General features: G+C 59.6%; 48 protein-coding genes, 1 tRNA gene and 2 pseudogenes (1 of these 51 only partly in view). 24 read left to right on the top strand and 27 right to left on the bottom strand.

Features of this window, described 5'->3' with window-relative positions:
* Window positions 1-404, top strand: a 404-nt coding sequence (locus TU74_RS23280; protein WP_048375663.1) for an IS3 family transposase, incomplete at its 5' end; no start/stop codon positions are given.
* On the opposite strand, the gene TU74_RS02975 is transcribed toward TU74_RS23280, so the two are convergent.
* A complete protein-coding gene (locus tag TU74_RS02975; protein ID WP_048375021.1) occupies window positions 340-1,986 on the bottom strand; it encodes a recombinase family protein in 1,647 nt (548 codons plus the stop codon). The two genes, TU74_RS23280 and TU74_RS02975, sit on opposite strands and share 65 nt — an antisense overlap.
* Window positions 1,987-2,032: 46 nt before the next feature.
* Here TU74_RS02975 and TU74_RS02970 point away from each other — a divergent pair.
* Window positions 2,033-3,772 (top strand): annotated as a pseudogene (locus tag TU74_RS02970) (TonB-dependent receptor family protein); the annotation flags it as partial.
* A 19-nt stretch (window positions 3,773-3,791) separates the two neighbouring features.
* Here the strand turns inward: TU74_RS02970 and TU74_RS02965 are convergent.
* Both TU74_RS02965 and uvrB read right to left on the bottom strand, forming a co-directional pair.
* Window positions 3,792-4,943: an MFS transporter gene (locus tag TU74_RS02965; RefSeq protein WP_047277043.1), complete on the bottom strand. Its 1,152-nt coding sequence runs from the start codon at window positions 4,941-4,943 to the stop codon at window positions 3,792-3,794.
* Window positions 4,944-5,055: 112 nt separating this feature from the next.
* Window positions 5,056-7,071, bottom strand: a complete 2,016-nt coding sequence (gene uvrB / locus TU74_RS02960) for an excinuclease ABC subunit UvrB (RefSeq protein WP_047275701.1) — start codon at window positions 7,069-7,071, stop codon at window positions 5,056-5,058.
* A 335-nt stretch (window positions 7,072-7,406) separates the two neighbouring features.
* Between uvrB and TU74_RS02955 the strand changes: the two genes are divergently transcribed.
* The 3 genes from TU74_RS02955 (at window position 7,407) to TU74_RS02945 (ending at window position 9,851) form a co-directional block, all read left to right on the top strand.
* Window positions 7,407-8,603: an amino acid aminotransferase gene (locus TU74_RS02955; protein ID WP_048375019.1), complete on the top strand. Its 1,197-nt coding sequence runs from the start codon at window positions 7,407-7,409 to the stop codon at window positions 8,601-8,603.
* A 65-nt stretch (window positions 8,604-8,668) separates the two neighbouring features.
* A tRNA-Asn gene (locus tag TU74_RS02950) sits at window positions 8,669-8,744 on the top strand.
* 186 nt (window positions 8,745-8,930) lie between these two features.
* On the top strand, window positions 8,931-9,851 hold the full coding sequence (locus TU74_RS02945; RefSeq protein WP_094991334.1) for a hypothetical protein: 921 nt from the start codon (window positions 8,931-8,933) through the stop codon (window positions 9,849-9,851).
* 70 nt (window positions 9,852-9,921) lie between these two features.
* Here the strand turns inward: TU74_RS02945 and TU74_RS02940 are convergent, their stop codons facing one another.
* Window positions 9,922-10,392 (bottom strand): hypothetical protein, encoded by a 471-nt coding sequence (locus tag TU74_RS02940; protein WP_048375014.1) that lies wholly within the window; start codon window positions 10,390-10,392, stop codon window positions 9,922-9,924.
* Window positions 10,393-10,630: 238 nt separating this feature from the next.
* On the opposite strand from TU74_RS02940, the gene TU74_RS02935 reads away from it, so the two are divergent.
* Both TU74_RS02935 and TU74_RS02930 read left to right on the top strand, forming a co-directional pair.
* The gene (locus tag TU74_RS02935) at window positions 10,631-12,826 is read left to right on the top strand and encodes a GAF domain-containing hybrid sensor histidine kinase/response regulator (protein WP_048375043.1); all 2,196 of its coding nucleotides are present in this window, start codon (window positions 10,631-10,633) and stop codon (window positions 12,824-12,826) included.
* Between the two features lie 417 nt (window positions 12,827-13,243).
* Window positions 13,244-14,623, top strand: coding sequence for an NAD(P)-binding domain-containing protein (locus TU74_RS02930; protein ID WP_048375012.1), 1,380 nt, complete (start codon window positions 13,244-13,246; stop codon window positions 14,621-14,623).
* 53 nt (window positions 14,624-14,676) lie between these two features.
* On the opposite strand, the gene TU74_RS02925 is transcribed toward TU74_RS02930, so the two are convergent.
* Both TU74_RS02925 and TU74_RS02920 read right to left on the bottom strand, forming a co-directional pair.
* Complete coding sequence (locus TU74_RS02925) at window positions 14,677-14,859, bottom strand: DUF1289 domain-containing protein (RefSeq protein ID WP_047275669.1); 183 nt, start codon at window positions 14,857-14,859, stop codon at window positions 14,677-14,679.
* 3 nt (window positions 14,860-14,862) lie between these two features.
* Window positions 14,863-15,234 (bottom strand): hypothetical protein, encoded by a 372-nt coding sequence (locus TU74_RS02920; RefSeq protein WP_047275668.1) that lies wholly within the window; start codon window positions 15,232-15,234, stop codon window positions 14,863-14,865.
* 573 nt (window positions 15,235-15,807) lie between these two features.
* On the opposite strand from TU74_RS02920, the gene mqo reads away from it, so the two are divergent.
* Window positions 15,808-17,457: a malate dehydrogenase (quinone) gene (gene mqo, locus TU74_RS02910; protein ID WP_047275666.1), complete on the top strand. Its 1,650-nt coding sequence runs from the start codon at window positions 15,808-15,810 to the stop codon at window positions 17,455-17,457.
* A gap of 98 nt (window positions 17,458-17,555) precedes the next feature.
* Here the strand turns inward: mqo and TU74_RS02905 are convergent, their stop codons facing one another.
* The 9 genes from TU74_RS02905 to TU74_RS02865 all read right to left on the bottom strand — a co-directional run bounded on the left by TU74_RS02905 (window position 17,556) and on the right by TU74_RS02865 (window position 25,582).
* The gene (locus TU74_RS02905) at window positions 17,556-18,407 is read right to left on the bottom strand and encodes a CAP domain-containing protein (protein ID WP_047276364.1); all 852 of its coding nucleotides are present in this window, start codon (window positions 18,405-18,407) and stop codon (window positions 17,556-17,558) included.
* 66 nt (window positions 18,408-18,473) lie between these two features.
* Window positions 18,474-19,142, bottom strand: a complete 669-nt coding sequence (locus tag TU74_RS02900) for a hypothetical protein (RefSeq protein WP_048375008.1) — start codon at window positions 19,140-19,142, stop codon at window positions 18,474-18,476.
* Between the two features lie 49 nt (window positions 19,143-19,191).
* Window positions 19,192-19,746, bottom strand: coding sequence for a UPF0149 family protein (locus TU74_RS02895; protein WP_047276368.1), 555 nt, complete (start codon window positions 19,744-19,746; stop codon window positions 19,192-19,194).
* 98 nt (window positions 19,747-19,844) lie between these two features.
* Complete coding sequence (locus TU74_RS02890; protein WP_048375007.1) at window positions 19,845-20,171, bottom strand: hypothetical protein; 327 nt, start codon at window positions 20,169-20,171, stop codon at window positions 19,845-19,847.
* Between the two features lie 118 nt (window positions 20,172-20,289).
* Window positions 20,290-20,691 carry a hypothetical protein gene (locus TU74_RS02885; protein WP_048375005.1) on the bottom strand — a complete coding sequence of 134 codons (402 nt, stop codon included), beginning with the start codon at window positions 20,689-20,691 and terminating at the stop codon, window positions 20,290-20,292.
* Window positions 20,692-20,927: 236 nt separating this feature from the next.
* Entirely contained in the window at window positions 20,928-21,563 is a 636-nt protein-coding gene (locus TU74_RS02880) for a TetR/AcrR family transcriptional regulator (protein WP_052892952.1), read from the bottom strand.
* A 5-nt stretch (window positions 21,564-21,568) separates the two neighbouring features.
* Window positions 21,569-23,983, bottom strand: coding sequence for a membrane-bound PQQ-dependent dehydrogenase, glucose/quinate/shikimate family (locus TU74_RS02875; RefSeq protein WP_048375004.1), 2,415 nt, complete (start codon window positions 23,981-23,983; stop codon window positions 21,569-21,571).
* Between the two features lie 139 nt (window positions 23,984-24,122).
* Window positions 24,123-24,593, bottom strand: coding sequence for a GNAT family N-acetyltransferase (locus tag TU74_RS02870; protein ID WP_048375002.1), 471 nt, complete (start codon window positions 24,591-24,593; stop codon window positions 24,123-24,125).
* Between the two features lie 23 nt (window positions 24,594-24,616).
* Window positions 24,617-25,582, bottom strand: a complete 966-nt coding sequence (locus TU74_RS02865) for a threonine dehydratase (protein WP_048375000.1) — start codon at window positions 25,580-25,582, stop codon at window positions 24,617-24,619.
* A gap of 86 nt (window positions 25,583-25,668) precedes the next feature.
* Here TU74_RS02865 and TU74_RS02860 point away from each other — a divergent pair, with 86 nt between their 5' ends.
* Window positions 25,669-27,036 (top strand): aminotransferase-like domain-containing protein, encoded by a 1,368-nt coding sequence (locus TU74_RS02860; RefSeq protein ID WP_048374999.1) that lies wholly within the window; start codon window positions 25,669-25,671, stop codon window positions 27,034-27,036.
* Window positions 27,021-27,245: a hypothetical protein gene (locus TU74_RS02855; RefSeq protein ID WP_048374998.1), complete on the top strand. Its 225-nt coding sequence runs from the start codon at window positions 27,021-27,023 to the stop codon at window positions 27,243-27,245. Before TU74_RS02860 ends, TU74_RS02855 begins: the two co-directional genes overlap by 16 nt.
* Before the next feature lie 5 nt (window positions 27,246-27,250).
* On the opposite strand, the gene TU74_RS02850 is transcribed toward TU74_RS02855, so the two are convergent.
* Both TU74_RS02850 and TU74_RS02845 read right to left on the bottom strand, forming a co-directional pair.
* The gene (locus TU74_RS02850) at window positions 27,251-28,366 is read right to left on the bottom strand and encodes a DUF1615 domain-containing protein (RefSeq protein WP_420912154.1); all 1,116 of its coding nucleotides are present in this window, start codon (window positions 28,364-28,366) and stop codon (window positions 27,251-27,253) included.
* Window positions 28,367-28,403: 37 nt separating this feature from the next.
* A complete protein-coding gene (locus tag TU74_RS02845; protein WP_047294365.1) occupies window positions 28,404-28,745 on the bottom strand; it encodes an FKBP-type peptidyl-prolyl cis-trans isomerase in 342 nt (113 codons plus the stop codon).
* 357 nt (window positions 28,746-29,102) lie between these two features.
* Here TU74_RS02845 and TU74_RS02840 point away from each other — a divergent pair, with 357 nt between their 5' ends.
* The 6 genes and pseudogenes from TU74_RS02840 (at window position 29,103) to TU74_RS24620 (ending at window position 36,116) form a co-directional block, all read left to right on the top strand.
* Window positions 29,103-31,361 carry a FepA family TonB-dependent siderophore receptor gene (locus tag TU74_RS02840; RefSeq protein WP_048374994.1) on the top strand — a complete coding sequence of 753 codons (2,259 nt, stop codon included), beginning with the start codon at window positions 29,103-29,105 and terminating at the stop codon, window positions 31,359-31,361.
* 138 nt (window positions 31,362-31,499) lie between these two features.
* Complete coding sequence (locus TU74_RS02835; protein WP_047294360.1) at window positions 31,500-31,790, top strand: hypothetical protein; 291 nt, start codon at window positions 31,500-31,502, stop codon at window positions 31,788-31,790.
* Window positions 31,787-33,325, top strand: coding sequence for a PepSY-associated TM helix domain-containing protein (locus tag TU74_RS02830; protein WP_048374993.1), 1,539 nt, complete (start codon window positions 31,787-31,789; stop codon window positions 33,323-33,325). The genes TU74_RS02835 and TU74_RS02830 overlap by 4 nt, the downstream gene beginning before the upstream one ends.
* A 1-nt stretch (window position 33,326) precedes the next feature.
* Complete coding sequence (locus tag TU74_RS02825; protein WP_047294356.1) at window positions 33,327-33,662, top strand: DUF3325 domain-containing protein; 336 nt, start codon at window positions 33,327-33,329, stop codon at window positions 33,660-33,662.
* A gap of 809 nt (window positions 33,663-34,471) precedes the next feature.
* A pseudogene (locus tag TU74_RS24625) lies at window positions 34,472-34,555 on the top strand (transposase); the annotation flags it as partial.
* Between the two features lie 337 nt (window positions 34,556-34,892).
* Entirely contained in the window at window positions 34,893-36,116 is a 1,224-nt protein-coding gene (locus TU74_RS24620) for an RHS repeat-associated core domain-containing protein (RefSeq protein WP_262502274.1), read from the top strand.
* Between the two features lie 74 nt (window positions 36,117-36,190).
* Here the strand turns inward: TU74_RS24620 and TU74_RS02810 are convergent, their stop codons facing one another.
* The 3 genes from TU74_RS02810 to TU74_RS02800 all read right to left on the bottom strand — a co-directional run bounded on the left by TU74_RS02810 (window position 36,191) and on the right by TU74_RS02800 (window position 38,502).
* Window positions 36,191-36,886: an amino acid ABC transporter permease gene (locus tag TU74_RS02810; RefSeq protein ID WP_048374988.1), complete on the bottom strand. Its 696-nt coding sequence runs from the start codon at window positions 36,884-36,886 to the stop codon at window positions 36,191-36,193.
* 3 nt (window positions 36,887-36,889) lie between these two features.
* Window positions 36,890-37,618, bottom strand: a complete 729-nt coding sequence (locus TU74_RS02805; protein WP_047276392.1) for an amino acid ABC transporter permease — start codon at window positions 37,616-37,618, stop codon at window positions 36,890-36,892.
* A gap of 77 nt (window positions 37,619-37,695) precedes the next feature.
* On the bottom strand, window positions 37,696-38,502 hold the full coding sequence (locus TU74_RS02800) for an ABC transporter substrate-binding protein (protein ID WP_047276393.1): 807 nt from the start codon (window positions 38,500-38,502) through the stop codon (window positions 37,696-37,698).
* A gap of 12 nt (window positions 38,503-38,514) precedes the next feature.
* Between TU74_RS02800 and TU74_RS24075 the strand changes: the two genes are divergently transcribed.
* Window positions 38,515-38,781, top strand: a complete 267-nt coding sequence (locus TU74_RS24075; protein WP_139048403.1) for a hypothetical protein — start codon at window positions 38,515-38,517, stop codon at window positions 38,779-38,781.
* A gap of 3 nt (window positions 38,782-38,784) precedes the next feature.
* On the opposite strand, the gene TU74_RS02795 is transcribed toward TU74_RS24075, so the two are convergent.
* The 3 genes from TU74_RS02795 to TU74_RS02785 form a co-directional block, all read right to left on the bottom strand.
* Window positions 38,785-40,179 (bottom strand): sensor histidine kinase, encoded by a 1,395-nt coding sequence (locus TU74_RS02795; RefSeq protein WP_048374985.1) that lies wholly within the window; start codon window positions 40,177-40,179, stop codon window positions 38,785-38,787.
* Window positions 40,157-40,840, bottom strand: a complete 684-nt coding sequence (locus TU74_RS02790) for a response regulator transcription factor (RefSeq protein ID WP_048374984.1) — start codon at window positions 40,838-40,840, stop codon at window positions 40,157-40,159. Before TU74_RS02790 ends, TU74_RS02795 begins: the two co-directional genes overlap by 23 nt.
* 137 nt (window positions 40,841-40,977) lie before the next feature.
* Window positions 40,978-42,513, bottom strand: a complete 1,536-nt coding sequence (locus TU74_RS02785; RefSeq protein ID WP_048374982.1) for an MFS transporter — start codon at window positions 42,511-42,513, stop codon at window positions 40,978-40,980.
* 210 nt (window positions 42,514-42,723) lie between these two features.
* Here TU74_RS02785 and TU74_RS02780 point away from each other — a divergent pair, with 210 nt between their 5' ends.
* The 4 genes from TU74_RS02780 (at window position 42,724) to TU74_RS02765 (ending at window position 47,141) form a co-directional block, all read left to right on the top strand.
* Entirely contained in the window at window positions 42,724-43,620 is an 897-nt protein-coding gene (locus tag TU74_RS02780) for a LysR family transcriptional regulator (protein WP_048374980.1), read from the top strand.
* Between the two features lie 145 nt (window positions 43,621-43,765).
* Window positions 43,766-45,856 carry a putative bifunctional diguanylate cyclase/phosphodiesterase gene (locus TU74_RS02775; RefSeq protein WP_241485536.1) on the top strand — a complete coding sequence of 697 codons (2,091 nt, stop codon included), beginning with the start codon at window positions 43,766-43,768 and terminating at the stop codon, window positions 45,854-45,856.
* A gap of 63 nt (window positions 45,857-45,919) precedes the next feature.
* Window positions 45,920-46,666 (top strand): SDR family oxidoreductase, encoded by a 747-nt coding sequence (locus tag TU74_RS02770; RefSeq protein WP_047275617.1) that lies wholly within the window; start codon window positions 45,920-45,922, stop codon window positions 46,664-46,666.
* Between the two features lie 145 nt (window positions 46,667-46,811).
* The gene (locus tag TU74_RS02765; RefSeq protein ID WP_047275615.1) at window positions 46,812-47,141 is read left to right on the top strand and encodes a DUF4880 domain-containing protein; all 330 of its coding nucleotides are present in this window, start codon (window positions 46,812-46,814) and stop codon (window positions 47,139-47,141) included.
* On the opposite strand, the gene TU74_RS02760 is transcribed toward TU74_RS02765, so the two are convergent.
* Window positions 47,094-48,362, bottom strand: coding sequence for a D-mannose isomerase (locus tag TU74_RS02760; protein WP_048374978.1), 1,269 nt, complete (start codon window positions 48,360-48,362; stop codon window positions 47,094-47,096). The genes TU74_RS02765 and TU74_RS02760 overlap by 48 nt on opposite strands.
* A gap of 114 nt (window positions 48,363-48,476) precedes the next feature.
* Window positions 48,477-49,340 carry a LysR family transcriptional regulator gene (locus tag TU74_RS02755; protein WP_048375039.1) on the bottom strand — a complete coding sequence of 288 codons (864 nt, stop codon included), beginning with the start codon at window positions 49,338-49,340 and terminating at the stop codon, window positions 48,477-48,479.
* A gap of 206 nt (window positions 49,341-49,546) precedes the next feature.
* Here TU74_RS02755 and hcnA point away from each other — a divergent pair, with 206 nt between their 5' ends.
* Genes hcnA through hcnC form a run of 3 tightly spaced genes read left to right on the top strand, consistent with a single transcriptional unit; the run spans window position 49,547 to window position 52,516 of the window.
* Window positions 49,547-49,864 (top strand): cyanide-forming glycine dehydrogenase subunit HcnA, encoded by a 318-nt coding sequence (gene hcnA, locus TU74_RS02750; protein ID WP_047275611.1) that lies wholly within the window; start codon window positions 49,547-49,549, stop codon window positions 49,862-49,864.
* On the top strand, window positions 49,861-51,258 hold the full coding sequence (gene hcnB / locus TU74_RS02745; protein ID WP_048374976.1) for a cyanide-forming glycine dehydrogenase subunit HcnB: 1,398 nt from the start codon (window positions 49,861-49,863) through the stop codon (window positions 51,256-51,258). Before hcnA ends, hcnB begins: the two co-directional genes overlap by 4 nt.
* A 1-nt stretch (window position 51,259) precedes the next feature.
* Window positions 51,260-52,516, top strand: a complete 1,257-nt coding sequence (gene hcnC / locus TU74_RS02740; RefSeq protein WP_047294331.1) for a cyanide-forming glycine dehydrogenase subunit HcnC — start codon at window positions 51,260-51,262, stop codon at window positions 52,514-52,516.
* Window positions 52,517-52,580: 64 nt separating this feature from the next.
* Here the strand turns inward: hcnC and TU74_RS02735 are convergent, their stop codons facing one another.
* The gene (locus TU74_RS02735; RefSeq protein WP_047275605.1) at window positions 52,581-53,030 is read right to left on the bottom strand and encodes a DUF1289 domain-containing protein; all 450 of its coding nucleotides are present in this window, start codon (window positions 53,028-53,030) and stop codon (window positions 52,581-52,583) included.
* Window positions 53,031-53,076: 46 nt separating this feature from the next.
* Window positions 53,077-54,099, bottom strand: partial view of a ribonucleotide-diphosphate reductase subunit beta gene (locus TU74_RS02730; protein WP_047280794.1) — the 3' portion only. Its footprint extends 210 nt past the window's final position; only the last 1,023 of its 1,233 coding nucleotides appear in the window; its start codon lies beyond the right edge, outside the window — the gene reads right to left on this strand; its stop codon occupies window positions 53,077-53,079.

Below are 54,099 nucleotides of genomic sequence, written 5' to 3'. Positions count from 1 at the left end.
TTGGTTGGTCAATGAAGTCGCAGATGACCAGCGACGTAGCCATTGATGCACTGCTGATGGCGGTTTGGAGACGTAAGCCGAAGCAAGAGGTGATGATCCACTCGGATCAAGGCAGTCAGTACAGCAGTTCGGACTGGCGAAGCTTCTTGAAAGCTAACAACCTGGTGGCCAGCATGAGTCGTCGAGGTAACTGCCACGACAACGCTGTGGCGGAGAGCTTTTTCCAGTTGCTAAAGCGGGAACGGATCAAGCGTAAAATCTACACTACACGCCAGGATGCTCGGGATGATGTGTTCGATTACATCGAGATGTTTTACAACCCAAAACGACGCCACAGTTTCAACAATCAGCTGTCACCGGTAGAGTTTGAAAAGCGTTACGCAGCGAGCCTGGAGAGTGTCTAGAAAACCCGGGGCGATTCATGTCCATGCCGACGAGATTTGTTTCTTTGTCAATTTTAACGTCGAAGGTGATTCCTCTGGTGATGAAAAATGTGTTGAGCTTCAATCGGCCTTCTTCTGTTTCGTATAGGGCTATTATGTCTTCGTAGGTGGTGATTTCGAGCGTTTCCGCTTCGATTGCTAACGTACCTTCAAGGTTTTGGATCTCGTTTTCCAACGCTGTGATACGTGCTTCGCTGTCAGCCACACGCCTGATAAATGTATTTGGAATTATTCCGTCAAACTGAGCTAGCGAAGCCTCTAACATTTCCAATGTGGTTATTTCGGTTGTTAGCTTGGCTTTCTTGGCTCGTATTTCTTCTTTTGGTGCCGATGTATCACGAACGGAAAAGAAGCGGCTAAATGCGTCGTTTACGGTGTCCATTTGCTTGTATTGGTCTTGGCTGAACCAAGTGAAGTCTTTTCGCTTCTTGTCTGTCCGCTCGTCAATGTAACGATTTTCCGATAACTGCCTAACGAAAGCGAGGAATGTGCCGAAAACAAGCTCAAATCTAATTCTGTTACTACATTCGCATACTCGTTCGGCTCTGTTAGAGCAAACAAGGTAGGCGTAGCGTTTTTTCTCGGCTCCTAATATTTGTAGGTTGAAAGTCATTCCGCATTTATGTTCTCCACATTGGATACAGTGCCGGAAAATATTATAGTGATGAGGTGTTCTACGTCCGTATTTTCGCCCGGTTAATCTGGTTTTCATCGCTGCAACGGCTGCACTGAATTCTATTTCATCAATGATTTTTGGAAAATAATTAGGGACATAACGGTCAAACGCTTTAGTGCCGTTCTCGTTTCGTCGTTGCAAACGTAGCACGCCGATTGGGCTTTTACTGTTGATAAGATGTAGAACTGATGTTCTCGTCCAACGTCGTTTTGAATATTTATTTACCTGCTTAACACTCTCCAATACTCCAACGTGTTTGAGTAGTTCGAAAATCTGGCGAATTTCTTGAGCTTCTTCTTCTACGATGATAAAGGATTGGCTTTGTTCATCGAAACGCAGGCCGTAGGGGCATCGTTTACCTATAACGTTGGTTTCTGCTGTGTCTCGCTTCTTTGCCCACACGGATTTCAAGCGTTTGCTCTTGGTGTCGCTTTCCTCGTGTGCTCGTTTGGCAATTACACCTACAAGGATCAGCGTTTCGAGGTCGCGGCTTGGATCGTCGTAGGAATATGTCTTGTTGTCGAAAACGGTGTGTAGTCGCACGCCTTTTTTGAGAATTGACTGGATTAGATCAACGGAGTCGGTGAGTTTCTGGCGGGTTAGTCGGTCGATTGATTCGACAATGATGTAGTCGCCATGCTCAATTTCTCCACTCTCTATCCTGTCCAATAACCCTTTTAACTGGCCGATCCGGGCGTTTGCACCACGGAATGCACTGATCCCCTTGTCGATAACGGTTTCGACCACGGGAACGCCTGTTGCTTCTGTAAATGCTTGGAGTGGGGTGGTCTGGCGGTCATGGCTGTCTCGGCCTTCTTCGCCTTGCGAGGCGGTTGACCATCTGACGTATGCGTATGCCTTGGGCATTGAATCGGCTCCGAGTAGGTTCTAGCTCATTTTATTAGAAAATAGCTTACCGTGGTCGGCGGGCAACCTGGACAGCATCGACGTGGTGCGCGGTGCCGGTTCGGTGCGTTACGGGCCACAGAACGTGGGGGGCGTGATCAACTTCGTGACCCGCGCCATCCCCGAAACTTTTCAGGGTGAAGTCGGCACCACCCTCGAAACCTCGGAGCGTGGCGGCTGGAAACACATGGAAACCGCGTTTCTGGGAGGCACGGCGGACAATGGCATCGGCGCCGCGCTCTTGTACTCGGGGGTCAAGGGCGATGGTTACCGCGCGCGCAACAACGACAACAACATCGATGACGTGTTGCTCAAAACCCATTGGGCGCCCACCGACCAGGACGACTTCAGCCTCAATTTCCATTACTACGACGCCACGGCCGACATGCCGGGCGGCCTGACCCAGGCGCAGTTCGATGCCGACCCGTATCAGTCGGTGCGCGACTATGACGGCTTCAGCGGTCGGCGTAAGGACGTGTCCTTCAAGTACCTGCGCCAGATCGACGAGCAGACCCAATTTGAAGTGCTGACTTACTACACCGACAGCTTTCGCGGCAGCACCATTGCCTCGCGCAACCTGGACACGCTGGTGTCCTACCCGCGCAATTACCGCACCTTCGGCATCGAGCCGCGCCTGTCCCGCGTGTTCACCCTTGGCCCCGTGACTCAGGAAGTCGGGGTCGGCTATCGCTATTTGAAAGAAGCGATGCACGAACAGGCGAGTCAGCTGCAGTTGGTCAACAACGTGCCGGTGGTCGGGCCCAAGGGTGACGGTCATGCGTATCAGGACCGCACTGGCGGCACCGAGGCCAACGCGTTCTACATCGACGACAAGATCGACGTGGGCAACTGGACCGTGACGCCGGGTATTCGCTTTGAGCGCATCAGTACCCAATGGCACGACCGGCCTGTGCTGGACGCCAAAGGCAAGCCGGTGCAAGAGAAGAAACGCAGCATCGACAGCAACGAAGCGCTGCCGGCGTTGAGCGTGATGTACCACCTGTCTGACGCCTGGAAGCTGTTCGCCAACTACGAAACTTCGTTTGGCAGCTTGCAGTATTTCCAGCTGGGGCAGGGCGGCGTTGGCGATCAGACAGCGGCGGGGCTCAAGCCCGAGAAGGCCAAGACGTACGAGTTGGGGACGCGTTACGACAACGGCGTGTGGGGCGGGGAAATCACGCTGTTCTACATTGATTTTGCCGACGAGCTGCAATACATCAGCAACGACATTGGCTGGACCAACCTGGGGGCCACCAAGCACCAGGGGCTGGAGACGTCAGTCCACTACGACCTGGCCAGTCTGGACCCGCGTCTGGACGGGTTGACCGTGAATGCGGCGTTTACCTACACCAAAGCCACGTCCGAAGGCGACATTCTCAACTTCAAGGGGCGCGACTTGCCGCTGTATTCGCGACAAGTGCTTAACCTTGGCATGCGCTATGCGGTTAATCGCTGGACTTACAACCTGGACATGTTTGCCCAGTCCAAACAGCGGGCGCCGGGCACTGGCGGGGTCTACATCACCGAGCCGACCGCGGACGGCCAGTACGGCGATATACCGGGTTATGCCACCTGGGCCACCCGCGTCGGGTATGACTTCGGGCCGCAAGCCTCGAACCTGAAGCTCGGGGCGGGGATCAAGAACCTGTTCAATCAGCAGTACTTCACGCGCTCCAGCGACAATAACTCGGGGATGTACCTGGGCGAGCCGCGCACGTTCTTCGTGCAGGCGAGCGTCGGGTTTTAAACGCGCCGTCGTAACGGCTTCACACCCGCAAGATCCGCCCGCTGATGGCCACGGCCACCAGCAGGGCGGCGATTATCAGGAACGCCGCGCTCAAACTGCTGGCGTGCGCGACGAACCCGATGGCCGCAGGGCCCGCGAGGATCCCGGCGTAGCCCAGCGTGGTGATCGCCGGCACGGCGATGTGTTCGGGCATCACGGTTTGCTTGCCCACGGCGGAGTACAGCACCGGCACAATGTTGGAGCACCCGGCGCCCACCAGCGCGTAACCGAGCAGCGCCACTTCCCACCCCGGAGCCAGCGTGGCCAGCGCCAGGCCCAGCGCCGCGAGCGACCCCCCCAGCACGATCACCCGGGTCGGCCCCAGGCGCCTGACGAGGGTGTCGCCCAGCAAGCGTCCGGCGGTCATTGTCACGGCGAAGGCGGCATAGCCCAAGCCCGCATAAGCATCCCCGATGTGTTTTTCAGCGCTGAGGAACACGGCGCTCCAGTCGAGCATCGCGCCTTCGGCCAGAAAGACGATGAAGCACAGGACCCCGATAAACAGCACCACGCCGTGGGGGATGGCAAAGGCCGGGCCACTGCTTTCACTGCCATACGGCAGCAGGTGCGGTGCGGCTTTGGCCAGCGCAGCCAGTAACAGCACAATCACCACGGCAATTGCCCACAGCGGCGTAAGCCCCAGCGCCAGCAAGGCGCTGACCCCCGCCGCACCGGCAATCCCGCCCACGCTGAACAGGCCATGGAAGCCCGACATCATGTTGCGGCCGCTGGCGCGTTCGACGATCACGGCTTGCAGGTTGACCGTGGAATCCACGACCCCCAAACCGGCCCCAAACACAAACAGTGTGGCAATCAGCAGCGCGACGGTGCTGGCGGTGGCCAGCAGGGGCAGCGCCAGACAAATCAGCAGCGTGCCGGCGATGGTGACCTTGCGGCAGCCGTAACGGGACGCCAGCATGCCCGCGATGGGCATAGCCAGAATCGAACCGGCCCCCAGGCATAGCAGCAGCAGGCCCAACGTGGCTTCGTCCAGGCCCGCTCGGGCTTTGGCATAGGGCACCAACGGCGCCCAGGCCGCCACGCCGAACCCGGCAATAAAGAACGCCAGACGGGTCGACCTCTGTTCAAGGCGTCCTGGAACGAGGGGCTTTTGGGTAACGGCGGCTGTCATGGTCATCCTTGTCGGTCGCGTCGGTGCGACGCGGGGAAATATCCTTGCTTATTCGGGGCAGGCGCCGCGGCGCCAGGCGGTGCATGGCCGTCTGTAACCGCTGGCGCCCGGCTTACACCTGTAACAAACGCTCACGCAGCTTGCCGATTTCGTCGCGCATTTGCGCCGCGGCTTCGAACTCCAGGTCGCGGGCCAGGGCGTACATTTTTTCTTCCAACTGACGAATCCGCTTGCTGATTTCGCTGGGCGAACGCAGTTCGTTTTCGTACTTGGCGTTTTCTTCGGCGGCTTTGGCCATGCCTTTGCGTTTTTTGCTGCGCGAGCCCGGCACGGTCGCGCCTTCCATGATGTCGGCCACGTCCTTAAACACGCCTTTGGGGGTGATGCCGTTGGCGAGGTTGAACGCGATTTGCTTCTCCCGGCGCCGTTCCGTTTCGCCGATCGCCCGCTCCATGGAGCCGGTGATGCGGTCTGCGTACAGGATCGCCCGGCCATTGAGGTTTCGCGCCGCACGGCCGATGGTCTGGATCAACGAACGCTCGGAGCGCAGGAAGCCTTCTTTGTCCGCGTCGAGAATCGCCACCAGCGACACTTCCGGCATGTCCAGGCCCTCACGCAGCAAGTTGATCCCCACCAGCACGTCAAACACCCCCAGACGCAGGTCGCGGATGATCTCGACCCGTTCCACGGTGTCGATGTCCGAGTGCAGGTAGCGCACCCGCACGCCGTGGTCCGCCAGGTAGTCGGTCAAGTCTTCGGACATGCGCTTGGTCAGCGTAGTCACCAGCACGCGTTCTTCCAGCGCCACGCGCTTGGTGATCTCCGACAGCAAATCGTCGACCTGGGTCAGGGCGGGGCGGATCTCGATTTGCGGGTCCACCAGACCGGTCGGACGCACCACCTGTTCGATCACCCGGCCCGCATGTTCGGCTTCGTAGTTGCCGGGGGTGGCCGAGACAAAAATGGTTTGCGGGCTGATGCGCTCCCACTCGTCAAAACGCATGGGCCGGTTGTCCAGCGCCGACGGCAGGCGGAAGCCGTATTCCACCAGGGTTTCCTTGCGTGAACGGTCGCCCTTATACATGGCGCCGACCTGCGGCACGCTGACGTGGGACTCATCGATCACCAGCAGCGCGTCGGGCGGCAGGTAGTCGAACAAGGTAGGCGGCGGGGCACCGGATTCACGGCCCGACAGGTAGCGCGAGTAGTTTTCGATGCCGTTGCAGTACCCCAGCTCCATGATCATTTCCAGATCGAAGCGGGTGCGCTGCTCAAGGCGCTGGGCTTCGACCAGCTTGTTGTTGGCGCGCAGGTAATCGAGGCGCTCCTTGAGCTCTTCCTTGATGCCCTCAACGGCATCGAGCAAGGTTTCGCGCGGGGTCACGTAGTGGCTTTTGGGGTAGAAGGTGAAGCGCGGCATCTTGCGGATCACTTCACCGGTCAACGGGTCGAAGGCGCTGATGCTCTCGACCTCATCGTCAAACAGCTCGATGCGGATGGCTTCGAGGTCGGATTCGGCCGGGTAGATGTCGATGACGTCGCCGCGCACGCGGAATGTGGCGCGGGCGAAGTCCATGTCGTTGCGGGTGTATTGCAGGTCAGCCAGGCGACGCAGCAGTTCGCGCTGGTCGAGTTTGTCGCCGCGGTCAATGTGCAACACCATTTTCAAATAGGTTTCGGGGCTGCCCAGGCCGTAGATGCACGACACCGTGGTGACGATAATCGCGTCCTTGCGCTCCAGCAGCGCTTTGGTCGCGGACAGTCGCATCTGCTCGATGTGATCGTTGATCGAGGCGTCCTTCTCAATGAAGGTGTCGGAGGAGGGCACGTACGCTTCGGGCTGGTAGTAGTCGTAATACGAAACGAAGTATTCCACGGCGTTGTTGGGGAAGAACGACTTGAACTCGCCATATAGCTGGGCCGCCAGGGTTTTGTTGGGCGCGAGCACCAGGGTCGGGCGGTTCACGTGAGCAATCACGTTGGCGATGCTGAAGGTCTTGCCCGAACCGGTCACCCCGAGCAGGGTCTGGTGTGACAGACCGGCTTCGATGCCTTCAATCATCTGGCGAATGGCTTCGGGTTGATCGCCTGCGGGCTCAAAGCGGGTAACGAGCTGAAAATCGGACATATCTGACCTCTGGATTCGCCTCTATAAAGGCATGGACCTTTAAAGCGCGAGAAAGACTGCATACGACGCATGCCGCAGGAAAAAAACAGGATACGGCTAAATATGGTGGTGGTGACTGACTGTTTCAAGGCGTGTCGCTGACAGGGCGATTCAGGCCCGGATTGCAATTAGACCAGTGGCCTGAAAATAAACGGAAATACTTGAGCAAATCCGGGAATCGCCTGTTGCCCCAATCGTGTTCGGGCTTATACTTGCTCCCCGTTTGTGCACCGCTCTAGTGCAATCGGCTGGAGCGTTGTCACCCCCTCCATTCCCTATTCAGAGCCGCCGTAATAATGAGCCTGTTCTCCGCTGTCGAAATGGCACCACGCGATCCTATCCTGGGCCTCAACGAAGCATTCAACGCCGATACCCGAACCAGCAAAGTGAATCTGGGGGTCGGTGTTTACTGCAACGAAGAGGGAAGAATTCCACTCTTGCGTGCCGTTGTCGAAGCCGAGACCATTCGCGTCGCTCAACACGCGTCGCGCGGTTACTTGCCCATCGACGGTATTGCCGCCTACGACCAGGCCGTTCAAAAACTGCTGTTCGGCGCCGAGTCGCCGTTGTTGGCCGCTGGCCGGGTCATCACCACCCAGGCGGTAGGCGGGACCGGCGCACTGAAAATCGGCGCTGACTTCCTCAAACAATTGCAGCCCAACGCTGTGGTCGCCATCAGCGACCCGAGCTGGGAAAACCACCGTGCGCTGTTCGAAACCGCGGGTTTCCCGGTGCAGAACTACCGCTACTGCGACGCCGCCACCCACGATGTGAACCGTGCGGGCATGCTGGAAGACCTGAACGCGTTGCCGGCGGGCTCCATCGTGGTGCTGCACGCCTGCTGCCATAACCCGACCGGTGTCGACCTGACCCCGGCCGACTGGCAGAACGTGCTGGACGTGGTCAAGGCCAAGCAGTTGATCCCGTTCCTCGACATGGCCTACCAGGGGTTTGGTGACGGCATCGCTGAAGACGCCGCCGCCGTGCGTCTGTTTGCCGAGTCCGGCCTGAGCTTCTTTGTTTCCAGTTCGTTCTCCAAGTCGTTCTCGCTGTACGGCGAGCGGGTCGGCGCGTTGTCGATCATCACCGAGTCGAAGGACGAGAGCGCCCGCGTGCTGTCCCAGGTCAAGCGCGTGATCCGCACCAACTACTCCAACCCGCCGACCCACGGCGCAAGCATCGTGGCGGCTGTGCTGAACAGCCCTGAGCTGCGCGCCATGTGGGAAGACGAGCTGGCAGAAATGCGCCTGCGCATTCGCGGCATGCGCCTGCAAATGGTCGAGCTGCTGGCCAAAAAGGCGCCAGGGCACGATTTCAGTTTCGTGGCGCGTCAACGCGGCATGTTCTCTTACTCGGGCCTGACCGTTGAGCAAGTGGCGCGCCTGCGTTCCGAGTTCGGCATTTACGCCCTCGACACCGGTCGGATCTGCGTGGCTTCTTTGAACCAGCGCAACATTGAGGTGGTTACCGACGCCATTGTTCAGGTCATCTGAATAATGCAAAGAGAAGTCATCGAGAGTGTTGACTTCTCTTTTTATATCAGTAAGATAGACGCCATTCCGCGATAGCTCAGTTGGTAGAGCAAATGACTGTTAATCATTGGGTCCCTGGTTCGAGTCCAGGTCGTGGAGCCAGATACAAGAAAAGCCGCTAGCGATAGCGGCTTTTTTTATGCGCGCAATTCCTTCCTTCCGCGTTCCCCTGCCACCCCTGACAACTCAAGCGCTTCTTGCGCCTGCCGATAACTACGGCGGTGGCCGTGTGCCTGACTAAATAAATGGAGTGTCGCTTGGAGGTGTCCAAGCGTTAAGGAGAGCACCTTGAAACGCATGGGTTCGACGATTGGCCTGATCGTTCTGTTGTCAGGCTGCGGGGTGTACAGCGATGTGAAACTGTCGATGGCGCGTGATGCATTGCGTCAGGAGTGCATGGGTAATTTCACGAATACCTGTGTGAGTAAAACGATCGACTACAACATCCTGTTATTGGAAGAAGCCAAGTCAGCCTGGCTGGCTCAAGAAGATGAGTGGGTCGAATCTTTGGGTAAGGATGCTGGCAAGCTTTGGACCGGCCTGGTTGAGCAGCGAACCGATCAACTGGTCGACAAGCTGGAGTCGGTGCGACCCGGCATGTTCTCACGCTGGTTCTTGGGCGATGCACAGCCCTTCAGCGGTAAGGGAATGATGGAATTCTCCGGTCAGGACCTTAAAGAAATGCACGGCGCGTTGATCGCTGAGTTCATTGCCAAGGGCAAGCAGCAGGGCCTGAGCCTGACTGAAAAAGGTGTTGAAAAATACGCTCCGGCCGCCGATACGAAGGGTGTCGAGTCTGACGCCACTCAGGCGGATGCCGCATTGGAGGCTGCGATCAGTGACGTGATTGCGATGGAAATCTCCAAGGATGGAGGGGCGGAATACACCGATAACCGTCAGGTTATATACATGGACCTGAATGAAGACGGTCAGCCTGACGCCGTGGTGCTGTTTACTGTCGAAGGGCAGGGGGGCGGTAACGGCTCCTACCAAAGCCTGGCGGGGTTCTACCGCTCAGGGGCTGGCTGGGTGTATCAGGGCCATTCTGTGGTGTCAGGGGCGGCAACCGACATCAAGGCCTCTACAGGCCCGCGCGTCGCCGTGAGCACCCTGACCAGTGGCCCGGATGACCCTCGGTGCTGCCCGAGTGTTGAAAGTGTCGAGATCTATACGTGGAACGGACGCGGCTTTGAATTGAAGCAAAGCTGAATACCGCACACAGGCGCCGCGATGCCTTTACCGGGTGGGCGACGTCTGTGCGAGTCGAAGTGTCTGTGAATCAGCGGGTCGGTGCGTTATCCAGCGCTTCGCGCAATGCCGTGGCGGTGGTAAAGGCCTGCTGTGACACCAGTTTTCCGTTGTCCAGCTGCAGCATCAGGATTTGTTTTTTGTCGCCGGGGTATTGGTCAGCAATTTTGCCGTCACGGTCCAGCACGACGCGGTAGTTGTATCCCTTCATGGAGGGAATGGCGAACAGCTTGCCGATCAGCGAGGGCATCCCGTGGACATCGGCAAGAAACACCGCATGGCGGGCTTCCAGGTAACCTTTTGGCTGGTCTTCAATCGCTGCCTTGACCATTTGAGCGGCTTTCATGTCGCGCGCGACCAGCAGGATTCGGGTGTTCTGGTCGAGGGTATAAGGCTGGTCGAACTGGTCATTAAGCGTCCACGGCGTCAATGTATCGCCCACATTGGCTGCCTGAGCCAGCAGGGTTGCCGCACTCAATAACAACGCAAGTACAATTTTCACCGTTCAATCCCTCTGTTATGACTGTTGATTCAGGTCGCTAACGGCGTATGGCCATTAGTCGTAGCGCGGCATGTTAGCCCGCGAGCTGCATGAGTAGAACCTGTATGGTCATGCGGTTGTCTCAAAGTATGACAAAGGGTGCGCGGTTATCCGGCGTCAAGTCAGGCACAAATTGTGCGGCTGGCTTATCATCGGCGGCGTTTCACCGATCAATGGCAGTAATCAGAGTAACGGCGTAATGACTGACTGGCTTCAACACGATGGCGCGATGGCTGAGCGAATCAGGACGCATGATTGGGCCAGTACGGCGCTCGGGCCGTTGACCGAGTGGCCGGATGTGTTGAAAACCAGCGTAGCCTTGATGCTGGATTCGCATTTTCCGCAGTGCATCGTGTGGGGCGCATGCCTGATTACCCTGTACAACGACGGGTTCGTGCCCATTTTGGGCAGCAAGCCAGAGGCGCTCGGGCGGGCGTTCAGTGATATTTGGAAAGAAGCCTGGCCTGATATCAGTCCCATTGCCGACCTGGCTTTTGCCGGTAAAGCGACGTATATCGAAAATTTCCCTGTCGTGATTCATCGCAGCCCGCGCCCTGAGCTGGCCTATTTCACCTTCTGTTACAGCCCGATACGCGATTCGGCCGGCAAGGTGGTCGGCATGCTCGACACGGTGACCGAGACCACAACGACGGTGTACATGACCCAGCGTCTGTCGGTACTCGACGCGATCAGCCATGCCGTGGTCAATGCCCATGACCCGCAGGAAATTCTCGCCATCACGATGAGCACACTCGCAGATGCTTTGCGCGTGACCCATTGCGCCTACGCGGATATGGAAGCGGACGAGGACACGTTTTTCATTCGCGATAACTGGCTGGCGGACGGCGCCACCCGCCTGGTGGGCCAATACAGCCTGAGTGAGTTCGGCCAGCACGCGGTGTCTCGCTTGAAAGCGGGTAAGCCGCTGGTGATCAACGATGCGCAGGCAGAACTGCCGGCACACGCTGCCGCCAGTTTCACCGCGCTGGGCGTCAAGGCCACCCTCTGCCTGCCGTTGATCAAGGGCGGACGCCTGACTGCGCTGATGGCGATACACGACACCTCGCCCCGACTGTGGTCGCCCCAGGACGTGGCCTTGCTGCGTGAAGTCACGGAGCGTTCGTGGGCGCACATTGAGCGCGCGCGGGCTGATGCGGCGGTGCGTGCAGGCCTGGCTGAGCTGGCACAGCTCAACACCACCCTCGAAGAACGCGTCCAGGAGCGCAGCGCCCGCTTGCTGCACATCGAGGCGGCGCTGCACCAGTCGCAAAAGCTCGAAGCCATCGGTCAGCTCACCGGCGGCGTAGCCCACGATTTCAACAATCTGCTGACCATCATTCGTTCGTCGGTGGATTTTCTGCGCATGCCGAACCTGTCGGATGTGCGCCGTGAGCGCTATGTCAATGCCGTCTCGGATACGGTTGAGCGGGCGAGCAAATTGACCGGACAGTTGCTGGCGTTTGCCCGGCGCCAGCCGCTCAACCCGCAGGTGTTCGAGATCGGTCAACGCATCCGTGACATCGGTGACATGCTGGAGACAATCACCGGGGCCAGAATCAACGTCGTGGTCCAATTGCCGCCCGAGACCTGCTATGTGCGCGCCGATGCCAGCCAGTTCGAGACTGCGTTAATCAATATGGCGCTTAACGCACGGGATGCCATGGAGGGGCAGGGCACGCTCCTGTTGCGGCTCAATGACACCACCACCTTGCCCGCGATCCGGGGGCATGCAGGCTCCGACGAGCCCTTCGTGGCCATTTCGCTGACCGACACCGGCATCGGGATTTCCTCGCGCATGCTGACGCAGATTTTCGAGCCCTTTTTCACCACCAAGGAAGTAGGTAAAGGCACGGGCCTGGGGCTGTCGCAAGTGTTCGGGTTTGCCAAGCAGTCCGGCGGTAATGTGGACGTGGCCAGTGTCCTCGATCAGGGCTCGGTCTTCACCCTGTACCTGCCGCGAGCCAGCGCGCAGGCGCTGACGGACGATGCATCCGGCGTGTGCGCGCCTGCATGCTGCCCCGACCCTGAAGCCGAGAAGCCGCGCGTGTTGCTTGTGGAAGATAACCTTGAGGTCGGTCGATTTGCCCAGCAGATCATGCAGGACCTGGGTTATGAGACGGCCTGGGCCACCCATGCCGAAGAGGCCCTACACATGATCGGGCCGCAGGCCATGGCGTTTGATGCGGTTTTTTCGGATGTGGTCATGCCGGGCATGACGGGTGTAGTAATGGCCAGGGAGATGCGCAGGCGCCGCTCCGATTTGCCGATCATTCTGGCCTCCGGTTACAGCGAAGAACTGGCGCTCGACGGTTACGATGGCTTCGAGTTCCTGCCTAAACCTTACTCAGTCGAGCAGATTTCGCAGATTTTAGAAAAAATCACCCACAAGCGTTGATGTCTGTCTTTCTGCTCGGCAGGGTGTCTGAAATACCCTTCAACCTTGTAATCCCTATCTCCATCCGTTATAGCTAAAAAGGCATTCATAACCAAAAGAGGCTAATAAGCCCCATGCATGAGACCACACGTATCTTTGACTCTTTCGGCCTTCCGCCTGCGCAACGCAATGACGGAACCAGGCCGATCCAGCTGCACACCCTGCCTGTTTTAGTGGCCACGTTCTGCCAGACCCTGGCGACGCGTTTTCATTTGCCCCCCACGTCGCTGCGAGACGCTTTAGTCACTCGCCCGCGCAGCCGCACAGTGCCTCCCCCTTCCGTTTGATCCCTGATCGCCGCCGTCTCGCCACGCGCCTGGAGCGTGTTTGCGCGAGAGTTTTTCACTGATTCAGCGTTCAATCTGTTGAGGGAATTCGATGTCTACTCGTGTTGCAATTATTGGTGCAGGCCCGTCGGGTCTGGCGCAACTGCGTGCCTTTCAGTCAGCCCATGCAAAGGGTGCGGCCATGCCGGATGTGGTGTGTTTCGAAAAGCAGGCCGACTGGGGCGGCATGTGGAACTACACCTGGCGCATCGGCCTGGACGAGCACGGCGAACCGGTGCACGGCAGCATGTACCGTTACCTTTGGTCCAATGGTCCCAAGGAGTGCCTGGAATTCGCGGACTACAGTTTTGATGAACACTTCGGTCGCCCCATTTCTTCGTATCCGCCTCGTGAAGTGCTGTGGGATTACATTCAGGGCCGGGTCAAAAAGGCCGGGGTGCGCGATTACATTCGTTTCAATACGGCGGTCAAACAGGTCACGTTTGACCCCGTATCGCGGCAATTCACTCTGACCGCCTACGACTACGCCAACGGGCGAAGCACGACCGATACATTTGATTTCGTGATCGTGGCCAGCGGGCACTTCTCCACGCCGCAGGTCCCGGCGTTTGCCGGGTTTGAGCGTTTTTCCGGGCGCATTTTGCATGCCCATGACTTTCGCGAAGCGACGGAATTTCAGGGCAAGGATCTGCTGATCGTAGGCAGCAGCTATTCGGCCGAAGACATCGGCTCCCAATGCTACAAATACGGCGCGCGCTCGATCACCAGCACCTACCGCACACAGCCAATGGGGTACACATGGCCCAAGGGGTGGGAAGAGCGTCCGCTGTTGAACAGGGTCGAGGGTGACATCGCTTATTTTGCCGATGGGTCGAGCAAGCGGGTGGACGCCATCATCCTGTGCACCGGCTATCAGCATCACTTTGCGTTTCTGCCGGATGAGCTGGCCCTCAAAACCGGTAATCGCTTGTGGCCGCTGGGGTTGTACAAAGGCGTGATCTGGGAGTACAACCCGCAGTTGATTTACCTCGGTATGCAAGACCTGTGGTACAGCTTCAACCTGTTTGATGCCCAGGCCTGGTTTGTGCGCGATTACATCCTGGGTCGCATCACCCTGCCTGAACAGTCCGAGATGCAGGCCGACAGTGCCACGTGGCGCGAGCAGGAAGAGGGTTTGCAGTCCACCGCCTCGATGTACGAGTTCCAGGGCCGTTACATCAAGCACCTGATCGAGCACACGGATTACCCGTCCTTTGATATCGACGCGGTCAATCAGATCTTCCTCAAATGGAAGACTGACAAGAAGCGCGACATCATGGGCTATCGCGACAAATCCTACCGTTCGGTCATGACCGGCACGTTAGCGGTGCCGCATCACACACGCTGGTTGCAGGCGCTGGATGACTCGATGGAAGAATATTTGCGCGAAACGGCGGGCAAGGGTGACGTCAATGCGCTGCGCCAGCGTTAATCTGAGCCGGTGAACGGCCCAGCCTCTGGCGCGTGACGGTGGCCAGAGGCGGCTTAGCCTTTCTTTTTTTGCAGGTTTTTCAGGCGGGCGCTGGCGCGTTGCACGGCGGCCATTTTCTCCGGGCGCTTCATGCGCCGCCACGTTCTGATGTCTTCTTTGCTGCGCCCGCAGCTCACGCATAAATCCCCGCTGAGCTTGCAGGTGGCCACGCACGGGTTTTCGATGTCTTTGGCCACGTTTTACTTGCGACCTGCGCCCTTGCGCGCAAGACGTTGCGGCCAGTGCCCGGCGTCGGTGCGCTGGCATTCTTCCTCGGAATCGAAGTACACATGGGTGGCCACGTTACGCACGTTGACATTGGCTTTGTCGAACGCTTTTTCGGTCAGCTCGACCATGTAACCGGCTTCGCCATCGGCCAGGGCAAAGTCCTTGTTGTTTTGCGTATCGAACACCCAGACCACTTTGAGACTGGCGGGAAATGCGTCGTAGTCGACCGCGTGAGTCAGCCAGACAAACCCGTCGATTTGATGTTTGGCGATTTCGCAAGCCTCGGTCAGGGCTTTCACCAGGCGGCGTTCGATTTGGGCCTGATTGCGTTTGTTCAGTGACATGAATCTTCCTGTGGGCTGGCAGTGCGCAAAAGCCGGCCATCATACGCCAAGCCTTGCGCGGCCGGGCCGTTGATTGCGCCCGTGTGTGTGAGCGGGGGCGGCAAATCGTGGGCAACCCCTTGTCGCAAACGATTCAGCTGCCTGAAAAAACCGCAAAAGATGCGTTTTCGCCCAAAGGGCCACCTGAGGTAGAATGTCGCGGTTTTGAGGCTGGCCACCCTGAATACTCATGTTCACGCAGTTCCCCGGAAGGAACCGCGGGGCGGCCGGATGCAAGGGAATAGCGAAACGGTTGGTGGTTGCGAAGGAGCTGGGCGGAGGCAATTCGTTCAAGCCGTGGCCATCAATAGCTGACACTTATCATCAATGTCACCCAAGTCGCTGAAGCCAATAATTAATAAGAGATCAGCACCCAAGGTACATAAACGTGAGGTCTATAGTTGTGCATAGGCCTTTATCCATCTATCCGTTCAAGGCCTGAGGGCTCGATTGCAGGCGATCAGCCTGTGGTGAGCCGGTATTGCTCATGAACCGCGTGCCGGGTAGATGATGTTTTATCTTAGGTACTACAACATGTTAAAAAAAATGAACAAGGGGCTACTGGGCCTCGCGCTGAGCATGGGGTTGACCTCCGTGCAGGCAGCCGAGACCAAACACGTGGATGTCTTGCTGATTGGCGGCGGCATCATGAGCACCACATTGGGCGTGTGGCTCAATGAGCTGGAACCGAACACCTCGATGCAGATGATCGAGCGTCTGGACGGTGTGGCGCTGGAAAGCTCCAATGGCTGGAACAACGCAGGTACGGGTCACTCGGCACTGGCCGAACTGAACTACACCCCGGAAGACAAGAACGGCAACGTCGAAATCCCGAAAGCCATTGAAATCAATGAAGCGTTCCAGATTTCCCGTCAGTTCTGGTCCTGGCAGGTCAAGAATGGCGTGCTGAAGAACCCGCGCTCGTTCATCAACTCCACGCCGCACATGAGCTTTGTGTGGGGCGATGACAACATCAAGTTCCTGAAAAAGCGCTACGACGCACTGCAGGCGAGCCCGCTGTTCGCTGGCATGCAGTACTCCGAAGACCCGGACCAGATCAAAAAATGGGTCCCGCTGATGATGGAAGGGCGTGACCCGAACCAGAAGATCGCCGCCACCTGGTCGCCGATCGGTACGGACGTGAACTTCGGCGAAATCACTCGTCAGTTCGCCGCTCACCTGCAAGCCCAGCCTAACTTCTCGCTGAGCCTGTCGAGCGAAGTCAAAGACATCAAGCGCAATGAAGATGGCAGCTGGCGCGTGGTGTACAAAAACCTGAAGGACGGCACCGAGTCCCAGACCGATGCCAAGTTCGTGTTCATTGGCGCGGGCGGCGGTGCGCTGCACTTGCTGCAGAAGTCCGGCATTCCTGAAGCTCAGGAATACGCAGGCTTCCCGGTAGGCGGCTCGTTCCTGGTGACCGAGAACCCGACGGTGGCCGAGCAACACTTGGCCAAGGCCTACGGCAAAGCGTCGGTTGGCGCGCCACCGATGTCGGTGCCTCACCTGGACACCCGCGTGCTGGACGGCAAGCGTGTGATCCTGTTTGGCCCATTCGCGACGTTCTCGACCAAGTTCCTGAAAGAAGGTTCTTACTTCGACCTGTTGACCAGCACCACCACCCACAACTTCTGGCCAATGACCAAAGTCGGTATCGAACAATACCCCTTGGTTGAATACCTGGCCGGTCAGTTGATGCTGTCGGACGAAGACCGTTTCAACGCGTTGAAAGAGTACTTCCCGAATGCCAAGTCTGAAGACTGGCGTCTGTGGCAGGCCGGCCAGCGCGTGCAGATCATCAAGCGTGACGAAGAGAAGGGCGGCGTGCTGAAACTGGGCACCGAAATCGTCAGCGCCAAAGATGGCAGCATTGCAGGCCTGCTCGGCGCTTCGCCGGGTGCCTCCACTGCGGCACCGATCATGCTGACCGTGCTCGAAACCGTGTTCAAGGACAAGGTGGCCTCGCCTGAGTGGCAAGCCAAGCTGCACCAGATCGTACCGAGTTATGGCACCAAGCTGAACGGTTCGCCAGAGCGCGTTGCGCAGGAATGGGCCTACACGGCTGAAACCCTGCAACTGACGCCTCCACCGGCAATCCCGGCAGCCTCGGCTGCTCAGCAAGCTCCAGCTCAAGCGCCGGCACAGCCAGCGCCAAGCAACCCGGCCGCTGATATGGCCCTGTAAAAAAAGCGGCCCCGACCCACACTGTTGGGCGGGGCCACTTTCAGTTGTGACGCTTGACGCCCTTCGATACTACGCCCGCTGAATGAGTGGACGCCGATTCACGGCGTACCGAACAGGGCGGTCCAGTAAATCCCCGCATCACTTTTCGGATCGACCGCATAGGCCGCGCCCAGCGCCTGAAACTGCGGATTCATCACGTTCGCGCAATGCCCGGGGCTGGCCAGCCAGCCATCGACCACCTTGTTCGGCGTGTCTTGCCCGGCGGCAATAGTTTCCCCGATCAATTGCGCGCTATAGCCCGCCAGTTCTGCACGGTCCCCAGGCGTTTTGCCATCGCGGTTCATGTGATCAAAATAATTGGTATTGGCCATGTCACGTGTGTGGCTTTCAGCGGCGATGGCCAGTGTGGCGTCCCAGGTCAACGGGGCGGCTGCGGCAAACGCCTGCGTGCCGCATTGGCGCGGTTGGGCGCGGGCGGTATTGATCAGCGCCAGTACCTTCTGGCCCTCGGTTTGCCAATCCCCCAGGCGACCGGTCAACAAGGGCCGTGCCAGCACGATGCGCCACTCACGCTGGTTGCGGCTGACACCGATGTCCACGAATTGCGGGTCGAGAACCACCTTGCAGAAGCTCTCTTGAACGGCTTGCATCGCGGCCTGCGCATCACGCGGGCCTGACAGGCTAATGGCCTGCACATTGACCAGCGGATACGCATTGCTGGCCAGCGCTTGCTGCAGGTCGCCAAAGTTGCCGGAAGGCAAGATCAGGCGCGCATCAGCGGTCAGTGGCGGCAGTTCCTGGGAGACCTGCCCCGCGCACTTGTGAGGCTGGCTGCGATAGGTATTGATCGACTCGACGAGTTGCGACTCTTCGCTGGCCACGGCCGAGCAAGCCACGAGCCAGGCGCAGGTGAAAGCGGCCAGGCGGGTGAAGGTGACGGGAACGCGCATGCAGGTTTCCTCTGAACGGACTGCGCACATGATGCGTTATTTCACCCCCCGTTTGGCAACGGCCTGTCAGCGCGTGCGTTCGGCCACGAAGGCGCGTGTCTTGGCGGTGAGCTGGTCGATTTGACGGTCACGCTTTTTTTCGGCGTCGATCATGGCTTTTTTGCCGTGACGGTTGAGCAGGTAGGTGTGAATCTGCCGCACTTCGGTGGAGCTGTAGACCGCCGACACATCCAACACGGCCATCAGCCCGTCGGTGCCGTGGTCGCGGGTGTTCATCACCACCTGCGGGCCGCGAGCGCCTATGACCTGAAAGCCCAGTGCTTCAAATGGCGCCACGTTGCGCACGCTGCAGGTGAGTTCGGTGTGGGGGTAGCGGCGGGTGACTTCCTGCACCATCGCCCGGGTGACGTCCGGGGTATTGGCGGCCATGTAGGCGATACCGCAGGCCTGGGGGTCGTCCTTCACGGGCAGATACAGGACAAACCCGGTCACGCTGTCCGGCGCCTGCTCGTCCGTGGCGACGATCAGTTCAACGGCAATCCCTTTGGTGCCGTCCAGCGCCTCCAGATACAAATGCACTTCGAAGCCGATGGCGTACTGATAGATGTTGTAGAGCAGGTTGCTGGGCGTGATTTCCATCATGCTCAGCTCGGTGAGCTGGTCCACCACCCGTTGCAAAATCTGGCTGCTGATGGGTTCGCTGATCGGTGTATCAAAATGAGTAAGAAGCGTCATGGGCCTTTTCTGCAGGTCTGTGCGTGAGGGTAGGTCGGGGGCCGGCGGCTCAGCGCTGGCTCAGCCAGTAGTCATGCAAAGCGCGGGCGGCGGGGGCCAGTTCGCTAACCTGGTGCTGATGCGCGGCGACGTCCAGATCGGCCGGCAGTTCAAAGTTGTCCTGTTCAGCGCAGTCAGAAATAGCACTCAGCAACCCCGCCTGAATGGCTGGCAAGGGTGTCCAGTGGGCAATGGCGACACCGCGCAGGTACCCGAAACACCATTCTTCTGCCAGTGTCACGGTTTGACCCTGATGCTCGGTCTGTTCGAAGCGCGGCAAAAATCCCTGACTGTCGTGCGCCAGTTGGCGAGCCAGCGTGTTGAGGTGCCGCACGCACAGGTCAATGAACTGTCGGGCCTCTTCCGGGGTTTCCCACTCAGGGTTTTGCCCCCCCCAAATCGCCGGGAACCACTCGGCAATGTCCACCGGCGCCGGGCCAGAAACCAGTGCCGTGAAGTAGCCGTCGAGTTCGCTCGGGTTGAGGACAGAATGGTCGTCGCCGTATTTCAGCAGCGTGTCTTCAAGCGAGGTGAAGTCGGCAGCGTTCAAAGGTTGGGTGTTCATGGACGGTTTCCTGTAGCGGGCGCTTTGGGTTGCGCGCTGAAAAAAACGCGCAGAATCCCGTTTGACGCGGTGTTTGACCCGGGCGCGGGCTCAATGAATCAATCGACTTTAACGATCGACGCCAATTCGTAGTATTTAAATTTGGCTTTGGCCAGGGCTTTTTTGGCTTCTTGCTCGGCATCAAACCGGCTCAGGGATTTTGAGTCATGAATGAACTGGGTCACTTCGCCGTCGTATTCCTTGCTGACGTGCATGGTGACGCGCAACACGGGGCCTCTGCGCTTCACGGGAGCCCGGTGCGCGGCCTTGACGGGGGCGGGTGCGACGGGTGGCAGTTCAGGTTCAGGCTGGGGGGCCGGGGCGGGAGTGGGTGTATCAAGGCCGAGCGCTCTGCGCATTTCGTCCTCGGTGAATCCGGTGCTCATGGTGTGACTCTATTGATGTGAAACACGGGCTTATATTTCAGGCCTCTGGTCAAGGCAAGCGAATTCTTCCGGGAATGCCTAAAAACCGGATATTGGACATAAGGTATCGCACAGCGATTCAGGTATCGCGCAACAGGTCGTGACCGTCGAGCAGGCGATAGGCTATTTCCGGGCGCTTCTCCAAGGCTCGCCGTATGGCGGCGGGGATCGCCTGACGGGTTTTGCGGCACAGGCCCGGCTGATCGGCCAGGCGGATGGCAATCCCGCGCATGGTGCGCACTTCATTGAAGCCGGGCTCAATGTCGAGCCGGATGCCCAGTTGTTCGTGCATGCGCCGTTGCAAATGGTGCAACTCGTCGAGGTCATGAATGTCTTCCAGCCGTTGCAGCAGCTCTTTTTCCGCCTGACGGGTCAATTTGAAAATCCGCAGGTCGGCGTCGTCCCTGGCCAGCAATGCGTCACGCTCGCAGATGCACACGCCGGGCGGGCAAGCAGGTCGGATCGGTACGGAGGGGGTCATGGGCCAGGGTCTGTTCCCGTTTTATAGCCGTCGCGACGAAAACCCACGGGGTGCAGGGCAAGGCGCGAGAAGCGTGGTGTGATTGTTCCCAACCAGCGTCGAGTACCGCCGCTCTGCGCCACGTGGGCTTTCATCCCTTCGGAGCGCGTGCCACAGGTAGCCAGGCTGCGTTGCAGTGCTTGAAAAGAGCATAGCCAGATTGCCCGGGGTTTGCCGCCATGCCCGCCGCGCAGTGCTCAAGCGACTTGCAGACGGCGCATCACCAGGGCGATCAGTTCCTGGATCATGGGCTGGAACGCTTTGGCGGTGCAGGTTTGGCCCAGCATCACGGTGCGGGTCGTCAGGTGCGAGAACAAGGCATCGAACAGGATCGCGGGCACTTCGCTGGTTGACGCATCGGTGGCGATCGCTCCGCGCTGGCGCTGCTCCTGAAGCAGGGTGGCGATCAATTGGTGCCAGAATTTGGGACCGTGCTCGTACCAGGTTTGCCCCACTTGCGGGACATGGGCCGAGCCGTTGACCACCAGGCGGTAGAAGCTGACATGGCGAGGGCTGGTGACCACCGCCACCAGCTGTTCGAGGATCATTTCCAGACCGCGGGCCAACTCGACACCCGAGGTGTCGAGTTGCTTGAGGTCAATGATGAAGTCTTCACACAGGTACTCGACCACGGCCACCAAGAGCGCTTGCTTGCTGCCGAAGTAGCGGTAAATCGTGGCTTTGGAGCCGCCTGCCGCGGCGACGATGGCGTCCATGCTGAGGCCATCGTAGCCCTGTTGCAAAAACAGTTCGCTTGCCGTGATCAGCAGGTTGCGCCGTCGGTCCTCACTCCGGGTCGGGGTTGAAGTCGGGGAACGGTGCAACTGCGGCATGGGAACTACTCTTTTTCGGGAAGCGCGTACGCTATCACGTAATCCCCGCGATCTGGAGACTGACGCGCGCCACCTGCGACGATCACCACATATTGACGCCCGGTTTCAGGCGAACGATAGGTCATCGGCGTGGCCTGACCCCCGACCGGCAAGCGGCCCTTCCACAGCTCTTTGCCGGTGGCCATGTCCAGGGCCCGCAGGTAGTAATCCTGTGTCCCCGCATAGAACACGATCCCCGAGCCGGTCACGGCACCGCCGCCCAGGGTCGGCATGCCCAGCGGAATCGGCAGCTTGGCGCGCACGCCATTGATCACGGCGTCTTCCACTGTCCCGGCCGGACGCTCCCAGACCTGTTTGCGCGTCTTCAGGTCCACCGCGGCAAAGACTCCCCACGGCGGGCTCTGGCAGGGAATACCCAGGGGCGAGTTAAAGCTTTTGTGGTCAATCACGAACGGCGTGCCGTCCATCGGGTAGGTGCTGCCCACGCCATGTCCGGACTTGAGGTGGGACAGGTCGACGTTGTCACGCGGCACCAGTTTGACCACCTGCGGGATGCGGATGTCGTTGACGAACAGGTAGCCGCTTTTCTCGTCAATGGCCGCGCCGCCCCAGTTAAAGCCACCGTAGTAGCCAGGGTAGATCAACGTGTCTTCGGTGCTCGGCGCGGTGAACTCACCGTGGTAGTTGAGCTTCTTGAAGTCGATACGGCACATCAACTGATCGAAGAACGTCGCGCCCCACATGTCTTTCTCGGTCAGCGGTTGTGCGCCGAAGGTGGGCATGCCGACCGAGTAGGGCTGGGTTTTCGCCACCCAGTCGCCCGCCGCATGCGCCTGTGGCACCGGTTTCTCGATGACATCGGCGATCGGCTGGCCGGTGCGGCGGTCGAGCATGAAGATTTGCCCGCGCTTGGTCAGTTGGATCAGCGCCGGGATCTTGCCGCCTTTGCCGTCCGGCACGTCATACAGGGCTGGCTGGGACGCTACGTCATAGTCCCAGATGTCGTGATGCGCGGTCTGGAACGTCCAGCGTTCGCGGCCGGTGGCCATGTCCAGCGCAACCACGGCAGACGAGTATTTCTCGGTGAGTTCCGGACGTGCGCCACCCCAGAAATCCGGTTGCTGGTTACCCGTGGGCAGGTACACCAGACCCAATTCGTCGTCGAAGGCCGGGCTGGACCACATGTTCGGCGTGCTGCGGGTGTAGGTTTGACCTTCAGGCGGCAGTTTGGTGATGGCCGGGTTGCCCAGGTCCCAGGCCCAGACCAGTTCACCGGTGTCGGCACTGAAGGCGCGCACCACGCCCGACGGCTCATCGGTCGAGCGCCCGTCAAAGACCCAGCCGCCGAGGATAATCAGGTTGCGCGACACCGTAGGTGCTGAGGTGTAGGCGTAATAGGGGACGTTTTCCATGACCTTGCCCAAGCCCTGGGTCAGGTCCACGGCGCCTTTATCACCAAAGTCCTCGCAGGGTTTACCGGTTTGGGCATCGATTTCCAGCAGCCGTGCGTCCATGGTCACTTGCACAATGCGCCGGGCGCAGACGCCACCTTGCGCAGTGGCAGCGGGCTTGAGGTCGGTAAACACCAACGGGTGCTCAACCTTGGCGGGCTCGTAGTAGCTCACGCCCCGGCAGCGGTTCCAGGTTTTGATGTTGTGCGGCTTGGGGTCGAACATCCAGCGCTGTTCCCCGGAATCGGCATCCAGCGCAATCACCTTGCTGGTCGGTGTGCAGGTATAGACGGTGTTGCCGACCTGGATCGGCGTGTTCTGGTACTCCGACGCGCCTTCGGCGATTTCTCCGGTGCGATAGGTCCACGCGACCTGTAGCTGATCGACGTTGTCTTTGGTGATTTGATCCAGTGCCGAGTAGCTGGTCCCGGCCGGGTTGCTGCCGTAGTGGCTCCAGTCCGCCACCTGCTCTTCAGGGATGTCCGTGCCCGGTTGTGCAACGGGCAGGGGTTTGCCTTCGAGCACGCCGTGCGGGGTGAAGAGGGCATTGGCGCCCACGGCCAGCAGCGCGGCAAACACGGCGCTGCCGGTATAACTGGCGGCGCGCTGGCGACCCTGTGTGAGCCACGGGTGCAGCAGGGATGCCAACAGGCCGATGACCAGGAACGGCGCCAGGCGCGGCACCATCGGCCAGAACGTGAAGCCGACTTCCCACAATGCCCAGGCCACAGTGGCGACCATTACCAGGGCCATGATCCCGGTTGCAGCGGGTTTTCGACGGATATACAGCACGCCCGATCCGAGCATGCCGAGGCCAGCAAGCAGGTAGTACCACGATCCTCCCAGGGTGATCAGTCGCGTCCCTGCAACTGCCAGAAACAGCCCGCTGAGCGCGAGCAAAATACCGAAGATGCCCAGTATCAGGTGTCTTCCTTTAGAGGCAGGGGCCTCTGGTTTAACGTTTTTCATTGCGGTGATCCCGGCAACCGGCAGCCAAGGCCTTGGAAGCGCTGCGGGTTTAGGTTTTAGAGTAGTACTGTACGGTACAGTTTTTATTCTGAGCCTGTTTCCGGCACAAATAAAGACAATTTGTCGCAGGGGATGAAATTTAGTCAGCCGGTGACGGCCCGTTCAGAGACAGGTTCATAACGATGGTGCGTTCCTCGCCATGGTACTGGTCGCGCACCTTTTGAAAGCCCAGACCGGCATAGAACGCTTGGGCCGTGACCGAAGACGGGACCTGCACGTCGCTCAGGCATGCAGCCCGCGCCACCGCGATGACCTGCGCCATCAAGGCCTGACCCACGCCGCGTCCTTGCCAGTCGGGGTCTACAAACACACTGCGCACCACTGAGCCATCAAGGCTGGCGGTGCCGATCAGTTGCTGATCGGCACGCGCGACGTACACCTGACGTTGCTGCATGAGGTCAAGGATTGAGGCCGGGGCGAAGTGCTGTTCCACCTGCGCAATGACTTGCGGCGTGTAATCACGGGCGTTGGACACACGCAACGTTCTGATAATCAGCTGGCTGATGGCGGGTGCATCCGCGGGTCGGGCGTGTTCAATCGTGCAGGTCATGGTGCGTCCTTGTCGTCGTGGTTTCAGTCGTCGAACCCTTCAGCCAGAATGCCGGCATACAGCTGCCGGTCAATATTGGCGCCGCTCAAAATCACCGCCACGCGCCGTCCTTGCTGCCGGGGCTGCTCCTGAATCAAACCCGCCAGCGCTGCAGCGCCTGCACCTTCGGCGGTGTTGTGCGTGGTTTCATGATAGACCCGCATGGCGTGGGCAATTTCGCGGTCCGAAACGCGGATCACCCGGGCTGCGCCCTCAGCGATGATGGCCAGTGCGTCGGGCAAGGGCTGACGGCAGGCCAGGCCGTCAGCGAAGGTGTGGGCGGTCTCGGTGCTTACCACACGGCCTTGCTCATCGCTCTGGGCGAAGGCATCGGCATGCCGGGACACGACGCCCACGATCTCGGTCTTGAGGCCCAGCAGGTCGCGGGTGCGAATTAATCCGCAGATACCCGAACCCATGCCCACCGGCACATACACCGTGTGCAAATCGCTCACGGCTTCAAACAGCTCCAGCGCATAGGTGGCGACCCCGCGGATCAGGTCGGGATGGAACGCGGGCACCAGATGATGACCATGGGCTTGCGCCAGCAGCGCTGCTTCGGCTCGGGCCTCGTCAAAGTCTTTGCCAGACTCGATCACGTGCGCGCCCAATGCCCGCATCGCGGCGTTTTTCTCAGACGAATTACCGACCGGCACCACAATGCTGATCGCCAGCCCCATATGCCGCGCCGCCAGCGCAAGGCTTTGCCCGTGGTTACCGCGCGTGGCGGTCACCAGACCTCGTGTGTCGGGTTCGCGGTGGAGCAAGCCTTGTACATACAGCAAGCCGCCGCGCACTTTGAACGCGCCGGTCGGGGTGTGGTTTTCATGTTTGACCCACACCTGCGCCCCCAGCCGTTCGGCCAATAAAGGCCACGCCAGCTGTGGCGTGGGGGCCAGGGTCTGATGGACGTCGTGGGCGGCGAGACGCAGGCTGTTCAAGTCAAACATGAGGAGCACCGTGATCGAAGGTTTGACTCGATTCTAAGCACAGCACATTGTATGGGCCGATCCTTATATTGCATGGCCAACAATAAATGTGGATGCCCACCCTCAACGACACTCAAGCACCGCGCTATCTGGCGTTGGTCGAAGCGATCACCCGCGCCATTGCCTGTGGCGAGTTGCAGCCCGGTGAGCGCTTGCCGCCCCAGCGCCGTCTGGCCTGGGCGTTGGGCTGGAACCCCAGTACCACCATGCAAGCCTACCGCGAGGCCGCGCGTCGGCATCTGGTGTCAGGCGAAGTGGGGCGTGGCACCTATGTGTTGGCCAGCAGCCAGGAAGCGACTCTGTTCAAGCTGCAACAGGTTGACGATCAGCCCTCGCGCATCGACCTGCGCACCAATCTGCCTGCCATCGACCTGCACACCGAGCGCGACGCCCAGGCGCTGAGCTGGTTGCTCGACACCTGTCAGGCCAGTCGCCTGCAACACTACGTCAGTGCGGCCGATCTGTTGCAGGCCAGGGCGCAAGGGGCTGCCTGGTTGCGCGGGCGGGGGCTGGAACTGCCCGTCGATCACCTGATGTTGTGTACCGGCGCGCAGCAGGGGTTGTTCACGGTGCTGTTGTCACTGTGCCAGGCAGGCGAACCGGTATTGGTTGAAGCCCTGACCGCACCCGGTATCAAAGCCGCCTGTGCGCAGCTGCGTCTGCCGCTGCACGGGGTCGCACTGGACGAAGAGGGCATCGTGCCGGACGATTTTGACCGCATGATCCGCGCCACTGGGGCGCGGATCGCGGTGCTCACACCGACCTTGCAAAACCCGACATCGGCCGTCATGGGGGTGGAGCGCAAGCAGGCCATTGCGCAGATTGCCCGGCGCCACGGTGTGTACGTGATTGAAGATGATGTGTACGGCGCCCTGACCGACAGCCCGCCGCTGTGCCAGTTCTTGCCGGAGCTGGGCGTGCTGATTACCAGTCTGTCCAAAACGGTCGGCGCAGGCTTGCGGCTGGGCTGGATCGCCGCCCGCCCGCAGGTACTGGCGCGCATCGACCCGCATGCCCAGGCCGCGCACTGGGGGCTTTCGCCGGTGACGCTGGCCATTGCCTGTCACTGGATCGGTGAAGGCATTGCCCATCAGCGTGTCGATTGGCAAACCCGTGAGGTAGAGCGCCGCTGGCGGCTGGCAAAAAACCTGATGGGCCGCGGGATGTACCAGACCCGCTTCGCCTCGCCGCACATCTGGCTACACGCCCCGGTCGAGGCCGAACCGTTGGTGCAGACGTTTCGCGCGGCAGGCATCGAGGTGGTGCCTTCACAGGTGTTTGCGGTTAAATCAGCGCCCTTGAACGCCGTGCGAATCAGCCTGACCGCCGCCCCCAGCATTCAGCAACTGAGCGTGGCGCTGCAGCGTTTGCCCCCTGACATCCCGTATATGAGAACCCCATGCGCAGAGAAATAGGCTATTGGCACCGCGAAGGTCGCGAGCTGTTTTATTACCTGGAATTCAAGTCCGAGACCGCCGAGTTTTACCTGACGTGTGAACACACCCCCAGCGAAGGCGAGGGCAGTGTACGCTCGGTGTTGCTCAGCGAAGCACGGGGCGAACGCTATTACGAAGATGCACTGCTGATCATCAAAGAAGAGCTGTTCAAGCAGTACACGGTGTAAGACCGCTATTGGATGGGCGCCGCACCCGCACGATTCATGCAGCGTTGACGCCGCTCATCCACCCGTTGGGCAAACCAGGCGGTGGTCAGATTGCGAGTGATCTTCGGACTTTTGAGTGTGATGCCCGGCAGCACGGCACGCGGCAGCGGTTTGCCTTGTTGACGATCTGCCAGCGCGAACACCTTGCGGTAGAGGTCGGTCTCATCGAAGGCCAGGCTTTCGCCTTTTTCCAACTGACGCCGAATAGCGTTGTCATTCATGCCCAGTGACTTGCCCAGTGCCCGTACGGCACGTTCGGTAGACCCTACGGCGTAGGAACCGGGAATCGTCAGGTCGCCATCCAGTGCCAGCGGGATGCCCGACACCTGGCTCACGGCATTCTGAAAAGCGGCATTGCGGCTGGCATACCAGCCTGCATTGAAGTCAGCGAAGCGGTACAGCGACTGTGGGTAATCCGCCGGGTAGCCCAGCAAATGGGCGATGCCGAAATACATGCCCCCGCGTCGGGTAAACACTTCTTGGCGGATTGAATGCGCCACCGGGTACGGGTATTGCTTCGCGCGCTGCTCGGCAAAGGCGATGCTCACTTGCATCGGGCCGCCCGTGTGGACCGGGTTGAGGCTGCCAAACAGCGTGCTGCCCAAGGGCACCATGCCGATAAAGTCATCGAAAATGGCGCTTAACTGGCCCTCGGTGCGGGCCGCGTCCAGACGCTGGTTGTAGGTTTTGCCGGTGGGCGAGGTGATGTTCAACGCGCTGCGTACCAAAAACTCCGGAATATGCAGCTTGCCGGCGCGACGGTTGATTTCGGTGCGGGCAATCTTCGCCAACCCCGGCACGGGCGGGTCGGCCCGAAAGGTGGACTCCTGCTCGGTGACCGCCAGTACCGAGCATAAATGCTCATCGGAAGGGGACAGATCCTGCGCGACAAAGGCGACCTGAATATCGGCGGCCCAGCCCTGACGGTCGGCAACCGTGGACGGCAACAGTTGCACGATCCGCGCCCGGGTTTGCTCAGGCGTCAGTACCGGGCCACTGCGGGTGTCCCGGCTGCTGCAACCACTGAGCACGGCCACGGACACACACGTAAAAACAAGCAGGCTGAAACGGTTCACTGACAGGCAACTCCCGGAAAATCATCAAAGTCCACTGCGCGCGTCAATCGTCTCGCGTCAGCACTTGTAGCAGTTCGATCTCAAAGGTGAGGTCAGAGTTCGGCGTGATGTGAGCGCCCATGCTTCTTTCACCATAGGCCAGATGCGCCGGCACCTGCAGCTTGCGTTTGCCACCGACCTGCATCCCCATCAGGCCGATATCCCAACCCTTGATCACCCGGCCGGTGCCGATCACGCACTGGAACGGCTTGCCGCGTTCGTGGGAAGAATCAAACACCGTGCCGTCTTCCAGCCAGCCGGTGTAGTGCGTGGTAATCAGCGCGCCTTTGACGGCGGTCTTGCCGTCGCCGATGAGCAGGTCAGTGATGAGCAGTTCGGGGGTCATTGGAGGTTCTCAAGCAGTGTTCGGGACGGTGATTTTTTCAAAAGGCCAGTCAATTACACAATAAGTAACAAATTTGTGAAGGGGGCTGGAGTGCGGCGTAAGGGCGCTTTTTTTCTCAGGGTTGCCGGGGTTTGGCAATCTTTTTCTTGAAAGAAAAAGCTGAAAAATACGCGGAATACGGAACTGTGGAATGAGGATTATTGTCCTTTGCGCTTTACTCTCATTTGAGAGTGATTATTATTGCGGCCCTTGCAGTGCCATGGCGCGCAATCGTTGCAGGGTCCTTCGGAGCCTCGCGGAGGCGCATCACGTCGTGCGCCTGCTGAGCACACTCCATTGTTAAGGGATCAACTGGACATGTCGTCTCGATTCAAACGCAGTCAGATTTCGCTCGCTTTCATTGCTGCACTGGCCTCACCGACGTTGCTGGCCGATGCGCTGGAACGCGAGCGTGACGAGGTGCCTGTCCAAGGGACGGACCTGCCGGTCGATGGCACCCTGCAAGCGCTGGAACTTGAAGAAACCCGCGTTCTGGGCACCGCCGCGCAAGAGCTGAAGCAGGCGCCGGGGGTATCGATCATCACCGCCGAAGACATCAAGAAACGCCCACCGGCCAACGACTTGTCAGAGATCATGCGGCGCGAGCCGGGGGTCAACCTGACCGGCAACAGCACCAGCGGCAGCCGTGGCAACAACCGCCAGATCGACCTGCGCGGCATGGGCCCGGAGAACACCCTGATCCTGATCGACGGCAAGCCCTCGTCCTCGCGCAATGCCGTGCGGTATGGCTGGAGCGGCGACCGCGACACTCGGGGCGAAACCAACTGGGTGCCCGCCGAAGAAGTCGAACGCATCGAAATCCTGCGCGGCCCGGCCGCCGCACGTTATGGCTCGGGGGCCATGGGCGGGGTGGTGAACATCATCACCAAGCGCCCGACCGACACACTCAAAGGTTTGTTGACCGCCTACTACCTGGCGCCGGAAGACGACGCCGAAGGCATCAGCAAACGCACCAACTTCAACCTCAGCGGCCCGATCACTGACGACCTGGTGTTTCGCGTCTACGGCGGTGCGAACAAAACCGACGCTGACGATGCGGGCATCAATACCGCCGCGCAGGCATCGCCGGACAGCGTTGTGGCAGGTCGCGAAGGCGTGCGCAACAAAGACATCAACGGCTTGCTCAGCTGGCAGTTCACCCCGGAACAATCGCTGGACCTTGAAGCCAGTTACAGCCGCCAGGGCAACATCTTTGCCGGCGACACCATGCTCAACAGCGGCGGCGATTTCGTAAACAGCCTGACCGGCAAGGAAACCAGCGTTCTGCAACGCAGCACCTTCTCGGCGACCCACAATGGTTCGTTCGACTGGGGCTCGACCAAAGCGTCGCTGAGCCACGACCTGACCCGCAACGCCCGCCTGAACGAAGGCCTGGCCGGTTACGGCGAAGGGGCCCCGTCTGAAAGCGCGGGCCGCTTCGAATCGCGCTTGCGCAACACCCGCGCCACCGGCGAAGTCAACCTGCCGCTGAGCGCATTCACCGAGCAAGTGCTGACACTGGGCGGCGAGTACTTATACGAATCCCTGAATGACCCGGGTTCGTTGCGCCCTCAAAGCTGGGACCCGGGTTCGGACGGTACACCGGGCATTGCGGGGCAGGACCGCACGCAAACCAAGTCCACGGCCAACAGTTACGCGTTTTATGTGGAAGACAACATCGAGGCAGGTGCCAAAACCATCATCACGCCGGGTGTGCGTTTCGATCATCACAACGAGTTTGGTGGCAACTGGAGCCCGAGCCTGAACGCATCGCATCAAATCACCGATGAGTTGAGCGTCAAGGGCGGCATCGCCCGGGCCTACAAAACCCCGAACCTTTACCAGTCCAACCCCAACTACCTGCTGTACAGCCGCGGCGCGGGTTGCAGCTCGGTTGAAGTGAACATCGGCGGTTGCTACCTGGTCGGTAACCCGGACCTCAAGCCCGAAATCAGCGTCAACAAAGAGATTGGTCTGGCGTTTGATAAAGGCACCTGGCGTACCAGCGGTACGTATTTCCGCAACGACTATCAGAACAAGATCAACGCCAGTAACGAAGCTGCCTACCGCTTGCCCAACGGCCGACGTGTTTACCAATGGGATAACAGCGGTAAAGCCATCGTGCAGGGGATCGAAGGCAACCTGTTCGTGACCCTGCGTGACGATCTGGACTGGAACACCAACCTGACCTACATGATCGAGAGCAAAGACAAGGAAACCGGCGATCCGTTGAGCATCATCCCCAAGTACACGGTCAACACGACCCTGGACTGGTACGCCACCGAGAAACTGTCGTTCCAGGTCAGCGGGACTTACTACGGCAAGCAAGAAGCGCCAAAACGTAATAACCGGGCCAACGAAGAACTCGACAAGTCGGTGCAGCAATCCGTCGATCCCTACGGTCTGGTGGGCCTGAGCGGCGGGTATGAGTTCAACAAAAACCTCAGCGTGCGACTCGGCATCAACAACCTGTTCGACAAGCAGCTGTACCGCAAAGGCAACTCGGACGAAGCGGGCGCACAAACTTATAACGAAGCGGGCCGCGCCTACTTCGCTTCGGTGACCACCTCGTTCTGATGACCTGACTGACCGTGCATTGCCCTACGGGCAATGCCGCTCTTTATAGGCGCGACACCCGTCTCGACGGGCGCCGCGCCGTTGTTGCATCTGGCACTGGCAAAACCGTGGCTGGCGCTGAATGAAGGATTGAACGCTATGAAATTCGCATCAACGGCCTGGGTGCCGATTCTGTCTCGAACACTGGCGGCCTGGGTGGGCGGTTATGCTTTCACCTATGCCTTTACCGCGGCCCTGGCGCGTCTGTTGCCGCTGGACAACGTGGACGCCCTGATCGTCGCCAGCCTGCTGTCTTTTGTGATCTACACCTTCGCCATCCTATGGGCCTTTGCTGCCCGCCATCAATGGTCGGCGTGGATGGGGGCGGTGCTGGCGCTGCCTTTGGCGGCCATCGGTTTTTGGCCGCAGTGGCTGGAGCGACTGACATGAAACAGACCTTGACCCAATCGATGGCGTGGTTGCACACCTGGGGCGGCCTGATCGTCGGCTGGCTGTTGTTCGTGATTTTCCTGACCGGCAGCCTCGCGGTGTTCGATCAGGAAATCGACAACTGGATGCAACCCGAACTGCCTGCCCATCACGTGAGCGACGAACAGGCCGCCGAGCGTGCGCTGGACTATTTACGTGAACACAAAGCCGATGCCAAACAGTGGGGCATCAGCCTGCCCGGCGAGCGCACTCCAGCCTTGCAAGCCTCCACCGGCGGGCGCCGCGACGGGGTGTCAGTGACCCTCGACCCGAACACGGGTGAGGTCATACCCGTGCGCGATACCGCAGGCGGCATGTTCTTTTTCTTCTTTCATTTCACCTTGCACATGCCTGGCATGTTTGGCATTTACCTGGTGGGTGCCATGGCCATGGGCATGCTCGCGGCGTTGGTCAGCGGCATCGTGATCCACAAAAAGTTCTTCAAGGAATTCTTCACCTTCCGCCCCGCCAAAGGGCAGCGCTCATGGCTGGATGCGCACAATGCCAGCGCCGTGTTGCTGCTGCCGTTTCACTTGATGATTACCTACAGCGGGCTGGCGATATTCCTGGTGATTTACATGCCCGCGGCCATGGACGCGTTGTTCGACGGCAATCGTGAGGCGTTTTTCAAGGCGCAGAATCCGGCGCCCGCGGCCGTTGCAGTGCAGCGTCCGGGCACCGTAGAACCCGCTCTATTGATAGCGCTGGGGCCGCTCTTGAAGCAGGCGCGCGAGGTCATGGGGCCGCTAGGCGGGGTGAGTATTTCCAACCCCGGTCAGCGCAACGCCGAGATCATGATCCGACCGTTGCTGGGCAACCGGATTGCACTGGCCAAAGGGCAGGGCATGCGTTTTGACGGCGTCACCGGCGAGCAACTGTCCGGGCCCACCGAGATGCGCCCCAGTGTGTTGACCCACCGGGTTATTTCCGGGATGCATTTCGCCCAGTTCGGCGGCTATCCGATGCGCTGGTTGTACTTCATCTGCGGGCTGATCAGCAGTGCCATGATCGCCAGCGGCCTGGTGCTCTTTACCGTCAAGCGTCGACGCAAATACGCCAGTGAAAGCCGGGTGGCCCAAGTGCTTTACCGCGGGGTCGAAGCACTCAACGTGACCGTCATGGCGGGCTTGAGCCTGGCGTGCATCAGCCTGCTGTGGGCCAATCGCCTGCTGCCGGTAGACATGGCCGCCCGCGCGGCGGGTGAACTGAATGTGTTCTTTGGCGTCTGGGCCCTGAGCCTGGGGCATGCCTTATTCCGCCCGCGCATGCAGGCTTGGCGCGAGCAATTGGGTCTGGCGGGCACGATGTGCCTGACGTTGCCATTGTTGAGTCTGCTTACCGTCAACTCGCCGTGGGCATTGCCCAGTCGTCTGGGGGTTGAAGGGGTGGCCATGGTGATTGGGGCGTTGTTGCTCTGGACAGGCTGGAAAATCGCGCAACCGGCGGTCGAGCGGGCGCCACGCAAAAAGCCCGCATCCATGGCCGAGGTGAACTGAGATGGTGGCTCACTTTTTTGCGGGCTTCGCGCTGGCGTATATCGGCATGCTCGGCTTGTGTCAGGGATTGGAGCGCCATTACAAACAGGTGTGGCAAACAGTCCCGTCTGCACATCTGCGGCGGCTGCTACGCGGGGCGGGTTGGTTTAGCCTGGCCCTGAGCTTTTACTTCTGTGGGCGTGCCTGGGGCTGGGCGATGGGCCCCATCGGCTGGTTCGGCATGCTGTCACTGAGCGGATTTGGCTTATTGATGCTATTGCCTTATCGACCGCGTCTGGCGGTGTGGCTGGCGTTTGTATGTGTCCCGCTGTGGGTGCTGATTCGGGTACTGGCGTAAGTCTCATTAACTCCCCCACAGCCCTGTGAGGGAGTTAATACAAAAGGCGAGGCCGAGATAAGATCAATCGGCTGTAGTATTAATCGGTTGTTCGTCAGGACTTATTCTGTAACAGAGGGGATTCTGTTTTTTTCTGAGTGCATATTTCCATTTTAAATTTAATAAGAAAGTAACTACACGTGTCTCCGTTATTTCTAGCTGCTCAAGCGAGTAACGCTACTTGACGGAGTGCGGTTGCGTTCTGCTTTTAAAATGAGGTTTGTAGGGCGGTAATTTATAGCTGTAATTTGTGCCCTAGACTGGTTTTCAGCTCCCCTGGTATTTAGCGACTTCACGGCGCTTAACGTTCATTGGGGGGTTGCACCAATACCCTAAACCTCTAGGAAAGCGCAGGAATTAGAATGGACGCAGAGTTTGAGCAGGAATTTAATAACCCCGCCCCTATGCATGGCGTGCAGGAGAATGTTGCGCCTACACCCGCCGCTGTGACGTGGACAGACATTACAGATTTTCAAGTTTATGCACCTGAGGGCGGCACAACGCTGTATGCGAACGGTAAGCAACAGTTGAAAGTTCGCGTGTCTATCCGTGTGAAATATAAAGGCTTCGCGACAGTAGAACTGGATGAACAAACGCTGTCCACGCTCACATTGGTGGCGTCCGGCACAGGCACACCATTAGTACATGACAGGTTCAACCCTGGCGATCCGATAGGCTGGCGGTATGTGCTGGAGCGCAATGAAACGTTCTGGACTGCCCCCGGCACCGTAGACATCTCCAGCCTATGCTTTGAGCATAGGAGGAAGTCTATGAGCACCCAACGATTTACCCCGGAATTCAAGGCAGAAGCCGTCAGGCAAGTCATCGAGCGCGGATATTCTGTTGCAGATATTGAATCGGTATGCGTGCAGCGGACCTCAAGCACCGGTGGATGCGTGGGGGAAAACAATAGTTTCCCAGTTTTATGAACATGACGAGCTGGATAATATTCTTACCCTGACAACGCACTTTATTGGCGGTGAAAATATCACCACGTTTCACTACGATTATGTTGACCGTACGCAGTTAAGTTCGGTGACGCACAGCCATCCAGACTACAGCCCACAACGCATTCAATTTGAATACGATGCCGATGGCAATCAACGGACTGACGAGCGGGGTCGCGTACTTAACTATGATGAGCTGGGGTGTTTATATGGGGTTGCAGTCGACGGCGCATCCGACTCCTCCATGCTGGTTGAATATCGCTATACCCCCTCGGATACATTGCAAAGCAGCACATCGGCAGAAGGGGTGACCAAGGCGTTTTTTTATCATGACGGTTCTTTGATTAATGAGCTTGAAGGGGAACACCGTCGCAGTTACATCCGTTATGGGGCTCACGCGCTGGCCCAAAAAGACGATACCGAATGTGTGTTGCTGAGTACTGACAGTCAAGGCAGCGTGATCCAGGCCACTTCCAGGAAAGGGCAAGCGCGTGTTGCCTATACGCCGTATGGCGGTCGGCCCCTTGATGATGGCATGAGTTCATTGTTGGGTTTCAACGGTGAATTACCCGATCCGTATACCGGGTGCTATTTACTGGGTAATGGGTACCGTGCTTATAACCCGCTGCTCATGCGCTTTCACTCCCCGGACAGTTTGAGTGTGTTTGACGGGGGCGGGCTCAACCCTTATGCGTATTGTTTGGGAGATCCGATTAATTACCGTGACCCAACGGGGCATATCACCGCTTACCAAGGCGTGAGAATGGGGGTAGCGATTGGTTTGTCAGTCGCGACCTTAGCGTTGACTGTCTTTACATTTGGCGCGGCTGCCCCCACTGTCGCGCTTTCATTAACGTCCATTATCAGCCTGGTCTATGACGTCGTTTCAACGGCGATCTCGATCACGTCGGCTGTGCTGGACGAGTTGGCGCCTGATTCCACAGTGACCCAAGTGTTCGCCTACGCAAGTGTTGCGTTTGGAATAGTTTCAGGGGGCAATTGGGCCTTCGGTAAACTCGCTAACAAAGGTCTCAGTAAAGCGCTGGAAAAAACGATTAACCGTGTCGCAAACGCGGCCTCTGCACAATCAACCTGGTCGGGAGCCAAAGTCCCAACGGCGTTAAGGCCGATGTCAAATGCCAGTTCATTACTGCGCGCCAATGGATGTGCTAAAAACCTGAGAAAACTTCATGCGCGACTTCAAACTGTTTCCAACGTTAAAGATGGTATTGATTACATTCGATATGGCTTCACAGCCGTGAAGTCAGGCCATAAACACTACGATAAAGCCGTGGAAATCTGGAACAGTGATGATTTTCAGTCCGGCTTGAGTTATCTGAATAATTGGCAATCAGGGCTGGAAACTATTTTTCCTCGGGGCTGCTCAGCAGAAGCAGACCAAAAACTACCGCTAGATAGTTTTTTAGACGGTGTAGAGAGTCGGGTCATGCACATCAGAAATGGCTGATGCGCCCCGCTCATTTCAGTTGAGAGGGGCGCAAGATGCCTGATCATTAAAGAGTGAGTGTGGACAACGGCCCGTTATTTCGCTGCGGCGTGCGAGCGAATGGCGGGCTTGACCCAGCGCTGCGCCAGCCAGTCCAGGCTGCTGCACAGCACGAAGTAGACCAAGGCGATAAACAGGAAAATCTCAGTCGGGTGGACCATCACCCGATTGCTGACCTGAGTGGCCACAAATGACAGTTCCCCCACGCCGATCACATACGCCAACGAGGTGTCCTTGATCAGCGAGATCCATTGGTTAAGAAAGGACGGCAGCATCATCGGCAGGGCTTGCGGCAAGATAATCAAGCGCAGCACCTGCCAACTGCTCAGGCCCAGCGCCTTGCCCGCCGCCCATTGTCCGGGCGGCAAACTGCTGATACCGGCATGCACCGAATGCGCCAGATAGGCGCCGCCGATCAACGACAGCGCACACACCACGGTCGCCAGCGCAGGCACGTCCACCTTGAACAGGACGGGCAGCAGAAAGTAGCTCCAGAAAATCAGCATTACCACGGGAATGGCACGCAGAAACCCCAGTACGGCCAGTAACACCCAGCGGCCCCACCCGCGCATCATCACCAGCGCGACCCCGAGCAACAGCCCCAACAGTGCGGAAATCACACCGGACAACACACTCAACACCAACGTGAGTGCGGCGCCGCCCAGCGGCCCGTCGGGATAAGCCCCGAGCAGGAAATACGACAGGTTGTCGCCAATCACTGAAAAATCCATGGCTCAGACCACTCCCTGCTTGTACCACTTGCTGCGGGCCATCCATTGGCCAATCACTTCGATCAGCGCAATGCTGGCCACATACAAGAGGGTGGCGAAGCCGAAGGCCTGAAACGTCTTGAAGGTTTCGGTTTCAACCTGACGTGACGCGTAGGACAACTCGGCCAATCCGATGGCCATGGTCAGCGACGAGTTTTTCAAGGCGTTCATGTATTGCCCCAGCAACGGGCCCAGTGCGGTGCGAATCGCTTGTGGAAATACGATGTAACGCCACACCTGCGCGGTGGTGAACCCCAGGGCCAGCCCGGCGGCCCGTTGCTCGATGCGCACCGAGCTGACCCCGGCGCGAAACTCTTCACAAATAAAGGCCGCGGTGTAGAGCATCAATCCCCAGAACCCGGCAATGAATTCAAACGATGGCCATTGCAGCTCAAAGAAGCCTAACGACAGGCTGCGTGGCTGGTTAAGCCACATCACCCACCCTTCGGGCAGCATCGCAGTGACGCCGAAGTACCAGAAAAACAGTTGCACCAGCAGAGGCGTGTTGCGAAACAGTGAAAGATAGGCGCGGGCAGGCCACGACCACAGACGCGAAGACGACAAGCGTGCCAGGCACAGCAAAAAACCGAGGCCCGTGGCGAACAGACAAGTGAGCAGTGACAGGATCAGCGTGAGCACAAAGCCATCCAGCAGCCAGTGCAGGTAGTGCGGGGCAAGCAGTTCACCGAACATAAACAGCGTCCATCCAGAAACAAACAAACCCGTCCGGTTGACCGTGACGGGTTGAACGATGATGCAGGGGGGAGGGCTTAGCTCTTGTCACCAATCTTGTAGAGACGGGCCAGCGGGGTTTTCGTGTTCGGGCCAAACCAGGCGTCGTAGATGGTTTGCGCCTGACCTTTGCTTTCCAGCTCGACCAGCGTTTGGTTGACCACCTCGGTCAGCGCCGTTTCGCCTTTGGGAATGCCCACCCCGATCAAGTCGTTGGAAATGGTGAACGGCGGCACTTCGTACTTGTCCTTGTCCGGCACATTGGCCAGCAAGCCGATCAGTTTCGGCCCATCTTGGGTGATGGCTTGTACGTTGCCGTTGCGCAGGGCGGTGAATGCGAACGGGGTGTCGTCATAGGCAACAACCTTGGCACCCGGGAATTTCTTGCGCAGCACGCCTTCATTGACCGTGCCCTTGTCGACCCCCACGCGCCATTTGTTCAACTCTTCAGGGGAGGTGAGTGTGCCTTTTTTGACGATGAATTGCTGACCGGACGAGAAATACGGAATGCTGAAATTCACCTGCTCGGCCCGCTCCGGGGTGATGGTGAAGTTGGCCAGCACCAGATCCACCTTGTTGGCCACCAGCAGCGGTACGCGGTTGGCCGGGTTGGTTGGCTGAAGCTGCAATTTCACGCCCAATTTGTCAGCGATGGCCTTGGCGTAATCCACGTCCAGGCCTTCAATCTGCTTGCTCTTGGCATCCACAAATCCGAACGGCGGGTTGCTGTCGAACGACGCCACGCGCAGCACACCGGATTTTTTGATGTCGTCCAGACGATCGGCGTGGGCCAAGCCTGACAAAACAGCCAGGGTCAATGCGGTGAGGGCAGTGATTTTCTTCATTTCGTTCTCATCATGAGTTGGAATCGTTATGACGAGAGTCTTGCAGGAAATTTAGCTTTTAAAAAAGAATATAAAACGATTTGGATATTCTATTTAGGAATATGCATGGTTTTAGAGTTGACCTTCAGGCGCGAGCCTCAAGGTCAAAAGCGGGCTGCGCAAAGACTGTCCAACCCCACGCAGATCCCGGTCCAGAAACACCAGGGTCAAGTGGGCGTGCTTGAAGCCCTCATTGCTGGGCACGTGCGCCATCCATCCACCGACACTGATGCTGCCTGACAGTTACTGGGGCTGAGCGCTGATCGGGCGTTGGCGGCAGTGCAGGCTCAGCTTTGCGCCGCCGCCGGGGCGGTTGTCCACCTCGAGGCTGAAACCGTGCAGGTTGACGATGGCGGCGACGATAGACAGACCAAGGCCGAACCCGCCGTATTTGTCGTCGCTGCGGTAAAACCGCTGGAACACAGCTTCGCGCTCGGCTTCGGGAATGCCCGGGCCGGTGTCGAGGACGTCAATGCGCACGCAGCCTTCGTCGTTGACGGCGCGCAGTGTCACCTCACCGCCGGGCGGGGTGAATTTGATCGAGTTGCTCAACAGGTTGGCCAGCGCTTCAAACAGCAGCGCGCGGTCCCCGGTCAGGCCCGGCAAGGTGGGGGGTGTGTCCAGCAACAACGTGACCTGGCCTTCTTCGGCCAGCGGCAGGTAAAAGTCATACAGTTCTTGCAGCAGTGGCTGCGGGTCGAGTTGCACAAAGCCCGAGCGGCGTTGGTGGTCTTCGAGCTCGGAAATGCGCAGCAACCCGCGAAAACGCGCCATCAAGGTGTCGGTTTCAGCGATCACTTGATCCATTTGCACGGCTTCGGGCGACCCTTCCGGCGCTTGCTGCTGGATGCGATACAGTTGCGCGCGCAAACGGGTCAGCGGGGTGCGCAAGTCGTGGGCAATGTTGTCGCACACGCCTTTGACTTCGTGCATCAGCCGCTCGATGCGGTCGAGCATGGCGTTGACGATGGCGGCGAGCATGTCCAGTTCGTCACGCCGATTGGACAGCGGCAAGCGGTAGGTCAAATCCCCCGCGACAATGGCTTCGGCGCTGGCCTGAATCGCCCGGATGCGCTGCAAGGGGCGACGTCGTAGCAGGTGCCAACCCGCGATGCCGGGGATGATGGTCAGCGACAGCCCCCAAAACAGGGCGTGCAAAATGATCCGCGTGACCGCGAACAGCGAACCGTTGTCGCGCACCAGAACCAGCCAGCGGCCGTCGTGGGTTTGCGTGGCCACGGCGTCGCAGCTGTCTTGCGGCAGGTTGGGGTCGTCGGCGTCGACGCAGGTGCTCAGCTCATGGATCTGGCCGTCGAGGGGCAGGTCGGCCGGGATGACCTGGATCGGCCCGCTGAGGGAACGGTGTTGCGCGTCGAACAGTCCATACGCATCCACCGTGCGCAAATCAAACGTCAGGCTGGTGGCCAGCGCCTCGTCCAGTTGTTCGCCCTGAAAACGCGAAAACAGATGTTGGCGCTGCATCAAGGAATGCTTGGCCAGATTGCCAAGGTAGTCCGACACCTCGTAATACAGCACCCCCATCAGGATGCAGCTCCAGGCCACGAACAAAAAACTGTACAGCGCCAGCAACCGGCTGCTGGAAGAACGCCAGCCCTTAGAGGGGTTCGGCAATGACATAACCCGAGCCTCGAACGGTGCGAATCAGGGGCACCTGGCCCGGCGGGTCGATCTTTTTGCGCAAACGCCCGATGTGCACGTCGATCAGGTTGGTGCCCGGGTCAAAGTGATAGCCCCAGACCTCTTCAAAAATCATCATCCGCGACAGGATCTGCCCGGTGTTGCGCATCAGGAACTCCAGCAGCTTGTACTCGGTGGGCAGCAGGCTCAGCGGGTGCTCGGCGCGGCTGGCTTCACGGGTGATGAGGTTGAGTTCCAGATCGGCCACGCGCAACGAGGTCTCGTATTTGTCGGCCGGGCTTTTGCGCCGCAGCAGGACTTCAACCCGGGCCGCCATTTCGTCGCTGGCGAAGGGTTTGGTCAGGTAGTCGTCGCCCCCGGCCCGCAACCCGCGCACGCGTTCATCGACATCGGAGAGGGCGCTGATCATCAAAATCGGTGTACTGACGCCAATGGTGCGCAGGGTGGTGACAATCGCCAGCCCGTCCAGTTCGGGGAGCATGCGGTCGAGGGTGATCAAGTCGTAGTCGCCGCTGACGGCGCGTACCAGGCCTTCGCGGCCATTGTCCACCCAGTCGACATCCAGCCCGTGGCTGCTCAATTCAGCCACGATTTCTTTCGCCGTTACGGTATCGTCTTCAATGGTCAAAATGCGGGTCATACCGTCACCTGATAAGCCGTCATGGCGATGGCACATTTTGCCCGCAAAAAGCTGAAACGTTTCTTAATATTTCTTCATGTTCAGCGGGGCGTCAGGCAGGACGGTTTTTTCCGTCTGCCTGACCCCGTGCAAGGGCTCTAAAGCGGGCGGGTGACGAGCGCCAGTGGCGGGATCGGCTGACGCATCAAGGTCCCCACCACCAGTGCGCCCAGTAACCCCAGCCACCCGGCGACCCATAACACCACGCTGAACCCGTTCACAAAAGCCTGCGTGGCCAGCGCCTGTATCCGGGGTTGGACTGACAGCGGCAACGCGCTCACGGCGCCGTGCAGGTCTCCCGCCACGACCCGTGAGGCGATGGCGTGGGTGTGATCCTTCCATTGCGGGGCATCGGCTGCAAGGCTGGCATTGAGGTGCTGTTCGGTGTGACTGCCGAGCAACGCGCCGAGCACGCCAATGGCCAGCACAATGGCGCTGAAACGCATGGTGGTGCTCATGCCCGAGGCCATGCCGACACGGTCGCGCGGCACGCAGGCCATGATGTTTTTTTGCGTGTCGCCATTCAGTAAACCGGCGCCTGCGCCTGTCACGGCGGTGGTCAGGGCGAAACTCAGATAGCCGCCGTGCTCCACGGCCCAGGCGCTGAGCAGGTTGCCACAGCCCACCAGTGTCAGGCCCGTCGCCATCAGCGTGGCCGGGCTGTAACGGCTGGCCAGGCGGGCACCGATGCGCGGGCCGATCAACATGGTGACAGCAAAGGGCAACATGCCCAGCCCCGCGTGTACGGCGCTGAACCCCAACCCGTTTTGCAGGTAAAACGGCAACAGGGTCATCATCACCTGTGCGCAACCGGCGTAGGCGAACATGCCGAGCAGGGCGCCGATAAAGCGCGGGTGGCGGAACAGTTGCAGGTCGATCATCGGGCGTTTTTGCAGCGACTCGACCCACACAAACAACCCCAGTAGCAGCACCCCGCCCACGATCCGTGCATAGGTCAGCGGGCTGTTCCAGCCAATGCGGTTGGCTTCGATCAAGCCCCAGATCAGGCATAACAGGCTGGCGCTGAACACCAGGCTGCCCCACGGGTCGAGCCGCGCGGATTGCGGGTCCCGGGATTCGGCGATGGCGTGGTTGACCAGCGCCATGAGCAGCAGGCCCACCGGCAGGTTGAGGTAGAAAATCCAGCGCCAGCCCAGGTATTCGGTGACCAGGCCGCCCAGCGTGGGCGCGGCCGTCATGGCCACCCCCATGCACGCGCCCCAAAATGCCCAGGCCCTGGCGCGTTCCGCCTCGTCATGAAACGCGTGGCCGATCGAGGCCAGTGCCGAGGTCAGCAGCAGCGCGGCGCCGACCCCTTTGACGGCGCGGGCGATGTCCAGCAGCAGGGTGGTCGGCGCGGCCCCGCAGCCGATGGACGCGAGGATGAAAATGCTCAGGCCCCAAAGCAGGGTCTTTTTGCGGCCATAGCGGTCGGCGATGCTCCCGGCCGGTAACAACAGCGCGGCGAAGGCCAGCATGTAGGCGCTGACCACCCATTCGATGTCGACAAAGTTGGCCCCCAGGTCTTGCGCGATGCTCGGCAGGGTGACGGCCACAATGTTGGTGTCGAGCACGATCAGGGAGCACACCCCGGAAGCGGTCAGCAGGGTCAGGCGCGGGCTGACAGGCTTCATGGTCTGGGCTCCCGAGGCAACCGCAGGATTGCCTGAGAGGCAATGCAGCAGACGAGCGGCTGCGCGAAGTGACTGAGCGGCACGGCAGGTCTTGATTTGACGAACATAGAAGCGGCTCTCTAGTGTGACGGTCGGCACAGGGTAACGCTGTGCCGGGGCGGGTCGGTTAGGCGTCGGCCGAGACTTCATTACCTATGAGCTAATGCATCCATGGACATACGTCATTTCCGCTATTTTCTGGCGGTTGCGCAGCAACGCAATTTCACCCGAGCGGCCGAGGTGCTGGGCATTGCGCCGCCCACCCTGAGTCGGCAAGTGCAGGATCTGGAAGCCGAGCTGGGGGTGCGTCTGTTTGTGCGCGAGCAACGTCAGGTGAGCCTGACCCAGGCCGGCGAGGCGTTATTGCCCGAGGCGCAAGCCACCGTCAGTCAGTTCGAACGGGCCGGGCGCCACGCACAGCGGGCTGGTCGCGGCGAGACCGGGCATATCGAGTTGGGGTATGTCGCGTCGGCAGTCTATTCCGGGGTTTTACAGCGCCAAGTACAGGGCTTTTGCCGCGAATCGGCCGAGGTCAGCATTTCGGTCCGCGAAGCGCCGATGGCGAATTTGCCAACGATGGTGGCTGAAGGCCGCTTCGATATTGGCTACGTGCGCTCGCCCATGGCGTTGCCCGACGGGGTGGAGGCGGTTCGCCTGAATGCGGAAGGTTTTGTCCTGGCGCTGGCGGCAGACGCATGGCTGGCACGTTTAAAGGTCATCAGCCCCGAACATCTGCAAAACGAAACGTTTGTGTTGCCCGAGCAAATCAGCGGGACGTTGCAGGTCGCCCGTCAAGGCGGTTTCGCCCCCAGGCTCGGCCCGCAACCCGGCGGGCTGGTGGCGGTGATCGCGCTGGTGTCGCTGGGGCAGGGGGTGGCGGTGGTGCCTGCCTCGGTGGTCGGGCAGATCCACTTGCCCGGCGTGGTCTATCGCCCGATCGAGGGCTGTGAGGTTATGTCGTGGTTGTCGCTGATCCACCGGCGCTTTGAAAAATCGGCTGCGGTGGCGCGTTATATCGAGCATGCCAAGTGTGATTTCCGGCTTCACGAAATGGCTCCTCGCGACTGATCGGAAGGGGGGACGGTGCCAGCTCGTCAGATGCTGGCATTTAGCCTATGTCTGTACGTGCGTTTGCCCGTGGAATCAGTACAATCGCGCACTTTTCACGGTGCATGGATGCCGTTCGGCTAGCGCTCTGCAGAAGGTCCATGTTTTGGCAAGTTACTCCCCCGCGTTGGTTCTGATCTCTTTATGTGTGGCCATTCTTGCTTCCTACACCGCCCTTGACCTCAGCGGTCGCATCGCCACGGCGCGCGGCCGTGCCGCTTACCTATGGATGGGGGGCGGTGCGCTGGCGATGGGGTTTGGTGTGTGGTCGATGCATTTTATCGGCATGCTCGCGCTGTCTTTGCCCATTGAGCTGGGCTACGACCTCAGGCTGACACTGTGGTCGTTGCTGGTGGCGATTCTTTCATCGGGGTTTGCCTTGTGGCTGGTCAGTCAACCGCGGCTGCCGGCGCTGCAACTGCTCTATGGCGCCCTGATCATGGGCGCGGGCATCAGCGCCATGCACTACAGCGGCATGGCGGCGTTGCGCATGCAGCCGGGGATCGACTACGACCCTGGGTTGTTTGGTTTATCGCTGGTGATCGCCGTGGCGGCGTCGGCGGCCGCCCTGATGATAGCGTTCCGTTTGCGTCAACAAACGCCGTACGTGCGTCTGGCCCGGGCCGGGGCCGCAGTGGTCATGGGGCTGGCTATTGTTGGCATGCATTTCACCGGCATGGCGGCGGCGAGCTTCCCTGAGGGCAGTTTTTGCGGCGCAGCCCTGAACGGGCTGAGCGCCAAAGGGTTGGACAATCTGGTGCTGGTGGCAAGCCTGGCGGTGATGACCATCGCGCTGCTGACCTCGATCTTTGATGCCCGACTGGACGCCCGGACCGCCGCGTTGGCGCAGTCCCTGACCCTGGCCAATGAAGAGCTGACCCAACTGGCCTTGCACGACAACTTGACCGGCTTGCCCAATCGCATCCTGCTGGCCGACCGCATCGGGCAGGCCCAGCGCAAAGTGGCGGAACAGGGCGGTTGTTTTTCGTTGATGTTCATCGACCTGGATGGCTTCAAACCCGTCAACGATGCCTTTGGTCATCACTTGGGCGATCGCTTGCTGCGCGAAGTGGCGCTGCGTATGCGTCAAGAGTTGCGGGGTCAGGACACGCTGGCGCGCATAGGTGGCGACGAGTTCGTCATGCTGGTGCGACTGACCGAGGCCAATGACGCGCCGCAGGTGGCTGCGCGGCAGGTCAGCCTGCTGTCGCGCTCGTTTCAGGTGGATGAGCATCAACTGCAAATTTCCGCAAGCATCGGCATTGCGCTGTACCCCGGTAATGGCGTCACGGCTGAAGAGTTGCTCATGAACGCCGACGCGGCGATGTACCACGCCAAAGGTGCAGGCAAAAACGGCTACAGTTTTTTCGAGGTGTCGATGAACACCAATGCCCGCAAGCAATTGCAATTGCTCCAGGACTTGCGTCAGGCGCTGGCGCAGCAGCAGTTCAGTTTGCATTATCAGCCCAAGATGGATGCCAGCACCGGTCAGCCGATCGGTGCCGAGGCGCTGTTGCGCTGGGAGCATCCGCAGCAAGGGTTGTTGATGCCGGATGCGTTTATCGACGTGGCGGAAAAAACCGGTCTGATCATCCCTATCGGTGAGTGGGTGCTCAACGAAGCCTGTCGCCAGATGCGGGTGTGGTTCGACCAGGGTTACAGCCACTGGCGGGTGGCGGTGAACCTCTCGGCGTTGCAGTTTTGTCACAAGGGGCTGGTCGACAGCGTGGCCTGTGCGTTGGCCCGACATCAATTACCGGCCAATAGCCTGACCCTGGAAATCACCGAAACCACGGCCATGAACGACGCCGATGCCAGCATGACGGTGTTGCAACAGCTGTCCCTGATGGGCGTCGACCTGTCCATCGACGATTTCGGCACCGGCTATTCAAGCCTGATGTACCTCAAACGCTTGCCCGCCAACGAGCTCAAGATCGACCGCGGATTTGTCCGCGACCTGGAACACGACAGTGATGATGCGGCCATTGTGTCGGCCATTGTGGCGTTGGGTCAGGCATTAGGCTTGCGGATCGTGGCCGAGGGGGTGGAGACCGACACCCAGCAAAGTTTCCTGACCACGCTGGGTTGCGATGCGTTGCAGGGCTACCTGTTGGGGCTCCCCAAGCCTGCGCAACAGTTCATGTCCGACATCCACCGCGTTCAGCAAACCTGCGCGGCACCTGACGCCGCGAACTGACAAAGGCGTAACGCCCGGTTATTCTGGCCGCAGGTTTACACCGTGAATGGGGAACGCGTATTTATGGACAAAGTCATCGTGATCACCGGTGGCAGCCGTGGCATTGGCGCAGCGACGGCGCTGCTGGCTGCCCGGCAGGGTTACAAAATCTGCATTAATTATCTGGCGGACGACGCGGCGGCCCATGAAGTGCTGGAGCAGGTTCGGGCACTGGGCGCGCAGGCCATCAGCGTGCGGGCCGATGTTAGCAATGAAGACGAAGTCATCAGCCTGTTCCTGCGGGTGGATCAGGAACTGGGGCCGGTGACGGCGCTGGTCAACAATGCCGGTACGGTGGGGCACAAGTCGCGGCTTGAAGAGATGTCCGAGTTCCGCGTGCTGCACACCCTCAAAACCAATGTGCTGGGCCCGATCCTGTGCGCCAAGCACGCGGTGCTACGCATGTCGCCCCGGTATGGCGGCCAGGGCGGCAACATCGTCAATGTGTCGTCGGTGGCTGCCCGGTTGGGGTCGCCGGGCGAATACGTCGACTATGCGGCGTCCAAAGGCGCACTGGACGCTTTCACCATTGGCCTGTCAAAAGAGCTGGCGGGTGAGGGTATCCGCGTCAACGCGGTGCGACCGGGGTACATTTTCACCGACTTCCACGCGCTGAGCGGAGATCCGGGCCGGGTCAGCAAACTCGAATCCATGATTCCCATGGGTCGGGGCGGGCGCCCGGAAGAAGTCGCGGAGGCGATCGTCTGGCTGCTGTCCGACAAAGCGTCCTACGCCACCGGCACCTTTGTGGACATGGCCGGCGGACGTTGACCCGCGCAGGCGGCTAAACGTGGATGCGTCTGTCATGCCGGTGAGGCCTGTGTCACCTTGCAATTCATCTTGATATCACGATAATGCGACTTATTACTATTTGAGTTCGGTTGTCTTTATGAATTGTTCGAGTGGCACAGTCCCTATGAGCAAAAGCAGCGTTGACCCCATTACCCGTGCGGCTGTTGACTGGATGTTGTTGCTTGAATCCGGTCATGCCTGCCCGTCGGAACGTCAGGTGTTTAAAGCCTGGCTGGCTGAAAATCCCAAGCACCTCGCTGCATGGCTGCGCGTCGCCAATGTGCAACGGTTCAACCCGCGCACGCCCGCGGCCGACCCCGACCTGCTCAAGCTGGTGCAGCGCGCATTGGACGGGCGTTCCTTCTTCTCCCGGCATAAAGCCCTGCAACACGCGCTGTTGGCTTTTTTAGTCGGTTTGGGCGTGCTGGCGTCCGGGTTGTTGTGCCAGGGCTGAGGCCAGACTGATCGCTAACGGCAGGCGCGGCAGCAGGGTAGCCTGATACGCGTGGTAGAGGTCCGGTTTGCCCGGCCATATACGGGCCGAAGGCCGGTTGTGCGGGTCCAGTTCGTGATGCCAGCTGCCGTGCTCCCGATCGATCAGGTGCAGGTCGATAAAATCCCAGAAGCGTTGACCCCACTGCTCATATTCCGCTTCCCCCGTGCGCTGCCATAGCGCAGCGGCCGCTGCCGAGGCTTCGGCCAGGGTCCAGTGCAGACGTTCGCGAACCACCGGCCGGTTGTCCCAATCCAGTGTGTACACGATGCCGGGCTGGCCGTCGGCATTCCAGCCATGCTGGCATGCGCTGTGAAATAACTGCCGGGCATCGTCCAGTAGCCAATCGGGTGTCGGCATGCCACGTCGTGTGCGCGCCGCTTCCAGATGCAACAACAGACGCGCCCATTCGAAGGCATGGCCCGGGGTTTTGCCGAAGGGGCGGAACGGGTCGGCCGGATGGTCGCGGTTGTAGTCGGGCAGCGGTTGCCAGTGCTCATCAAAGTGTTCGACCGGCAGGTACCCGGCTTGAGCGGCCTGTACATGGATGACCCGCTCGGCGATCCGCAGGGCGCGGTCCAGCCACAGGTTTTCGTCCAGCACATCGGACAGCGCCAGAAAGGCTTCGACGCCGTGCATGTTGCTGTTGGCACCGCGATACGCTTCGCACGCGCTCCAGTCACCGGTGAAAGACTCTAGCAACGCGCCTTCGGCTTCGCTCCAGAACGTGTCTTCCAGCAGCTCCACGGCATCCCCGAGTAATTCGGCAGACCCTTGTCGGCCAGCCACCGCGGCCGAGCTGAAGGCCAGTGCCACAAAGGCATGCAGATAGGCTTGCTTGCGGGTGTTGCCATCGTGGGCGTGCGCGGTGGCGAACCAACCGCCATGACGGGCGTCGCGTAAAGGCCCTGCCAGTGCCGCCAGGCCGTGATCAATCAGCTGGGCACAATCAGGTAAACCTTGCAGGTGGGCGAGGGCGAAACTGTGCACCATGCGTGCCGTGGTCATGGTGTCGGCCAAGGCGTGATCGGGGCGCTGGCCAAAGGAGTCGAGACTGGTAAAACCATCCGTCACCCGGGCGGCCCGGGCGAAGTCCACCAGCCGTCGGCCCTGATCATGCAGCCATTGATGATGGGCCTGGCAAGCCATCCAGCCAGCGTCGGTGCGGGTGAGGTCGGACATGGGTCACCTGTGTTGTCATTGTTATTGCGCGTTGCAGCAGCCTAAGGGATAGCGCCGCGACTGCAAAGCTGAAAGGTTTCAGGTGCCGCAGGTTTCATCCTGGCGCAGGCCGGATCAGATTTCCGGCCCCCAGCGCTGGGACCAGTCGCCGTCCAGCTTGACGATGTCGCGCAGCAACTCCAGCGCCTGTTGCAAGGCCGGGCAATCGCGCTCGCGTGAGTACACCAGATAGGTCGGGTAACTGAATTCAGGCGCTTTGGGCACCCGCTCCAGGGCGCCGCTGTTGAGGTAGCTTTGCACCACCCGCGTGCGGAAATAGCCACTGCCGCCGTTCTCAAGGATGTAATGCAGCGCCACCGGCCCGAGGTTGAAACTGACGGCAGCCCGCGCCTTTTCCGGTAGGGCGGCATCGTGCTGAAGGCGGAAATCCTCCCCCCAGTCCACGTACACATAGGGATCAGGCCTCGCGGGGCGGCGGATTTGGATCAGCTTTTCCTCCAGCAACTGTTCCACCTGCACGCCGGGCCAGTAAGCAGGCCGGTACACCAGCGCGGCATCCAGCAAGCCCATTTCCACTTGCCGCAACAAATGCTCGCCATCGCGAATCTGCACCCGCACGGCATGGGAACTCAGGTGCTGGCGCAAGGCTTGGGTCCAGCTCAGGATCAGCGGGTTGCACAGGCTGACCTCGCCCGCGATATGCAGAACCTGGTCAAGCCCTTCGGGGCGCGGCAAATCGCGCCGTGCCGCTTCCCAGGTGTGCAGAAGCTGGTTGGCATACACCACAAACGCTTCGCCTTCGGGCGTTAATTTGGCCCCCGCGCGGTTGCGGATGAACAGCGTCACCCCCAGCAGGCTTTCGAGTTTTTGCACCCGCGCCGTGACGGCGGTCTGGGTGACATGCAGGTTCTGGGCAGCGCTGGCCAGGCTGCCGTAGCGAACAATCTCAAGGAAGGTGCGAGCCAGATCGAGGTCCATGGAGCGTGCCAACAAGCAAAGGGCCATCAGTGTAAGGGCTTTCCGTCGCAAATTCGAAAAATGGAGCGGATCTATTGGCCTGCATCAATGCTAATTTTTACGAATCGTCTAACGTTCCGGTCTTGGTTCCCAGTGACCAAGACCTCTGGCTGCCTAACACCCGGAGGCCCGCGCTAAGCAGTTCATACAAAGGACAACATAAGAAAATGGATGATTTGAACCGGCAGTACGACATTCAACCTTTAATGCAGGCGGACATGACCATCCTGCTCAATGGCCAGGCGGTCAGCGCCGCGCAAGGCGAGACTGTACTCAGTGTCTTGAACGCCGTCGGCGTACGTCAGGTGTCGGCCAACGACCATGGTCAGGCCAGCGGCGCCTATTGCGGCATGGGCGTGTGCTATTGCTGCCTGGTCAATATTGACGGGCGGCATAAACGCCGGGCCTGTCAGACCGTGGTGCGCCCCGGCATGAAGGTCGAAACCGGGCAAAACCGGGTCGCAGAACAGGAGAAAGCCCGATGAGCCTTAATCCTGTGATCGTCGGTGGTGGCCCGGCCGGCATGTCGGCTGCCATTGAACTGGCGCAGCACGGTGTGCAGAGCACCTTGCTGGAAGAAGCCTCGCGCCTGGGCGGTGTGGTTTATCGCGGGCCGCTGCGCGAAGGCGTGGAACTCGACTATTTGGGCGAGCGTTACAAGCAAGCCCTGCACACGTTGCATGATGAATTCGCCGCGATTGCCCGGCATGTCGATGTGCGGCTCAACCATCGGGTGATTGGCGGTCAGGGCGTACAGCGCCTGCAACTGCTGGATGCTAACGAGCAGGTGCAGGAAATCGCCTTCCCGCAGTTACTGCTGTCGGCAGGCTGCCATGAGCGCAGCGTGCCTTTTCCGGGCTGGACCACCCCCGGCGTGATCATGCTCGGCGGTCTGCAACTGCAAATCAAAAGCGGTGTGGTCAAGCCCAAAGGCCCGGTGTTGATAACCGGTACAGGGCCGCTGTTAATGTTGGTCGCCTGCCAATTGCACGCGGCGGGCGTGGAAGTGGCCGGCGTGTATGAAGCCTGTGAGTTCGGCCGCATCGCCAAAGAAAGCCTCGCGCTGCTCAATCAGCCGCAACTGTTCCTCGATGGCCTGAGCATGCTGGTGTACCTCAAGCGCCATGGCATTACCGTGCGGTATGGCTGGGGTGTGGTTGAGGCCATGGGCGACGGTGAGGTGCAAACGGTCAAGGTGGCGCCCTACGACAGCCACTGGCAGGCAGACCTGAGCAAGGCTCAGACAGTGACAGCTCGCACCCTGGCGGTGGGCTACGGCTTCATTCCGCGTACCCAGCTCACCCAGCAAATGGGGCTGGAACACGCCTACAACGTGGACGGCTATCTGGCGGCCACCGCCAACAACTGGCAGCAAAGCAGCCAGCCGGCGATTCACCTGGCAGGGGACGTCACCGGCCTGCGTGGCGGTGAAGCTGCCATGCTGACCGGACGCATCGCGGCCCTCTCGATCCTGATGCAGCGCGAGGTGCTCAGCGAACAGCAGGCCCTCGATCAGCGGCGGGCCTACCTGAGCAAGCTCAACACCATCGTGCGCTTTCGCGGCGGGATTGACCGTTACACCCAGCGCGGCACCCGTCAGATTGACTTGCCACAGGCCGACACGGTGGTGTGCCGTTGCGAGCACGTCACCCGCACCGACATCGACCTGGCCCTGAGTCAGGGAGTGCAAGACATGGCCGGATTGAAAATGCGCACCCGGGTCAGCATGGGCGATTGCCAGGGGCGCATGTGCGTCGGCTATTGCAGCGACCGTCTGCGCGACGCCACCGGGCGCCAGGATGTGGGCTGGTTGCGCCCGCGCTTCCCGCTGGAACCCGTGCCATTTTCGGCCTTCACCAATGCCTGCAAGGATGCCTGACATGATCAAGACCTATGACGTAGTCATCGCCGGTGGCGGGGTGATCGGCGCCTCAATCGCCTATCACCTGTCGCGCCGCAAAGACCTGAAAATCGCCATGATCGACTGCAAGCGCCCCGGCAATGCCAGCCGCGCCTCGGCGGGCGGCCTGTGGGCCATCGGCGAGTCGGTGGGACTGGGCTGCGGGGTGATTTTTTTCCGCATGATGTCCGCCGAACGCAAGCGTGAAGCCCAGGGCTCTGCAGTGGTGGTGGACTCCAGCACGCCGCACATCCTGCCGGACTGCTTTTTCGACTTTGCCTTGCAGTCCAACGCGCTGTACCCGGGCCTGCATGAGGAGCTCAAAGAAAAACACGGCATGGACTTCAAGTTCGAGCGCACGGGGCTCAAGTACGTGATTTATGACGACGAAGACCGCCTCTACGCCGAGCACATCGTCGCCCATATTCCGCATTTGGCCCATGAAGTGCGCTGGCTCGACCAGGCCGCGCTGCGCGAGGCGGAGCCGAGTGTCAGCCACGATGCCCTGGGCGCACTGGAGTTTCTGTGCGACCACCAGGTCAGCCCGTTCCGCCTCACGGACGCCTACACCGAAGGCGCTCGCCAAAATGGCGTGGACCTGTATTTCAACACCAACGTCACCGGCGTGTTGCGCCAGGGTTCGAAAGTCATCGGCGTGCGCACCGACAATGAAGGGGTGTTCCACAGCAAAACCCTGATTAACGCGGCGGGTGCGTGGGCGGCCGAATTGAGCGTGATGGCCACTGACATGAGCATCCCGGTGGCCCCGGTCAAGGGCCAGATTGTGCTCACCGAGCGCATGCCCAAGTTGCTCAACGGCTGCCTGACCACCAGCGATTGCTACCTGGCGCAGAAGGACAACGGTGAAATCCTGATCGGCAGCACCACCGAAGACAAAGGCTTCGACGTCACCACCACCTTCCCGGAAATCAGCGGTCTGGTGCAGGGCGCCATGCGTTGCATACCGGAACTCAAGGACGTCAACCTCAAGCGCACCTGGGCAGGATTGCGCCCGGGCTCGCCGGATGAACTGCCGATTCTGGGGCCGATGGCGGGGGTGGAGGGGTATTTGAATGCCTGCGGTCACTTTCGCACGGGCATCCTGACGTCAGCCATCACCGGCGTCATGCTCGACGCCTTGGTGCGCAATGAGCCTTTGCCGCTGGACGTGACGCCGTTTCTGGCAGACCGTTTCGACCTGCAGCCGGTAAGGCTGTCTAACGTCATCGGCGGCTGACACACGCCTCAACGGTGGGTGCCAGCCAACTGGCGCCCACCGTCTTGACTGTCTGCCGCGCGTGTTAAAGCGCCTGCGTCTGGATGCGCTGGTAATGCATCTCGGACAGCACAAAGAACTCTTTGTCGATCAAAGCCCGAACGTCCACCAGCGACATGCCCCGGATTTGCGGCGCAAGCCGTATGCCGTAGTCTTCGATGCGCTTGATCGTGTCCGCACCGCGCCAAATCACCTGATACGCCAAGTAGTAAATGGAATGCTCAGGTCGCAGTTGAATCCTGCGCCGGGTCAGTTGGTCCTTGAGCAAGGCCTCGTCGAACACATCCACCAACCCTTGGGTAACACGGTCGAGCAAGTGCTCAAGCCGCCACAATACGGCTTGTTTGTCCGTTTCCGAATACCCGTTCCAGCCCACAATTTCATGATGAAAACGTTTGCATCCCCTGCACACAAGGTCACCAAAAACCGTTGAGCACAGCCCCACGCACGGGGTTTTGATTTTCTGGCTACACATAAGTATCAGTTTGAAAAAAAGTGAGGGCCTCACCGGGCCGATAGGCTCAGTCCCAGCTTAACGCGCCGCCCGTCTGGTACTCGATGACGCGGGTTTCGAAGAAGTTCTTTTCTTTCTTCAAGTCCATGATTTCGCTCATCCACGGGAACGGGTTGGTGGTGCCGGGGTATTCTTCTTTCAAGCCGATCTGGGACAAGCGGCGGTTGGCGATGAACTTCAAATAGTCTTCCATCATGGCCGCATTCATGCCCAATACGCCGCGAGGCATGGTGTCGCGGGCATATTCGATTTCCAGTTGCGTGCCCTGCAAGATCATTTGCGCGGCTTCATCTTTAAGTTCGGCGTCCCACAAGTGCGGGTTTTCGAGTTTGATCTGATTGATCACATCAATGCCGAAGTTCAAGTGCATGGACTCGTCGCGCAAGATGTACTGAAACTGCTCCGCCACGCCATTCATTTTGTTGCGCCGCCCCATGGACAGGATCTGGGTAAACCCGCAATAGAAGAAAATACCTTCCAGCACGCAGTAGTAAGCGATCAGGTTCTTGAGCAACTCTTTGTCGTTCTCGACCGTACCGGTTTCAAACGTCGGATCGGAGATCGAACGCGTGTACTTCAAACCCCAGGTGGCCTTTTTCGCGACCGAGGGAATCTCGTGGTACATGTTGAAAATTTCGCCTTCGTCCATCCCCAGCGACTCAATGCAGTACTGGTAGGCGTGGGTGTGAATCGCCTCTTCAAAGGCCTGGCGCAGGATGTATTGCCGGCACTCGGGGTTGGTAATCAACCGATACACCGCCAGCACCAGGTTATTGGCCACCAGCGAGTCGGCCGTCGAAAAGAACCCCAGGTTGCGCATCACGATGCGGCGCTCGTCATCGGTCAACCCTTCAGGGCTTTTCCAGAGGGCGATGTCGGCGGTCATGTTGATTTCTTGCGGCATCCAGTGGTTCGCGCAACCGTCCAGGTATTTCTGCCAGGCCCAGTCGTACTTGAACGGCACCAACTGATTGAGGTCGGCGCGGCAGTTGATCATGCGTTTTTCATCGACCGCTACCCGTGCAGAGGC

The organism is Pseudomonas lundensis, assembly GCF_001042985.1.
Classification (GTDB): Bacteria; Pseudomonadota; Gammaproteobacteria; order Pseudomonadales; family Pseudomonadaceae; genus Aquipseudomonas; species Aquipseudomonas lundensis.
The sequence above is the reverse complement of the archived record's forward strand: the minus strand, read 5'-3'. Positions and strand labels throughout refer to the sequence as shown.

What these genes read in the sequence shown, in the direction of transcription:
- TU74_RS02905 (WP_047276364.1), bottom strand. Translation starts at nt 18,407, where the DNA reads ATGCGCGTTCCCGTCACCTTCACCCGCCTGGCCGCTTTCACCTGCGCC.
- TU74_RS02865 (WP_048375000.1), bottom strand. Translation starts at nt 25,582, where the DNA reads ATGTTTGACTTGAACAGCCTGCGTCTCGCCGCCCACGACGTCCATCAG.
- mqo (WP_047275666.1), top strand. Translation starts at nt 15,808, where the DNA reads ATGTTAAAAAAAATGAACAAGGGGCTACTGGGCCTCGCGCTGAGCATG.
- TU74_RS02900 (WP_048375008.1), bottom strand. Translation starts at nt 19,142, where the DNA reads ATGACGCTTCTTACTCATTTTGATACACCGATCAGCGAACCCATCAGC.
- TU74_RS02975 (WP_048375021.1), bottom strand. Translation starts at nt 1,986, where the DNA reads ATGCCCAAGGCATACGCATACGTCAGATGGTCAACCGCCTCGCAAGGC.
- TU74_RS02885 (WP_048375005.1), bottom strand. Translation starts at nt 20,691, where the DNA reads ATGACCCCCTCCGTACCGATCCGACCTGCTTGCCCGCCCGGCGTGTGC.
- TU74_RS02780 (WP_048374980.1), top strand. Translation starts at nt 42,724, where the DNA reads ATGGACATACGTCATTTCCGCTATTTTCTGGCGGTTGCGCAGCAACGC.
- TU74_RS02920 (WP_047275668.1), bottom strand. Translation starts at nt 15,234, where the DNA reads ATGTCACTGAACAAACGCAATCAGGCCCAAATCGAACGCCGCCTGGTG.
- TU74_RS02965 (WP_047277043.1), bottom strand. Translation starts at nt 4,943, where the DNA reads ATGACAGCCGCCGTTACCCAAAAGCCCCTCGTTCCAGGACGCCTTGAA.
- TU74_RS02830 (WP_048374993.1), top strand. Translation starts at nt 31,787, where the DNA reads ATGAAACAGACCTTGACCCAATCGATGGCGTGGTTGCACACCTGGGGC.
- TU74_RS24075 (WP_139048403.1), top strand. Translation starts at nt 38,515, where the DNA reads ATGAGTTGGAATCGTTATGACGAGAGTCTTGCAGGAAATTTAGCTTTT.
- TU74_RS02895 (WP_047276368.1), bottom strand. Translation starts at nt 19,746, where the DNA reads ATGAACACCCAACCTTTGAACGCTGCCGACTTCACCTCGCTTGAAGAC.
- TU74_RS24620 (WP_262502274.1), top strand. Translation starts at nt 34,893, where the DNA reads ATGCTGGTTGAATATCGCTATACCCCCTCGGATACATTGCAAAGCAGC.
- TU74_RS02860 (WP_048374999.1), top strand. Translation starts at nt 25,669, where the DNA reads ATGTGGATGCCCACCCTCAACGACACTCAAGCACCGCGCTATCTGGCG.
- hcnC (WP_047294331.1), top strand. Translation starts at nt 51,260, where the DNA reads ATGATCAAGACCTATGACGTAGTCATCGCCGGTGGCGGGGTGATCGGC.
- TU74_RS02930 (WP_048375012.1), top strand. Translation starts at nt 13,244, where the DNA reads ATGTCTACTCGTGTTGCAATTATTGGTGCAGGCCCGTCGGGTCTGGCG.
- TU74_RS02785 (WP_048374982.1), bottom strand. Translation starts at nt 42,513, where the DNA reads ATGAAGCCTGTCAGCCCGCGCCTGACCCTGCTGACCGCTTCCGGGGTG.
- TU74_RS02875 (WP_048375004.1), bottom strand. Translation starts at nt 23,983, where the DNA reads ATGAAAAACGTTAAACCAGAGGCCCCTGCCTCTAAAGGAAGACACCTG.
- TU74_RS02795 (WP_048374985.1), bottom strand. Translation starts at nt 40,179, where the DNA reads ATGTCATTGCCGAACCCCTCTAAGGGCTGGCGTTCTTCCAGCAGCCGG.
- TU74_RS02805 (WP_047276392.1), bottom strand. Translation starts at nt 37,618, where the DNA reads ATGTTCGGTGAACTGCTTGCCCCGCACTACCTGCACTGGCTGCTGGAT.
- TU74_RS02955 (WP_048375019.1), top strand. Translation starts at nt 7,407, where the DNA reads ATGAGCCTGTTCTCCGCTGTCGAAATGGCACCACGCGATCCTATCCTG.
- TU74_RS02770 (WP_047275617.1), top strand. Translation starts at nt 45,920, where the DNA reads ATGGACAAAGTCATCGTGATCACCGGTGGCAGCCGTGGCATTGGCGCA.
- TU74_RS02765 (WP_047275615.1), top strand. Translation starts at nt 46,812, where the DNA reads ATGAGCAAAAGCAGCGTTGACCCCATTACCCGTGCGGCTGTTGACTGG.
- TU74_RS02810 (WP_048374988.1), bottom strand. Translation starts at nt 36,886, where the DNA reads ATGGATTTTTCAGTGATTGGCGACAACCTGTCGTATTTCCTGCTCGGG.
- TU74_RS02825 (WP_047294356.1), top strand. Translation starts at nt 33,327, where the DNA reads ATGGTGGCTCACTTTTTTGCGGGCTTCGCGCTGGCGTATATCGGCATG.
- TU74_RS02935 (WP_048375043.1), top strand. Translation starts at nt 10,631, where the DNA reads ATGACTGACTGGCTTCAACACGATGGCGCGATGGCTGAGCGAATCAGG.
- uvrB (WP_047275701.1), bottom strand. Translation starts at nt 7,071, where the DNA reads ATGTCCGATTTTCAGCTCGTTACCCGCTTTGAGCCCGCAGGCGATCAA.
- TU74_RS02755 (WP_048375039.1), bottom strand. Translation starts at nt 49,340, where the DNA reads ATGGACCTCGATCTGGCTCGCACCTTCCTTGAGATTGTTCGCTACGGC.
- TU74_RS02800 (WP_047276393.1), bottom strand. Translation starts at nt 38,502, where the DNA reads ATGAAGAAAATCACTGCCCTCACCGCATTGACCCTGGCTGTTTTGTCA.
- TU74_RS02840 (WP_048374994.1), top strand. Translation starts at nt 29,103, where the DNA reads ATGTCGTCTCGATTCAAACGCAGTCAGATTTCGCTCGCTTTCATTGCT.
- hcnB (WP_048374976.1), top strand. Translation starts at nt 49,861, where the DNA reads ATGAGCCTTAATCCTGTGATCGTCGGTGGTGGCCCGGCCGGCATGTCG.
- TU74_RS02845 (WP_047294365.1), bottom strand. Translation starts at nt 28,745, where the DNA reads ATGACCCCCGAACTGCTCATCACTGACCTGCTCATCGGCGACGGCAAG.
- TU74_RS02760 (WP_048374978.1), bottom strand. Translation starts at nt 48,362, where the DNA reads ATGTCCGACCTCACCCGCACCGACGCTGGCTGGATGGCTTGCCAGGCC.
- TU74_RS02735 (WP_047275605.1), bottom strand. Translation starts at nt 53,030, where the DNA reads ATGTGTAGCCAGAAAATCAAAACCCCGTGCGTGGGGCTGTGCTCAACG.
- TU74_RS02790 (WP_048374984.1), bottom strand. Translation starts at nt 40,840, where the DNA reads ATGACCCGCATTTTGACCATTGAAGACGATACCGTAACGGCGAAAGAA.
- hcnA (WP_047275611.1), top strand. Translation starts at nt 49,547, where the DNA reads ATGGATGATTTGAACCGGCAGTACGACATTCAACCTTTAATGCAGGCG.
- TU74_RS02835 (WP_047294360.1), top strand. Translation starts at nt 31,500, where the DNA reads ATGAAATTCGCATCAACGGCCTGGGTGCCGATTCTGTCTCGAACACTG.
- TU74_RS02855 (WP_048374998.1), top strand. Translation starts at nt 27,021, where the DNA reads ATGCGCAGAGAAATAGGCTATTGGCACCGCGAAGGTCGCGAGCTGTTT.
- TU74_RS02890 (WP_048375007.1), bottom strand. Translation starts at nt 20,171, where the DNA reads ATGAGCACCGGATTCACCGAGGACGAAATGCGCAGAGCGCTCGGCCTT.
- TU74_RS02870 (WP_048375002.1), bottom strand. Translation starts at nt 24,593, where the DNA reads ATGACCTGCACGATTGAACACGCCCGACCCGCGGATGCACCCGCCATC.
- TU74_RS02880 (WP_052892952.1), bottom strand. Translation starts at nt 21,563, where the DNA reads ATGCCGCAGTTGCACCGTTCCCCGACTTCAACCCCGACCCGGAGTGAG.